The organism is Blastococcus sp. SYSU DS0973 (assembly GCF_054051055.1).
On sequence record NZ_JBJHAN010000001.1, the window covers coordinates 621957 to 678502 of the forward strand.

57 protein-coding genes and 1 pseudogene (1 of these 58 only partly in view) are annotated in these 56546 nt (G+C 72.9%); 20 read left to right on the forward strand and 38 right to left on the reverse strand.

What is annotated here, in order from left to right; genetic code table 11:
* The 8 genes from ACI791_RS03145 to prfB all read right to left on the reverse strand — a co-directional run.
* Positions 1 to 530, reverse strand: partial view of a magnesium and cobalt transport protein CorA gene (locus tag ACI791_RS03145; protein WP_456584693.1) — the 5' end (the start) only. The gene continues 619 nt to the left of window position 1, outside the view; only the first 530 of its 1149 coding nucleotides appear in the window; its start codon is at positions 528 to 530; its stop codon lies beyond the left edge, outside the window.
* Between the two features lie 358 nt (positions 531 to 888).
* Entirely contained in the window at positions 889 to 1767 is an 879-nt protein-coding gene (locus ACI791_RS03150; protein ID WP_456584694.1) for an SCO6745 family protein, read from the reverse strand.
* A 196-nt stretch (positions 1768 to 1963) separates the two neighbouring features.
* Positions 1964 to 2857, reverse strand: a complete 894-nt coding sequence (locus tag ACI791_RS03155) for an amidohydrolase family protein (RefSeq protein WP_456584695.1) — start codon at positions 2855 to 2857, stop codon at positions 1964 to 1966.
* The gene (locus ACI791_RS03160; protein ID WP_456584696.1) at positions 2854 to 3777 is read right to left on the reverse strand and encodes an NADP-dependent oxidoreductase; all 924 of its coding nucleotides are present in this window, start codon (positions 3775 to 3777) and stop codon (positions 2854 to 2856) included. The genes ACI791_RS03155 and ACI791_RS03160 overlap by 4 nt, the downstream gene beginning before the upstream one ends.
* On the reverse strand, positions 3774 to 4250 hold the full coding sequence (smpB, locus tag ACI791_RS03165) for an SsrA-binding protein SmpB (RefSeq protein WP_347059679.1): 477 nt from the start codon (positions 4248 to 4250) through the stop codon (positions 3774 to 3776). Before smpB ends, ACI791_RS03160 begins: the two co-directional genes overlap by 4 nt.
* Before the next feature lie 129 nt (positions 4251 to 4379).
* Complete coding sequence (gene ftsX / locus ACI791_RS03170) at positions 4380 to 5264, reverse strand: permease-like cell division protein FtsX (protein ID WP_347059678.1); 885 nt, start codon at positions 5262 to 5264, stop codon at positions 4380 to 4382.
* 53 nt (positions 5265 to 5317) lie between these two features.
* Positions 5318 to 5998, reverse strand: coding sequence for a cell division ATP-binding protein FtsE (ftsE, locus tag ACI791_RS03175; RefSeq protein ID WP_199580242.1), 681 nt, complete (start codon positions 5996 to 5998; stop codon positions 5318 to 5320).
* Positions 5999 to 6235: 237 nt separating this feature from the next.
* Positions 6236 to 7345, reverse strand: a complete 1110-nt coding sequence (gene prfB, locus ACI791_RS03180) for a peptide chain release factor 2 (RefSeq protein ID WP_347059677.1) — start codon at positions 7343 to 7345, stop codon at positions 6236 to 6238.
* Positions 7346 to 7391: 46 nt separating this feature from the next.
* Between prfB and ACI791_RS03185 the strand changes: the two genes are divergently transcribed.
* On the forward strand, positions 7392 to 7682 hold the full coding sequence (locus tag ACI791_RS03185) for a DUF6343 family protein (RefSeq protein ID WP_456584697.1): 291 nt from the start codon (positions 7392 to 7394) through the stop codon (positions 7680 to 7682).
* Between the two features lie 23 nt (positions 7683 to 7705).
* Here the strand turns inward: ACI791_RS03185 and ACI791_RS03190 are convergent, their stop codons facing one another.
* The 3 genes from ACI791_RS03190 to cutA all read right to left on the reverse strand — a co-directional run bounded on the left by ACI791_RS03190 (position 7706) and on the right by cutA (position 11063).
* The gene (locus ACI791_RS03190; RefSeq protein WP_456584698.1) at positions 7706 to 8737 is read right to left on the reverse strand and encodes a lipase family alpha/beta hydrolase; all 1032 of its coding nucleotides are present in this window, start codon (positions 8735 to 8737) and stop codon (positions 7706 to 7708) included.
* A gap of 127 nt (positions 8738 to 8864) precedes the next feature.
* A complete protein-coding gene (locus ACI791_RS03195) occupies positions 8865 to 10613 on the reverse strand; it encodes a putative bifunctional diguanylate cyclase/phosphodiesterase (protein ID WP_456584699.1) in 1749 nt (582 codons plus the stop codon).
* A 123-nt stretch (positions 10614 to 10736) separates the two neighbouring features.
* Positions 10737 to 11063 carry a divalent-cation tolerance protein CutA gene (gene cutA, locus ACI791_RS03200; RefSeq protein ID WP_456584700.1) on the reverse strand — a complete coding sequence of 109 codons (327 nt, stop codon included), beginning with the start codon at positions 11061 to 11063 and terminating at the stop codon, positions 10737 to 10739.
* A gap of 68 nt (positions 11064 to 11131) precedes the next feature.
* Between cutA and ACI791_RS03205 the strand changes: the two genes are divergently transcribed.
* The 6 genes and pseudogenes from ACI791_RS03205 (at position 11132) to ACI791_RS03230 (ending at position 15505) form a co-directional block, all read left to right on the forward strand.
* Entirely contained in the window at positions 11132 to 11368 is a 237-nt protein-coding gene (locus ACI791_RS03205; protein WP_456584701.1) for a hypothetical protein, read from the forward strand.
* Positions 11369 to 11664: 296 nt separating this feature from the next.
* Positions 11665 to 13179 carry a tannase/feruloyl esterase family alpha/beta hydrolase gene (locus ACI791_RS03210; RefSeq protein ID WP_456584702.1) on the forward strand — a complete coding sequence of 505 codons (1515 nt, stop codon included), beginning with the start codon at positions 11665 to 11667 and terminating at the stop codon, positions 13177 to 13179.
* A 357-nt stretch (positions 13180 to 13536) separates the two neighbouring features.
* A complete protein-coding gene (locus ACI791_RS03215; RefSeq protein WP_456584703.1) occupies positions 13537 to 14133 on the forward strand; it encodes a nitroreductase family protein in 597 nt (198 codons plus the stop codon).
* Positions 14134 to 14344: 211 nt separating this feature from the next.
* Positions 14345 to 14521, forward strand: a pseudogene (locus tag ACI791_RS03220) (helicase HerA-like domain-containing protein); the annotation flags it as partial.
* 99 nt (positions 14522 to 14620) lie between these two features.
* The gene (locus tag ACI791_RS03225; RefSeq protein WP_456584813.1) at positions 14621 to 15220 is read left to right on the forward strand and encodes a hypothetical protein; all 600 of its coding nucleotides are present in this window, start codon (positions 14621 to 14623) and stop codon (positions 15218 to 15220) included.
* Positions 15221 to 15259: 39 nt separating this feature from the next.
* Positions 15260 to 15505, forward strand: coding sequence for a helicase HerA-like domain-containing protein (locus ACI791_RS03230; RefSeq protein WP_456584704.1), 246 nt, complete (start codon positions 15260 to 15262; stop codon positions 15503 to 15505).
* Positions 15506 to 15526: 21 nt separating this feature from the next.
* Here ACI791_RS03230 and ACI791_RS03235 read toward each other — a convergent pair whose 3' ends face one another.
* Genes ACI791_RS03235 through ACI791_RS03245 form a run of 3 tightly spaced genes read right to left on the reverse strand, consistent with a single transcriptional unit; the run spans position 15527 to position 16594 of the window.
* On the reverse strand, positions 15527 to 15994 hold the full coding sequence (locus ACI791_RS03235) for a hypothetical protein (RefSeq protein WP_456584705.1): 468 nt from the start codon (positions 15992 to 15994) through the stop codon (positions 15527 to 15529).
* Positions 15991 to 16404, reverse strand: a complete 414-nt coding sequence (locus ACI791_RS03240) for a TadE/TadG family type IV pilus assembly protein (protein WP_456584706.1) — start codon at positions 16402 to 16404, stop codon at positions 15991 to 15993. Before ACI791_RS03240 ends, ACI791_RS03235 begins: the two co-directional genes overlap by 4 nt.
* Positions 16394 to 16594 carry a hypothetical protein gene (locus tag ACI791_RS03245; RefSeq protein ID WP_347059668.1) on the reverse strand — a complete coding sequence of 67 codons (201 nt, stop codon included), beginning with the start codon at positions 16592 to 16594 and terminating at the stop codon, positions 16394 to 16396. The genes ACI791_RS03240 and ACI791_RS03245 overlap by 11 nt, the downstream gene beginning before the upstream one ends.
* A gap of 108 nt (positions 16595 to 16702) precedes the next feature.
* On the opposite strand from ACI791_RS03245, the gene ACI791_RS03250 reads away from it, so the two are divergent.
* From ACI791_RS03250 to ACI791_RS03260, 3 genes are all read left to right on the forward strand, one after another.
* The gene (locus ACI791_RS03250; RefSeq protein WP_456584707.1) at positions 16703 to 18322 is read left to right on the forward strand and encodes a recombinase family protein; all 1620 of its coding nucleotides are present in this window, start codon (positions 16703 to 16705) and stop codon (positions 18320 to 18322) included.
* Between the two features lie 177 nt (positions 18323 to 18499).
* Positions 18500 to 18733, forward strand: a complete 234-nt coding sequence (locus tag ACI791_RS03255; RefSeq protein WP_456584708.1) for a helix-turn-helix domain-containing protein — start codon at positions 18500 to 18502, stop codon at positions 18731 to 18733.
* Between the two features lie 715 nt (positions 18734 to 19448).
* A complete protein-coding gene (locus tag ACI791_RS03260; protein ID WP_456584709.1) occupies positions 19449 to 21167 on the forward strand; it encodes a DUF262 domain-containing protein in 1719 nt (572 codons plus the stop codon).
* 386 nt (positions 21168 to 21553) lie between these two features.
* Here ACI791_RS03260 and ACI791_RS03265 read toward each other — a convergent pair whose 3' ends face one another.
* From ACI791_RS03265 to ACI791_RS03280, 4 genes are all read right to left on the reverse strand, one after another.
* Positions 21554 to 22213 carry a hypothetical protein gene (locus ACI791_RS03265; RefSeq protein ID WP_456584710.1) on the reverse strand — a complete coding sequence of 220 codons (660 nt, stop codon included), beginning with the start codon at positions 22211 to 22213 and terminating at the stop codon, positions 21554 to 21556.
* 594 nt (positions 22214 to 22807) lie between these two features.
* On the reverse strand, positions 22808 to 23710 hold the full coding sequence (locus ACI791_RS03270; RefSeq protein ID WP_456584711.1) for a type II secretion system F family protein: 903 nt from the start codon (positions 23708 to 23710) through the stop codon (positions 22808 to 22810).
* Positions 23707 to 24570: a type II secretion system F family protein gene (locus ACI791_RS03275; RefSeq protein WP_456584712.1), complete on the reverse strand. Its 864-nt coding sequence runs from the start codon at positions 24568 to 24570 to the stop codon at positions 23707 to 23709. The genes ACI791_RS03270 and ACI791_RS03275 overlap by 4 nt, the downstream gene beginning before the upstream one ends.
* Positions 24567 to 25787: a CpaF family protein gene (locus tag ACI791_RS03280; RefSeq protein ID WP_456584713.1), complete on the reverse strand. Its 1221-nt coding sequence runs from the start codon at positions 25785 to 25787 to the stop codon at positions 24567 to 24569. The genes ACI791_RS03275 and ACI791_RS03280 overlap by 4 nt, the downstream gene beginning before the upstream one ends.
* A gap of 121 nt (positions 25788 to 25908) precedes the next feature.
* Here ACI791_RS03280 and ACI791_RS03285 point away from each other — a divergent pair, with 121 nt between their 5' ends.
* A complete protein-coding gene (locus ACI791_RS03285; RefSeq protein WP_456584714.1) occupies positions 25909 to 26094 on the forward strand; it encodes a hypothetical protein in 186 nt (61 codons plus the stop codon).
* Between the two features lie 44 nt (positions 26095 to 26138).
* Here the strand turns inward: ACI791_RS03285 and ACI791_RS03290 are convergent, their stop codons facing one another.
* Positions 26139 to 27353: an MFS transporter gene (locus ACI791_RS03290; RefSeq protein ID WP_456584715.1), complete on the reverse strand. Its 1215-nt coding sequence runs from the start codon at positions 27351 to 27353 to the stop codon at positions 26139 to 26141.
* Between the two features lie 378 nt (positions 27354 to 27731).
* Here ACI791_RS03290 and ACI791_RS03295 point away from each other — a divergent pair, with 378 nt between their 5' ends.
* On the forward strand, positions 27732 to 28229 hold the full coding sequence (locus ACI791_RS03295; protein ID WP_456584716.1) for a nucleoside deaminase: 498 nt from the start codon (positions 27732 to 27734) through the stop codon (positions 28227 to 28229).
* Positions 28226 to 29533: a cytosine permease gene (gene codB / locus ACI791_RS03300; RefSeq protein ID WP_456584717.1), complete on the forward strand. Its 1308-nt coding sequence runs from the start codon at positions 28226 to 28228 to the stop codon at positions 29531 to 29533. The genes ACI791_RS03295 and codB overlap by 4 nt, the downstream gene beginning before the upstream one ends.
* A 41-nt stretch (positions 29534 to 29574) precedes the next feature.
* Here the strand turns inward: codB and ACI791_RS03305 are convergent, their stop codons facing one another.
* Positions 29575 to 31113 (reverse strand): acetolactate synthase large subunit, encoded by a 1539-nt coding sequence (locus ACI791_RS03305; RefSeq protein ID WP_456584718.1) that lies wholly within the window; start codon positions 31111 to 31113, stop codon positions 29575 to 29577.
* A 212-nt stretch (positions 31114 to 31325) separates the two neighbouring features.
* Here ACI791_RS03305 and ACI791_RS03310 point away from each other — a divergent pair, with 212 nt between their 5' ends.
* Positions 31326 to 31622: a WXG100 family type VII secretion target gene (locus ACI791_RS03310; RefSeq protein ID WP_456584719.1), complete on the forward strand. Its 297-nt coding sequence runs from the start codon at positions 31326 to 31328 to the stop codon at positions 31620 to 31622.
* A gap of 103 nt (positions 31623 to 31725) precedes the next feature.
* Here ACI791_RS03310 and ACI791_RS03315 read toward each other — a convergent pair whose 3' ends face one another.
* The 8 genes from ACI791_RS03315 to ACI791_RS03350 all read right to left on the reverse strand — a co-directional run bounded on the left by ACI791_RS03315 (position 31726) and on the right by ACI791_RS03350 (position 42006).
* The gene (locus ACI791_RS03315) at positions 31726 to 32343 is read right to left on the reverse strand and encodes a hypothetical protein (RefSeq protein ID WP_456584720.1); all 618 of its coding nucleotides are present in this window, start codon (positions 32341 to 32343) and stop codon (positions 31726 to 31728) included.
* Between the two features lie 190 nt (positions 32344 to 32533).
* Positions 32534 to 33199 (reverse strand): hypothetical protein, encoded by a 666-nt coding sequence (locus ACI791_RS03320; protein WP_456584721.1) that lies wholly within the window; start codon positions 33197 to 33199, stop codon positions 32534 to 32536.
* Complete coding sequence (locus ACI791_RS03325; RefSeq protein WP_456584722.1) at positions 33196 to 34440, reverse strand: hypothetical protein; 1245 nt, start codon at positions 34438 to 34440, stop codon at positions 33196 to 33198. The genes ACI791_RS03320 and ACI791_RS03325 overlap by 4 nt, the downstream gene beginning before the upstream one ends.
* A complete protein-coding gene (locus ACI791_RS03330; RefSeq protein WP_456584723.1) occupies positions 34437 to 34733 on the reverse strand; it encodes a hypothetical protein in 297 nt (98 codons plus the stop codon). Before ACI791_RS03330 ends, ACI791_RS03325 begins: the two co-directional genes overlap by 4 nt.
* Before the next feature lie 34 nt (positions 34734 to 34767).
* Positions 34768 to 39189, reverse strand: a complete 4422-nt coding sequence (locus ACI791_RS03335; protein ID WP_456584724.1) for an FtsK/SpoIIIE domain-containing protein — start codon at positions 39187 to 39189, stop codon at positions 34768 to 34770.
* A gap of 177 nt (positions 39190 to 39366) precedes the next feature.
* Positions 39367 to 39678, reverse strand: a complete 312-nt coding sequence (locus ACI791_RS03340; protein ID WP_456584725.1) for an EthD family reductase — start codon at positions 39676 to 39678, stop codon at positions 39367 to 39369.
* A gap of 79 nt (positions 39679 to 39757) precedes the next feature.
* Positions 39758 to 40693 carry a quinone oxidoreductase family protein gene (locus tag ACI791_RS03345; RefSeq protein WP_456584726.1) on the reverse strand — a complete coding sequence of 312 codons (936 nt, stop codon included), beginning with the start codon at positions 40691 to 40693 and terminating at the stop codon, positions 39758 to 39760.
* Positions 40694 to 40806: 113 nt separating this feature from the next.
* Complete coding sequence (locus ACI791_RS03350) at positions 40807 to 42006, reverse strand: acyl-CoA dehydrogenase family protein (RefSeq protein WP_456584727.1); 1200 nt, start codon at positions 42004 to 42006, stop codon at positions 40807 to 40809.
* Positions 42007 to 42202: 196 nt separating this feature from the next.
* Between ACI791_RS03350 and ACI791_RS03355 the strand changes: the two genes are divergently transcribed.
* On the forward strand, positions 42203 to 42610 hold the full coding sequence (locus tag ACI791_RS03355) for a DUF4190 domain-containing protein (RefSeq protein ID WP_456584728.1): 408 nt from the start codon (positions 42203 to 42205) through the stop codon (positions 42608 to 42610).
* A gap of 86 nt (positions 42611 to 42696) precedes the next feature.
* Here the strand turns inward: ACI791_RS03355 and ACI791_RS03360 are convergent, their stop codons facing one another.
* The 3 genes from ACI791_RS03360 to ACI791_RS03370 all read right to left on the reverse strand — a co-directional run bounded on the left by ACI791_RS03360 (position 42697) and on the right by ACI791_RS03370 (position 45652).
* Complete coding sequence (locus ACI791_RS03360) at positions 42697 to 43650, reverse strand: HpcH/HpaI aldolase/citrate lyase family protein (protein WP_456584729.1); 954 nt, start codon at positions 43648 to 43650, stop codon at positions 42697 to 42699.
* 122 nt (positions 43651 to 43772) lie between these two features.
* The gene (locus ACI791_RS03365; RefSeq protein ID WP_456584730.1) at positions 43773 to 44747 is read right to left on the reverse strand and encodes a DMT family transporter; all 975 of its coding nucleotides are present in this window, start codon (positions 44745 to 44747) and stop codon (positions 43773 to 43775) included.
* Positions 44744 to 45652 carry a PhzF family phenazine biosynthesis protein gene (locus ACI791_RS03370; protein ID WP_456584731.1) on the reverse strand — a complete coding sequence of 303 codons (909 nt, stop codon included), beginning with the start codon at positions 45650 to 45652 and terminating at the stop codon, positions 44744 to 44746. The genes ACI791_RS03365 and ACI791_RS03370 overlap by 4 nt, the downstream gene beginning before the upstream one ends.
* Positions 45653 to 45676: 24 nt before the next feature.
* Between ACI791_RS03370 and ACI791_RS03375 the strand changes: the two genes are divergently transcribed.
* Both ACI791_RS03375 and ACI791_RS03380 read left to right on the forward strand, forming a co-directional pair.
* Positions 45677 to 46915 carry a magnesium transporter MgtE N-terminal domain-containing protein gene (locus tag ACI791_RS03375; RefSeq protein WP_456584732.1) on the forward strand — a complete coding sequence of 413 codons (1239 nt, stop codon included), beginning with the start codon at positions 45677 to 45679 and terminating at the stop codon, positions 46913 to 46915.
* Positions 46908 to 47435 (forward strand): DUF1003 domain-containing protein, encoded by a 528-nt coding sequence (locus tag ACI791_RS03380; RefSeq protein WP_456584733.1) that lies wholly within the window; start codon positions 46908 to 46910, stop codon positions 47433 to 47435. Before ACI791_RS03375 ends, ACI791_RS03380 begins: the two co-directional genes overlap by 8 nt.
* A gap of 142 nt (positions 47436 to 47577) precedes the next feature.
* On the opposite strand, the gene ACI791_RS03385 is transcribed toward ACI791_RS03380, so the two are convergent.
* The gene (locus ACI791_RS03385; protein WP_456584734.1) at positions 47578 to 47889 is read right to left on the reverse strand and encodes an AzlD domain-containing protein; all 312 of its coding nucleotides are present in this window, start codon (positions 47887 to 47889) and stop codon (positions 47578 to 47580) included.
* A complete protein-coding gene (locus ACI791_RS03390; protein ID WP_456584735.1) occupies positions 47886 to 48575 on the reverse strand; it encodes an AzlC family ABC transporter permease in 690 nt (229 codons plus the stop codon). Before ACI791_RS03390 ends, ACI791_RS03385 begins: the two co-directional genes overlap by 4 nt.
* A 163-nt stretch (positions 48576 to 48738) precedes the next feature.
* On the opposite strand from ACI791_RS03390, the gene ACI791_RS03395 reads away from it, so the two are divergent.
* Positions 48739 to 49890, forward strand: coding sequence for an Mrp/NBP35 family ATP-binding protein (locus tag ACI791_RS03395; protein WP_456584736.1), 1152 nt, complete (start codon positions 48739 to 48741; stop codon positions 49888 to 49890).
* A gap of 91 nt (positions 49891 to 49981) precedes the next feature.
* On the opposite strand, the gene ACI791_RS03400 is transcribed toward ACI791_RS03395, so the two are convergent.
* From ACI791_RS03400 to sigE, 4 genes are all read right to left on the reverse strand, one after another.
* Complete coding sequence (locus ACI791_RS03400) at positions 49982 to 50347, reverse strand: twin-arginine translocase TatA/TatE family subunit (RefSeq protein ID WP_347059594.1); 366 nt, start codon at positions 50345 to 50347, stop codon at positions 49982 to 49984.
* A gap of 83 nt (positions 50348 to 50430) precedes the next feature.
* On the reverse strand, positions 50431 to 51714 hold the full coding sequence (locus tag ACI791_RS03405; protein ID WP_456584737.1) for a S1C family serine protease: 1284 nt from the start codon (positions 51712 to 51714) through the stop codon (positions 50431 to 50433).
* Positions 51715 to 51974: 260 nt separating this feature from the next.
* The gene (locus ACI791_RS03410) at positions 51975 to 52538 is read right to left on the reverse strand and encodes an anti-sigma factor family protein (RefSeq protein ID WP_456584738.1); all 564 of its coding nucleotides are present in this window, start codon (positions 52536 to 52538) and stop codon (positions 51975 to 51977) included.
* Positions 52535 to 53125, reverse strand: a complete 591-nt coding sequence (sigE, locus tag ACI791_RS03415; protein WP_456584739.1) for an RNA polymerase sigma factor SigE — start codon at positions 53123 to 53125, stop codon at positions 52535 to 52537. The genes ACI791_RS03410 and sigE overlap by 4 nt, the downstream gene beginning before the upstream one ends.
* A 199-nt stretch (positions 53126 to 53324) precedes the next feature.
* Here sigE and ACI791_RS03420 point away from each other — a divergent pair, with 199 nt between their 5' ends.
* Positions 53325 to 53984 (forward strand): O-methyltransferase, encoded by a 660-nt coding sequence (locus tag ACI791_RS03420; RefSeq protein ID WP_456584740.1) that lies wholly within the window; start codon positions 53325 to 53327, stop codon positions 53982 to 53984.
* A gap of 14 nt (positions 53985 to 53998) precedes the next feature.
* Here the strand turns inward: ACI791_RS03420 and glgC are convergent, their stop codons facing one another.
* Positions 53999 to 55219 (reverse strand): glucose-1-phosphate adenylyltransferase, encoded by a 1221-nt coding sequence (gene glgC, locus ACI791_RS03425; protein WP_456584741.1) that lies wholly within the window; start codon positions 55217 to 55219, stop codon positions 53999 to 54001.
* A 72-nt stretch (positions 55220 to 55291) separates the two neighbouring features.
* Between glgC and glgA the strand changes: the two genes are divergently transcribed.
* Positions 55292 to 56464: a glycogen synthase gene (gene glgA / locus ACI791_RS03430; RefSeq protein WP_456584742.1), complete on the forward strand. Its 1173-nt coding sequence runs from the start codon at positions 55292 to 55294 to the stop codon at positions 56462 to 56464.
* The last annotated feature ends 82 nt before the right edge of the window (positions 56465 to 56546 follow it).

Sequence of the window (56546 nt, forward strand, 5' to 3'; positions counted from 1 at the left end):
GCCGGCTCGCTCTCCAGCCGACGGCGCACGCGAGCCAGGTCGGGGGACTCGCTGTGCCGCACGGTGACGGCGAAGTCCGGCCCGAGGAACAGGTGCAGCTCCCCGAACTCCACCTCCTCCAGGGCGTCGACGTACCGCGCGGCCTTCAGCACGACGAACAGCGTGCTGCCGTAGCGCTCGAACTTCGGCCGCTGGTGGGCCTTGATGGCGTCCTCGACGGCGAGCTCGGGCAGGTCGAACAGCTCGGCCAGCGCGCCCAGCTCGTTCGGCTGCGGGCGGTAGAGCCCCATCCAGGCCAGCCGCTCCTCCCCCGCGGCCAGCTCCTCACGGCTCTCGGCCGCAGTCTCCGGCGTGGCGATGCGGCGGCCCTCGGAGTACACCGCGTTGTCCACGATCCGCGACGGCTCGGCCGGGGCGTCGGGCACCGTCGCGGACGCCGTGGCCCCGCTCGGCGTCCGCACGGGCTCCAGCCGCGGACGGCGGGTGAGGGTGGTCAGGGCGGTCAGCGGGGCGAGACGGCGCTCGGTCATGACGGGCTCCGGAGGGCAGGGGACGACGAGGCACACCGGGGGTCCTCTCGCCAGCCACCGTTCCCGGTCCCGTCGCAGCGTGCGAGGGGTGGGGAGAACGGGCTCCTTCAGCAGGCGGGAAGGACCTCGGGATCGGTACTGGGAGGTTCGCTGCGCACGACGTCCTCCTCCCGGGTCCAGCCGCCCGCCCTCGCGTTCCGGCCGTCGCCCATGCTCCCACGCCGGCGACGACGACCCGAGGGTGTCCTCGCCCACACGGGTGACCGGCTCCCGGCCGCGGATCGGCCGACGGCCCCGGGACCACGTCCACCACCGGCGGGAGCAGCACCTGCGCGCTCCTACCGTCCCAGCGGGTCGTCTAGCGGCCGAAGATGCCCTGGCCGAACGCGCCGTTCGCGGTCAGCACGCGCGACAGGCCCTTGCCGATCTCGACCACCCGCGCGGTCTTCTCCGCGCCCAGCGACAGCCATGGGTCGGCCGCGAGCGCGTCGGTCTGCATCTCGATGCGGGCGCGCAGCTCCGCGCCCTCCTCGGTCAGCCCGGCGTCGTCGAGCAGCCCGCGGTCGGCGAGCGCGGCGCATGCGGCGTCCCACTGCTCGTCCTTCCACCCGCGGGTGGCCTTGGCGGCCTGCACGGTGAAGCCGCGACCGGTGGCGCAGTGGGTGATCAGCGCCTCGAGGCCGGTGAGCCCGGCGTGCAGCAGGACGGCGACGTGCCCGTCGCCCCGGTGCTCCCGTAGCAGCGTGGCCCCGTGCCACAGGGCGAGCAGCGGCTCCCCCGGCCACGGCAGGTCGGCGTGCCCGGCGTAGAGCGGCCGGCCCTCGGCGCTCAGGTCGCTGCAGGCCTCGCGGAGCAGGCCGGCCAGCTCGGCCACCTCCGGGGAGCCGGCGACCTCCTCGCCGAGCAAGCGGGTGAGCGAGCCGCGGGCGGCGTCGAGCCGGGCGGTGAGCACCTGCTCGGGCGCGGCGAGCGTCCAGGCCCGCGGGATCATGTGCGCGACCAGCGACGGCGAGAAGTTGTAGAAGGTCGCCGTCACGAGGCCGGCCCCCACGGCCCCCATCGGAGCGGCGCGGCCGGCGAAGTAGACCATCCGGCCCGGCCGCAGGCCGACCGCACCGAGGTGCTCGTCCTGCTCCGGGGCGAAGTAGAGGTGCGAGTGCAGCGGGTCGATCGCGCGGTGCGCGCGGCCGACGAGTGCGGGATCGAACGCGGGCTCGGGCTGATCGACGCTGACCATGGCCGGACCCTAGCGACTCGCCACCGGGGGCTGCCGGACCGACCAGGCGACGTGGGTGCGCGCCGTCTCGAACGCGAGGCGCTCGTGGACCCGCAGCGCACCGGTCACGTCGCCGCTGTCGACGTCGGGAGCGGCGGTGCGGCAGCCGCCCGGGTCGGGCGGGCCGAGGGCGGGCGCGGCGAGCCGGAGGTCCGGCTCACGCCGCGATCTCGAACAGCCGCGCCCCGTTGTGCCAGAGCACGGCGCGCAGCCACTCCTCCCCCAGATCCAGCCGGTGCAGCGCCTGCAGCTGATGGGCGTAGGGGTACGGGATCGAGGGGAAGTCGCTGCCGAGGAGCACCTTGTCGCGCAGCGCCGCCAGCCGCGGGCGGTCGGCCGGGTCGAAGGGCATCAGCCGCTCGGTGAAGTCGGTGGCGAACATCGTGGTGTCCAGGTGCACGCGCTCGTATCGTTCGGCGAGGCCCAGGAAGTCCCGGTACTCGGGCATGCCGAGGTGGGCGATGACCAGCTGCAGCCGCGGGTACCGCTCGAGCAGCCCGCTCATCGGCTCCGGTCCGGTGTGCTCGCCGGCCAGTGGGCCGGAGCCGCAGTGGATGACGACCGGGGTGCCGGTCTCCTCCAGCCGGGCCCACACCGCGTCGAGCAGCGGGTCGCGCGGATCGAACGCCCCCACCTGGACGTGCACCTTGAACACCCGCGCGCCGGCGCCCAGCGCCTCGGACACGTAGTCGTCCACCCCCGGCTCCGGGAAGAACGTCGCCGACCGGAGGACCTGCGGGCGGCCGGCCGCGAACCCGGCGGACCACTCGTTCAGCCACGCGGCCATCCCGGCCTTGTGCGGGTATGGCAGCGTCGGGAAGGCCCGGACGCCGAGCCGGTGGAGGACGGCGAGCCGCTCCTCCTCCGGCAGCCGGTACGTGACCGGCCACTCGGAGCCGTAGTGGGTCCCCGCTGCCTCGAAGTACTGCCAGACCTTCGCCTGCACCCGCTCGGGCAGGAAGTGCACGTGCACGTCGACGAGCCCGGGCAGGCCGAGCTCCCGCCAGTACCGCGGGACGTCGGCGTCGTCGGCCGGCGGTCGGACGCTCACGGGACCGTGACGACGACCTTGCCGCGGACGTGCCCGCCGGCGACCAGCTGCTGTGCCTCCCCGGTTCGCTCCAGCGGGAACGCCTTCGCGACCGCGACCCGCAGCTGCCCCGCGTCGGCCATCCGGCCGAGCTCCTCGAGGTCGTGCCGGTCGGGGCGGACGAACACGTAGCGGCCCCCCATCCCGTTCACCGACGGGTCGACGACGCTGGCGATGCGGGAGACGTCGCGGACCTGCTCGGGCGCGTCGGCCAGGGCGTTCCCGCCGTTGAGGTCGAGCACCGCATCGACCTTCTCGGACAGCTGCCCGCTGACCGGGCCGGCCGAGTAGTCGAGCACCTCGGCGCAGCCGGCGTCGGTGAGGAAGCCGTGATTGCGCGGGCTGGCGGTGCCGATGACGGTCGCGCCCAGGGCGACGGCGATCTGCACGGCGAAGAAGCCGACGCCGCCGGCCGCCCGGTGCACCAGCACCCGGTCGCCCTCCCCGACCTCGAGCGCCTCGGTGAGCGCCTGGTAGGCGGTCAGCCCGGCCAGCGGCAGCGCGCCGGCCTCGGTGAACGACAGCGACTCCGGCTTGGGGGCGAGGCACCGCTGCGGGGCGGGCACGAGCTCGGCCGCCGTCCCCCACTGGACGTCGTCGCGCCGCAGGTAGCCGAACACCTCGTCGCCCGGGGCGAAGTCGACGATCGCGGGGCCGACCGCCTCGACGACGCCGGCGAGGTCCCAGCCCGGGATGATCGGGAAGTGGTGCGGGAAGAACCCGGCCAGGCCGCCCTCGCGGATGCCGATGTCGACCGGGTTGACCCCGGCGGCGCGGGTGCGGACCAGCACGGTGTCCGGGCCGACCGGCGGCTCGGGCAGGTCGTCCCGCAACTCGAGCACCTCGATGCCACCGAACCGCTCGTAGGCGATGCCCTTCACCGTCGTCCCTTCACGTACCGCCCGAAGGCCTTCTGGATCTCGCGGCGCGAGTCGCGCTCGGCGAGGTCGTGCCGCTTGTCGTAGGACTTCTTGCCCTTCGCCAGCGCGAGCGTGGCCTTGACCTTGCCGTCCTTGAAGTACAGGTCCAGCGGCACCAGGGTCAGCCCGCCCTCGCGGGTCTTGCCGACCAGCTTGTCGATCTCGACGCGGTGCATGAGCACCTTGCGCTTGCGCCGCGGGGCGTGGTTGGTCCATGTGCCCTGCACGTACTCGGGGATGTGCACGTGCTGCAGCCACACCTCGCCGTCGTCGATCGAGGCGAACCCGTCGACCAGCGAGGCGCGGCCGGCACGCAGGCTCTTCACCTCGGTGCCGGTGAGCACCAGACCCACCTCGAAGGTGTCGAGGATCGAGTAGTCGTGCCGCGCCTTCTTGTTCTGGGCGATGAGCTTGCGCCCGGTCTCTCGCGGCACCGTTCCTCCGTCGTCCTCCGGACGACACCGCGGCCAGGTGCCGTCCCCATCTGCGACGAGCGTGCCCCGGCCCTCGTCGTGGCGGCCTCCGGCCTCCACTCCCCGGCCGCCTCGCGGGGCGGCTCGCCCCTACAACCTTACGTACAACCGGAGCGTCACGTACGCGGCGATGCCGGCCAGCGCGACCCCGACGCCGGAGACGACGACGCTGTTGGTGATGATCGCGTCCCACTGGACCGGCGGGATGATGCCCGCCTTGATCGGCCCGGCCAGCGTCCGGTCGATGAACAGGACCTTGGTCAGGATCAGCCCGCCGGCGGCGAGCAGGCCGCCGACGAGGCCGGCGAACGCCGCCTCGAGGATGAACGGCAGCTGGGTGTACCAGCGCGAGGCGCCCACCAACCGCATGATGTTGGTCTCGTTCCGGCGGTTGAACGCGGCGAGCTGGATGGTGTTCGAGATCAGCAGCAGGGCGGCGAGCGCCTGCACGACCGCGACGGCGATGGTCGCGTTGCGCGCCCCGTTGAGCAGGCTGAACAGCCGGTCGAGGAAGTCACCCTCGTCGCGCACCTGGTCGACACCGTTCTCCCCGTTCGGGAACTCGGCCGCGATGACCTCGTAGCGCTCGGGGTTGACCAGCTCGACGCGGAAGCTCTCCGGCAGCGCGTCGGCCGGGGTGTTCTCCACGAGTTCCGGCTGCTGGCTGAACTGCTGCCGGAAGCGCTCGTAGGCCTCCTCGCGCGACTCGTAGATGAAGTTCGAGACCTCCGGCGAGGCGGCCAGCTCCGACTCGATCGCCGCCCGCTGCTCGTCGGTGACGTCGTCGGCCAGGAAGATGGAGACCTGCACCTTGTCGTAGTAGATCTCCTTCATGTCGGAGATCATCCCGGCGATCAGCAGGCCGGTGCCCATGAGTCCGAGCGAGATGGCCGTGGTCAGGATCATCGCGACCGTCATGGTGAGGTTGCGACGCAGCCCGGTGGCCACCTCGGAGAGCACGAAGTTGACGCGCATGGATTTCCTGTCGTGGATGCGTGCGGACGCGGTCGGCGGTGTGGCGGGCGCTGCTAGCGGCCCACGCCGTAGACACCGCGCGACTGGTCGCGGGTGAGGACTCCCCCGTTGAGCTCGATGACGCGGCGGCGCATGGAGTCGACGATGTGGTAGTCGTGCGTCGCCATGATCACCGTGGTGCCGGTCCGGTTGATCCGCTCGAGCAGCAGCATGATGCCCTCGCTGGTCTCCGGGTCGAGGTTTCCGGTCGGCTCGTCGGCCAGCAGCACCAGCGGCCGGTTGACGAACGCGCGGGCGATGGCCACCCGCTGCTGCTCACCACCGGAGAGCTCGCCGGGCAGCCGGTTGGCCTTGCCCTCCAGCCCGACCATCTCCAGCACCTCCGGGACGACCCGCTTGATCGTCCGGTGCGGCTTGTTGATGACCTCGAGGGCGAAGGCGACGTTCTGCGCCACCGTGCGGTTGCGCAGCAGCCGAAAGTCCTGGAAGACGCAGCCCATGGTGCGGCGGAGCTTGGGCACCTGCCACTTGCTCATGGTGTTGAGCGTCTTGCCGTTCACCGAGACCGTGCCCGACGTCGGGTCGTCCTCCTTCAGCAGCAGCCGCAGGAAGGTCGACTTGCCCGAACCGGAGGAGCCGATGAGGAAGACGAACTCTCCCTTGTCGATCTCCGTGGACACGTCGTCAAGGGCGGGCCGGCCGCTGGCCGGGTACAGCTTGGTGACGTGTTGCATTTCGATCACGAGGCGCCACGGTACTAGTCCCGGGGCCCCGCACAGCCCGTTCGCCACGGAACGCTCCGGAGTCGTTCTCGCCCTGTGTCACCGCGTCCCTGCAACGGCCCGGTCAGCCGGTCACGGACGGTTGCGTCCGGCTCCGACCCGGCCCGGAACGTGAGGAAGGACCCACCTGCCGGCTCCTCTGCAGGGCCGGCGCCGGGCCGGCGAGGCCCGGGGAAGAGGTGTCCTTCCTCAGGCGGCGGTGGCCTCCTGCTGCTTGCGCCAGCGGATACCGGCCTCGATGAACGAGTCGATGTCCCCGTCGAGGACCGCCGCGGTGTTGCCGGTCTCGTGCTCGGTGCGCAGGTCCTTCACCATCTGGTACGGGTGCAGGACGTAGGAGCGCATCTGGTTGCCCCAGCTGCTGCCCTCGCCCTTCAGGGCGTCCATCTCCGCCTTCTGCTCCTGCTGGCGCACGACGAGCAGCCGGGCCTGGAGCACGCGCAGCGCAGCGGCGCGGTTCTGGATCTGGCTCTTCTCGTTCTGGCAGGACACGACGATGCCGGTTGGGATGTGGGTCATCCGGACGGCGGAGTCGGTCGTGTTCACGCTCTGCCCACCGGGACCGGAGGAGCGGAAGACGTCGACCCGGATCTCGTTCTCGGGGATGTCGACGTGGTCGGTCTGCTCGACGACGGGCAGCACCTCGACGCCGGCGAACGACGTCTGCCGGCGGCCCTGGTTGTCGAACGGCGAGATGCGCACCAGCCGGTGGGTGCCCTGCTCGACCGAGAGAGTGCCGTAGGCGTAGGGCACCTTCACCGAGAAGGTGGCCGACTTGATGCCGGCCTCCTCGGCGTAGCTGATGTCCAGGACCTCGGTCGGGTACTTGTGGCGTTCGGCCCAGCGCAGGTACATGCGCATGAGCATCTCGGCGAAGTCGGCCGCGTCGACCCCACCGGCCTCCGAGCGGATCGTCACCAGCGCCTCGCGCGAGTCGTACTCGCCCGACAGCAGGGTGCGGACCTCGAGCTCGTCGAGCACCTTGCGCAGCGCCTCCAGCTCTCGCTCGGCCTCGGCCGTCGTGGCCTCGTCGCCCTCCTCGGCGGCCATCTCGTGCAGCAGACCGACGTCGTCCAGCCGGCTCCGCAGCTCCTCCACCCGGCGCAGGTCGCCCTGCATGTAGGAGAGCTTGGAGGTCAGCGCCTGCGCGGCCTCGACGTCGTCCCAGAGGTCGGGGGCGGCGGCCTGCTGCTCGAGCTCGGCCACCTCCCGGCGGAGTCGGTCGACGTCGAGAACGGCCTCGATCGACTTCAGGGTCGTGTCGAGTTCGTCCAGGACGACGGAGAAGTCAGCGGCCACGTCGACCCAGGGTAGTGCGCTCCCGGCGCGGGTACGCAGGGATGCCATGACCGACCCGAAGCGACAACGCTCCCGGGAGGACTACGCCCGCGGCCTCCCCGACCACCACGACCCCACGGCGGGTGTCGGTGGTGCGCCCCCGGCCCGGTCGGCGCTCACCCTCCGGCTCGTCCTGGCCGTCTTCGGCCTGGTCATCTGCATCGGGGGCGGGATCCTCATGCTCAGGGCCGACCCGGTGCCGGTGGCGTTCCCGGTGGTGCTGTTCGTGCTCGCCGCCGTCGCCGCGGTCGACATCGTGGTGATCGCCCGGCGGAAGGCCCGCGGCGAGCCGGGCTGAGCCCGCCCGGCCCGCCGCGCCGGTCAACGGCGGGCGTACACGTAGGCGGCGAGCGCCGGCTCGTCCTCGACCTCCGGGGCGTCGCCGTCACTGTCCACCGCGTAGCCGACGAAGGCGGCGTAGTCGGCCGTGAAGGTGGCCGGGTCGACCCCCGGCTGGAAGACCTCGGCGCAGGTGGTGAGCGGGATCCGCCCGCGCTCCGCCGGGCCGTCGTGCGTGAGTGCGTCCACGACGATCGCGTAGCCCACGGGGTCGTAGCTGCCGATGGCGAAGTGGTCGGCGGCGTTGGCCGGGCACACCTCCTGGGTCGCGATGTTGACGATCCGACCGGAGCCGGTGCGCAGCGCCGAGCTGGCCACCGGCGGGGTGTTCGGGACGACGATCTCGTCGGCCGCCGTGTAGGCGACGGTGTAGTCGACGCCGGCGAAGGTCTCCGCCCCGCTGTTCAGCGCCTCCAGGAACTCCGACCGGGAGGCCTGCTGGTGGTTGGCCGGCGTGCACGGGCCGGTGCCGCAGGAGGTGTCGGCGAGGACCGTGCCGTGGTCGGACGGCGAGAGGCCCACGAGGTCGTCGACCAGCGGGCGGGTGTCGGGCCAGAAGCGCAGCGCCCAGCGGGGCACCATGCCGCCCTGGCTCCAGCCGACCACGTCGACGTCGCGGTGGGCCTGCTGGCTCATGGTGCGGATGGCGTGCACCAGGTACTCGCCGGCCACCTGGATGTCGCCGGTCGCGTCGGAGGGCAGGGTCACCGCGCACCAGCGCCAGCCGCGCTGCTCGAAGGCCCGCATGTAGTTCCAGTCGAAGCCGACCTGCGGGTCCATGGTCGTGCCCGGCACCAGCAGGATCGGGTCCTGCTCCAGGCCGCGCAGCGGGCCGTTGCAGGTGAGGCTCTCCTGGAGGGCCGCCTTGGGCACCGACAGCGCGGGGCCGCGCTGGTCCAGCGGCGCGTACTCCCCCGTCTCCGTCGAGGTGGGCGCCGCCCCGGCGACGCCGCCGCCCAGCAGGACGGCGGCCAGCGCAGCGGTCAGAGCGGTCAGCAGCCTGGGCCTGGGCATCGGGTCGTCTTCTCCTGCGGGGCGCGCGCGGTCGCGCGCTTTCTGCAACACAACGACGGTGTCCACACGGTCGTGGTCCGACCACTCGGGCGACCGCACAGCGGGACGGACCCGTCGGGCCGGACGCTCAGCCGGCCCGGTACCGGCGGACCCAGCCCGGGAACTCGTCACCCGGCATCGGCCGGGCGATGTGGAAGCCCTGGGCGTACCGGCAGCCCAGCTCTGTGACCCGCTGCAGCTGCGTCGCCGTCTCCACGCCCTCGGCCAGGCTCCGCATGCCGCAGGCCCGGGCCAGCCCGACGACGGCGGCGACCGCCGCGGCCGACGAGCCGTCCGGATCGTCGGTCCCGGTGACCAGGCTCCGGTCGATCTTCAGGACGCCGGCGGGGATGGCGACCAGCTGGCTCAGCGACGAGAAGCCGCTGCCGAAGTCGTCGATGGAGGACTCGACGCCGAGGTCGCGCAACCGCCGGAACTGCTGGGCGGCGCGGGCAGGGTCCTCGGCGGCGCTGGTCTCGGTCAGCTCCACGATCAGCTGGCGGGCGTGCAGACCGGCGCCGCGCAGCGCGGTCACGACGTCGTCGACGAGGGTGCCGGTGACCAGGTGCGCCGCGCTGACGTTGACCCCGGCGACCACGGCGACGCCCTCGTCGCGCCAGGCGGCCACCTGCCGGCAGGCCTCGGCCAGCACCCAGCGGGTGAGCGGAATCATCAGGTCGTGCTGCTCGGCCACCGGCACGAAGTCGCACGGCGGCACCAGCCCGCGCTCGGGATGCCGCCAGCGCACCAGCGCCTCCACACCGGTGACCTCCCCCGTCGCCAGCTCCACCACCGGTTGGTAGTGCAGGACCAGCCCGCCGTCGGAGATCGCGTCCCGCAGCTCGGCCGCCAGCTGCACCTTGCGCTGCACCCGGGCTCGGAGATCCGGGCTGAAGATCCGCACCCGGTTCCGCCCGGCGGCCTTGGCCGCGTACATCGCCAGATCGGCGTCGCGGACCAGATCGGTGGACCGCACGCCGGCGCGGTCCCCGGCCGGGATGGCGGCGATCCCGATGCTGGCGCTGAGCCGGTGGGTGGTCCCGTCCAGCTCGAAGGGCTGCTCGAAGGTGGCCTGGCAGCGGTGCGCGAGCAGCTCGGCGCCGTCGGCGTCGCAGTCCCGGCAGAGGACGACGAACTCGTCGCCACCCAGCCGCCCGACGGCGTCCTGCGCGCGGGTGCTGTCGAGCAGCCGGCCGGCCAGCTGGCGCAGCAGCTCGTCACCGACCTCGTGGCCGAGGGAGTCGTTGACGTCCTTGAAGCCGTCGACGTCGAGGAAGAGGACGGCGACCGCGGGACGGCGGGGGTGCAGGAGCTCGGCGTCGATCAGCTCGTGCAGGTGTGCCCGGTTCGGCAGCTCGGTCAACGAGTCGTGGCGCGCCCGCCAGGCCGATGCCTTCTCGGCGCGGACGCGGGCGGTGATGTCGAGGTGGGTGACCACGACGTGCCCTGCCTGGTCGACGCGGGACGCCTGCACGTGGAACCAGCTCGTGGCGACGCCCGCGGGGTCGGGGACGGAGCGGTCGACCGAGACCTCGGTGCGCTCGCCCCGGGACAGCTCGCGCAGCTCGCGCACCAGCCGGCGGGCGTCGGCGTCGTCGCGCAGGTGCAAGGCGAGCGCGTGGTAGTCCTCGCCCGGCAGGATCGGCGCCTGGCGTTCCCGCCCCGCCTCCGTCCACGCCGAGTTGGCCAGGACCACGCGGCCGGCCGGGTCGAGCAGCACGGTCGGGGAGGCGAGGGCATCGAGCACCGCCTCCACGAGCGCGGCGTCCCGGCCGGACGAGCCCGCGTTGCGGCGCACGTCGAGGGGCAGCTCGCGCTCTCCAGGTGCTGCTGCCACGTCCCCTCCGGTAGATCGCGGTGCGCCGTCCCACATCCTGCTGCGTGCATCGGCGGGAGTGGTGGCCGCCACGCGCCGGCGGCGGCCCCGTACCCGCAACGGGTCAGCGATACAGCTACCCGGTCAGGGTTGCCGCGTCTCGTCGGTGATCCACCGCAGGTAGTCGGGGTCGCCACCGACGAGCGGGAGCGCGATGACGCAGGGCACCTCGTACGGGTGCAGTTCACGGGTGCGCGCCACCACCGCCGGCACGAGCGACCGGCGGGTGTGCAGCGCGACCCGGGCCTCGGTGCCGTCCTGCACCGCCCCCGCCCAGCGGTAGACCGACCGGATCGGCGCGAGGTGGTGGCCGCAGGCGGCCAGCCGCTCCTCGACCAGCGTGCGGGTGAAGCCGGCCAGCCAATCCGCGTCGTCCGCGGTGACGACGACCTCGCAGCACTCCTCGTCCATGCGGGCATCCTCTCCCGCCCGATGCGGTCCTTGCGTGGAACCGGTGGTCCCGGGGGTAGGGGGCGGTCATGACCGACGAGATGACGATCCAGCTGGACGGCGAGGAGTACGTGCTGCGCCCGGAGGGGGACGGCCTGCAGGTCGGCCGACGGATGGGCGGGGACGTGACCTGGTTGGACACCGTGGACGGCGGCCTGCTGCCCGGACCGGCCCGCGAGGCCCTCGACCGCGGTGACACCTCCGACGAAGCGCTGCTGCGCGCGGTGCGCGGCGTGGTGCAGGCCGAGGTGGAGCGCGGGGGCTGACCCCACCGGCGTGGCCGCGGCGGCGCCCGCCGCCGCGGCTGCTCAGTTCCCCCAGCGGCGGCCGCGACCCCAGCCGTTGCCGCAGTTTCCGTGCTCCTCCGCTCGGTGGGCCACCTCCTGCAGTCGTTCCTCTAAGCGGAACAATGGTCGGCGCGAATTGTTAAATCGTCGCAACCTCGGCCCGATTTGGTCCCGAGTCATTGCCATTGCGGCCTGAGGATCCTTGAATGCCCGCAACGCACGCCACCATTCGTTCCGATCAGCGGAACAATGCGTGTCGGCGCCGGGAGGCCCGCATGACGATCATTCCGCGCACCACCGGCCGAGGGCGGGCAGGCGTCGTCCTGCTCACCCTCGTCGCCCTCATGACCTTCGCCCTACCGGCGACCGCCGCTCCGCCGTCCGGCGGCCCGCCACCCGACGGGCCGGCCGCGGAGCGGTGTGCCGCGCTCGTCGGCAGCACCATCCGGGTCGATCGCGACACCGCGGTCATCGACACGGCGTCCGTCGTCCCCGCCGTCGCCGGCACGCCCGAGCACTGCGATCTCGGCGGTCGCATCGGGAACATCGGCTTCCGGATGCAGTTCCCCACGGAGAGCTGGAACCAGCGCTACTTCCAGACCGGTTGCGGCGGCTTCTGCGGCTACATCCCCATCGACTCGTGCGGGGACGCGTTGTCCCGCGGGTACGCGGTGGCCGCGGAGGACAGCGGCCACCAGGACCAGCGCGATGGTTCGTGGGCGCACGATAACCGGCAGGCCGAGATCGACTGGGGGTACCGCTCGCCGCACGTGGTGGCGGTGGCCGCCAAGCAGTACATCGAGCGGTTCTACGGCCAGGCGCCGACCTACTCCTACTTCCAGGGCTGCTCCACCGGTGGACGGCAGGCGCTGTCGGAGGCCCAGCGCTACCCCGACGACTTCGACGGGATCGTCGCGGGCGCCCCGGCGCTCTACCAGAACTACCTGGCCCCCCTCTCCCAGGGCTATCTCGAGACGGTCAACCGGCGTGCCGACGGCACGGTCATCCTGCCCACGACGAAGGTTCCGGTGGTCGCTGCCGCGGCGCTGGAGCGGTGCGACGGCCGGGACGGCGCCGTCGACGGGGTGATCGCCGATCCGGAGGGCTGCGACTTCGACCCGGGCACCCTGCAGTGCGACGGGGACGTCGACCAGCCGGACTGCCTGACGTCGGCCCAGATCGACGTCGTTCGGGCGTTCTACGCGCCGCCGGTCGACGACCGCGGCCGCCAGCTCTACCCGGGCGGTCTCGTGGTCGGCTCGGAGGCCGGCTGGCCCGGCTGGAGCATCGGCACCGACACCGCGCTGTCGGGCGGCGGGAACTACGCCCAGCAGGTGCTCCAGTACCTGGCCTTCCCGAAGGACCCGGGCCCCGGCTACTCGTTGTCCGACTTCGACCCCACCCGCGACGCCCCCAAGCTGCGGTCGATGGCGCAGATCTACAACGCCGACGAGGTGAAGCTCCGCCACTTCGAGCGCGCGGGCGGGAAGCTGCTGGTCTGGCACGGCTGGGCGGACCCGCTGATCACGCCCGAGGGCACCATCAACTACGTCCGCGACGCCGTCGCCGCCAACGGCGGGCGCGCGGCCACCGAGGACTGGATGCGGCTGTTCCTCCTTCCCGGCGTCTATCACTGCGCCGGCGGGCCCGGCGAGGACACCGTGGACTGGCTGAGCGCCATCGAGCGGTGGGTGGAGCACGGCGAGGCACCTGACCAGGTCACCGCGAGCAAGCTGGCCGACGGCGACGTGGTGAGCACCCGGGTGGTGTCGGAGTACGTCATCGACTGACCCGGGGCGCGACCGCCGCCCCGCCGGGCCACCGGCCGTGCGGCGGTCGCACCACCCGGGGTCAGCGATGTACGGCCTACCGCAGTAGAGGTGCCCCGTCGGCGAGGGCGGTGGGCGCTCGGGGCGCGGTGGGTGTGGACGCTCACGACGCTCCCTCGTGCAGGGAGATCGGGCACCGGTCGGCACCTGGACCGGCTTCTCGGTGGGCCCGGTTCCAAGCTGCTCCCGGCGGCGCCCCGGCACGAACGGTCGAGGCCCCCGCCCTGCAGAACCGAGTGGCCCGCCGACGCAACCAGGGTCTCGTCGGGTGAGCGACCGCACGGAATGCTCGAGCGCTCGATGCACGCTGCGGCTGTCATGACCGTCAGCAAGACCGCCGTCACCGCCGTTCCCCTGCACCCGCTGCTCGCCGGCCGGTGGAGCCCCCGCGGGCTGGACACCGCCCACGAGATCACCGACGTCCAGCTGACCGCGCTGCTGGAGGCCGCCCGGTGGGCGCCGAGCGCGAACAACAGCCAGCCGTGGCGGTTCGCCGTGGCCCGCCGCGGGACGCCGGAGTTCGCCGCCGTGCAGGAGGCGCTGGCTGCGGGCAATCAGCTGTGGGCGCACGCGGCGTCGGCGCTCGTCGTCGTCGCGGCCGAGACCGCCGGCGCGGGTGGCGCCCCGCGACCGTGGGCCGTGTACGACACCGGACAGGCGGTCGCGCACCTGTCCGTGCAGGCGGAGCACGAGGGGCTGGCGGTGCACCAGCTCGGCGGCTTCGACCGGGACCGGGTCGCCGCGCTGCTCGAGCTGCCGGCCGCGGTGGTGCCGCTCGTCGTCCTGGCCCTCGGCCGCCGCGACGAGGAAGCCCAGCTGCCCGAGGCGCTGGCCGCCCGCGAGCGGACGGCACGGGAACGGCTGCCGCTCGACACCCTGCTGGTGCCCGTGCCGGCGGGCCCTGCGCAGGCCTGAGCACGCCCGACCGGGCAGGGCCGGGCTGCCGCGCACACCGTTGCGCCGGACGAGAGCCATGTCGGGCGCCGGGCCAGAACGAGGACCGCGACCACGGCCAGGCAGGAAGTAGGTCTCCCAGGCATCGGTCTGCTCCTCGGCCGGCACCCCGGGGCGCGGGGGCGGCGCGCATCGGGGCTGCCTGGCTGCTCGGTCGACGACGCTCGGCGCCGTGCAGGCCTGCTTCCTCGACGAGGCACACCTGCTCTTCACAAGACGAGCACCGCGTCCTGGAGTCGGTGACCCGCCCCTGCGACTGATCGGCTCGAAGGCAGCGGGATCTTCCTCGTCGCACGAACCCACGGACGTGCCCAGCGCCGTCCTCGGTCGGCCCGGCAACCGGGCGCAGCACGCGCTGGAGATCCGAAGAAGCGACGGCGCTGACACCTTCCCAACTGACGGATCCTCGGTCCATCTCCACCGGCAAGGCCAGGTAGGAATGCCGACTGTGGCAGATCGGTGGCGGGTGGGGCCGGGGCTCGCGTTGGTCGGCGGGGCGATCTGGGCCGCCCACGCGGTCGTTCTCGGCAGGCGCCCGCCGGGCTGCGTGTCGGAGGAGTGCGGGGTCACGGGCGCCTCCCACCGCCCGAGCGAGGACCTCGCCTGGTTGTTGCTGCTGGCGGTCGCGGCGCTGGCTGTGGCGGTCGGCCGGCTGGCCGCGGAGGGGCGGGATGGGGGACGGCTGCTCCTCCGGGCCAGCAGTGTCCTGCTGTGGGCCGGCGCCGGGCTGCTGGCGGGAGGAATGGTGGTGAACGCGGTCCTGCCCGACGACTCGCCGCTGTGGTGGCTGCACGACAGCGACTCCCTTGGTCGGCTCGTTCCGGTCGCCGGGGCGTTCGTCGGCGGGTGCGGCATCGTGCGGAGCCGCCGACCCTCACCGTGGGTCGGGGCTCTCCTCGTGGTCGCCTCCGTGATCGCGGTGCCGTTCAATGCGCAGGACGACCGCGCGCTGCTGTCTGTACCGCTGGGGCTCGCCTGGGTGGTGACCGGCGCCTGGTGGGTGGCGCGCCCCGGCGCACGGCATGAGGCTCGCGCCGCCAGAGGGTGATCGCCGGTCGACCGAGCTCTGCAGCAATCCCGTCTCGCGTTGGGGAAGACGGTGTCCGCCTTCCGCCGGACGGAAGACCACGACCTCGAGATGCTGCTCACCGGCCTGGGCATCAGCGAGGCCGCGGTGACCGTGCTGTCCGATCGAGGCACGCCCACGTCGGTCGCGTGGACGATGATCCGGGTGCTGGAGTCACCGATCCACCGCTCGTTCCCCCGGCCAGGCGTCGGCGCTCGGCCGGAGCTCACCCGCGAGCTGCTCGGGACGCGACGGCGCCGTCGCTGACAACAGCCCGTCGATGCGGCGTCAACCGTCGACGTAGCGATCGCGCTCGACGACGAACTGGCCGGTGGCGGTGTTGGCCTCCACGAACTCCGGCAGCAGCGGGATCCGCACCGTCACGGTCACGCACACGGAGAACTCCTCCCCCGGAGCCAGCGCCGGCGAGTAGCCGCCCGCCGCATCGCAGCCCGCAGCGGCCGGGGCGTAGGCCAGCCGCACGTCGGTGGCCTCGACCGACTGGTCCTCCACCGCCAGCTCCGTGGCCCGCAGCGCCCGCTCGTGCCCGGTGACCGGGTCCGGGGCGGTGCCCATCGCCCGCCCGGCCTCCCGCGCTGCGGCCTGCGAGGCGAACACCCCGCGCTGCACCGCCGAGAACCCCGCGACGATGTAGACCAGCGGCACGAACACCACCAGCGCGACGAACACGAACTCCACCAGCGCCGACCCGCGCTCCCCCTCGATCTGCCCGAGGCGGGCGCGCAGCCACCTCACGCGGCCTCCTTCATCGCCCGGCCGGTGACCTCCAGCGGCAGCACGTCGCCCAGCGCCGCCAGTAGCGAGGGCACCGACCCCGAGCAGCGCACCACCACCAGCGTCGCGCCGCTGGTGTCCAGCTCCTCCTCCGACGTGCACGCCATCCCCTGCGCCGTCCGCACCGACGTCGCCGCAGCCACGATCGCCACGGTGCGCGCGGCACCCAGGGTCGAGTCGACGTCGGCGTTGGCGGCGTACCGCGCCCCTTCCTGCGCGCTGGCGGTGACCACGTTGCGCACGTGCACGTACACCGCCACCTGCAGCACCGCGAGCAGCAGCGCCACGATCAGCAGTGAGACCATGACGAAGTCGACGACGGCGCTCCCCCGCTCACCGTCGTCGCCGCGGCGGAGCCGCTCAGCCCGCACCCGTGACCGACGTCAGCGCGTTGGTGACCGCATCGACGATCGCCGCGCGGAACGGGATGAGGATCGCCAGCACCAGGGCGGCAGTCATCACGGTGATCATCACCCAGCCGGGCACGTCACCCCGCTCGGGATCCTCACCGCGCAGGCGGTCGGCCAGGGCAGCCAGGGCGGCAGAGATGAGAACGGGCATGGTCTTCCTTTCGGTTGTCCGCGGGCTCACTGCGCCAGCGAGACGATGCTGATGAGCCCCGGGAAGAGGGCGAACGCTTTGTTACCGTTGAGGGGCTAAACTCGGCGCATGCCAGACTCCAAGCGCGTGCTCATCTACACGCGGATCTCCAAAGACGACACGGGCGAGGGGAAGTCGAACGCCCGCCAGGAGGACGCCTGCCGACAGCTCGCCGCAATCCGGGGCTGGACCGTCGTGGACGTCGTGGAGGACATCTCCTACAGCGCCTACTCGGGGAAGAAGCGCCCGGGCTGGGACCGGGTGCTGGAGGTCATGCGGAGCGGCACAGTGGACGTGGTGATGGCGTGGGCCATCGACCGCATCACGCGCAGCACCTCTGAGTTCCTCCAGATCGCCAAGGTGTGCAGCGAGACCGGCGTTGCCATCACCACGGCATCTGGCGACGTGGACCTGTCAACCGAGATGGGCAAGGCCCTCGGCACGATCCAGTCGGTATTCGGTGAGCTGGAGGTGGAACGCAAGGCTGCCCGCCAGCGCCTTGCCAACCAGCAGCGGGCGGCACAGGGCAAGCCGTGGTCAAGCGGCTGGCGACCCTTTGGCTACGAGCTGGACGGCACGGTCATCCCACGTGAAGCGGACCTCATCCGCAAGGCGGCAGACGACGTCCTGACCGGCGCATCGCTGCGGTCGGTTGTGGGCGAGTGGAAAGCCCTTGGCGTGAGCACCCCTCGCAGCTCCAAGGGTGTGGACGGCTGGACGCACAACGGTCTGCGCAAGATTCTGCTCAACCCCCGCAACGCCGGTCTCGCCACCTACAAGGGTGAGGTGATCGGCCAGGGCGGATGGGAGCCGATCATCGCGCCCGAGACGCACGCCCTGCTCGTCGCGAAGCTGACGGACCCCTCACGGCTCACCCGCAGAGAGAGTCGGGGCAGGAAGGCTAGCAACCTGTTGACGGGGATTGCTCACTGCGCCGTCTGCGATGAGCCTGTCGCCGCAGGGTCCGGGTACCAAGGGCGACTGATCTACCAATGCGCGAGCTACCACATCAGCACGCCACGAGATGACGCTGACGCCGTAATCCGGGAAGCGATCGTTAGAACCATGCTGACCACTCGCCCGGGCTTGCTGATGCCCCTGCCAGAGCGGGGCATGCCGTCCAAGCTATGGGAGGAGCTACAGGCAATGCAAAGTCGGATGAACACAGTCGCGGCCTCCTTCGCGGAGGGGGTGCTCAACCAGGAGCAGATGACCACTGCCAGCCGGTCTCTCCAGGAGCAGAAGACCCGGATCGAACAGGAGATCGCTGACGCCGAGGTGCAGGCCAACGTGCCGACACGCATGGACCAGGTGCGCGAGTTCGAGAAGCTGACGCTGGATGAGCAACGCGGCCTGCTGGCCAGAGTTGCCCGCATCAAGCTCTACCCCCGTGGGCGGGGCAAGAAGAACGTCCCCATCACTCACCAGGTGACCTTGGACCTGCGCGTGATCTACGAGGCAAGGGAACGGCCACTGCTTCCCTTTCTCTATAAGGACGGCGACACCAGCTACGCCACCGAGCGCGAGCACTGGTTCACCGCCCTTGACGAACGGCCCAGGCGGCCCCAGCCGGCGAAGGAGGGCTTCGCGGTCCCCGTTCCCCCTCTCGATGAGGACGACGCTCCCGGTGACGCCGACGACTCCGAGCACCACCCCCTCGCACTGGACAACCAGCCAGCCCACTCGTGAGCGATTCAGGACCAGGACGGACTAAGCATGAACAACAGCACCACGCACACCGTCCAGCCGTCCGAGACCCGGAGGCCGCCTGCGGAGGGCGCTCAGCCCCATCAGGCCCCTGTCGGACAACCCGCCACCAAGTGGGAGTGGGAGAAGGCTCTGGTCACACGGTCACGCTCCGAGGGCATGACGGCCGGATGCCAGCACGTGGCCCTGCTGCTCTCGACGTACGCGAACGGTGACGGCACCAGCATCCGCCCCACCGTGGAGACCCTGGCCGCCGTTTCGGGCAAGGGGCAGTCCACGATCAAGGAGAGCTTGAAGTACCTCCGGGACCACGGGTGGGTCCACCAGGTGAGCCGGGGCCAGACGGGTCGAGCCAGCGCCTATCGGCTGACCATCCCGCCGAAGGTCCAGTGACGAGACCACTACCAGACCATTAACCTCCTAGGTCTAGGTCTAGTACTTCTAACTCTTAACCTATAGACGTTAGGTCTAGTACTTTTAACCCTTAACCTATAGACGTTAGGTCTAGTACTTTTAACCCTTAACCTATAGACGTTAGGTCTAGTACTTCTAACCCTTAACCTATAGACGTTAGGTCTAGTACTTCTAACCCTTAACCTATAGACGTTAGGTCTAGTACTTTTAACCCTTAACCTATAGACGTTAGGTCTAGTACTTCTAACCCTTCATCCGACCCTGCCGCCGATTCTGCCCATTGCCCACCTTCGCCGATGAAGGGCAGTCTTCCCAATGCCCTCGCCAACGCCCCCAGGGCGCCCAGGGAGCCCCCGACCGCGTTTCGCAGGTGGGGACCCCTAGGGGCAGCCGTACGGCCGTTACACAGGCGCTCAGAGCGGAGCGGTCAGTGCAATGAGTTTAAAGCGGTCAACAAGCGGTAATGTGGTCTGAAAGCTTTAGGGTCACCTCTTACACCGCTTCGCCGCCGATCTAGTGGCCAGCCCGAGCCGACCTACCGTGCAGCCACCGGCCTGGCCTCCGACTCCCTGCCCAGGCGAGTGGAGCAGACGGCCGGGAGGCACCACGCGCCCCTCCAGTCACGGGAGCTCCATCCGTCCATCACGGCGTATGGCGAGGAGCTCGTCGCCGAACCGGGTGTCATCATGCAAGAGTGACCGCAAACCAGGGCGTCTCGGACGGCCCCGATTCTCAGCTCTCTACCTTCGTTTACGGCATGGGACACTTGATCTCCGACCGCCTGCTTGCTATCCCGGACTACCAGCGCTCGTACTCCTGGAAGGAAGACGAAGTCGCGGAGCTCTGGGACGATCTGCAAAAGGCCATCCACTTGGGCGCGCGAGAATACTTTCTCGGCTCCGTCGTCACCACCACCACTGGATCTCGCCGCCAGCAGGTGATTGATGGACAGCAACGCCTCGCGACGGTCAGTCTCTTCTATGCCGCCATGCGAGACATCTTCAAGTCCCGAAGCGACGAGCGCGCCGGTGAAGTCGAGCGCGACTTCTTGGGAAAGAAAAACATGTCGACACGAGAGCTGGAGCCGCGACTCACTCTCAACGCGGAAGACAACGACGTCTTCCAGCGCCTGATTGGCGGGCAGCGAGCTCAGGCGGCGTCCGCAGTCAATCAGGAGTCGCACCGCCGCCTTGTTGCCGCATACGACAGTATGCGCAGCCGGTTAGAAGCCCTAATCGTTGGGCGCTCTGGTGAAGATTGGCAAGTCCCCCTCGTCCAGTGGCACGATTACGTGCTGTCCAACGCCAAGGTCATCGAGGTCCACGTCTCGAATGAGAACCGCGCTTTCGTCATCTTCGAGACGTTGAACGATCGCGGTCTCAACCTAAGCACCGCCGATCTCCTAAAGGGCCACATCTTCGGCACGTCAGCTTCTCGGATTGAAGAGGCGAAAGTTGCATGGAGTCAGACCATGGCACCCTTTACCGGGCAGAAAGACGTCACGGAAGCCGATACGTTCCTTCGCCACTACTGGGCTTCGACCCAAGGCGTCGCTCGCGTCAAGGCTCTGTTCTCCGAGATGCGCGCAACGGTCGCGGACGAGCAAGGGGCCGTTGACTTGGCGAAAGACCTGGCGAAGAGCGCGCCCCTCTGGTCGGGCATGTTCGACCGCGATGCCGAATACTGGAAGCCTTACAGCGAAAAGGCCAAGGCGGCGCTGGAAACGCTGCGCCGCTTGAACGTGGAACAATGTCGCCCACTCCTGCTTGCCGCAATGCGAGCGTTGCCGGATACGGAGGTCACCAAGCTTTTGAGCCTGCTGGTCTCATGGTCCGTGCGCTGGTTCGTTGTTGGCGGGGGCAGTGCAGGCGTTACCGAGCGTCTTTATGCAGAGTCCGCTCGCGAGGTCAGCACGGGTTCACTAGCGACCGCCCAGGCCATCGCGGAGAAGTTCTCGACTAAGGTTCCGACGGATCGCGACTTCAAGACGGTCTTCGCCACGCATACCGTGCGCCGTGGCTGGCTCGCTCGCTACTATCTGATCGCGCTAGAAAAAACGGCCAGCGGGGAAAGCCAGCCCGAGTTTGTGCCCAACGCAGACAGTTCCGAGGTCAATTTGGAGCACGTGTTGCCGCGCAACGCAGTGCCTACGGATTGGCCGGCCTTCACCCCGGACGAGTTGTCCGACATGAAGCTGTTGATGGGCAACCAGGTGCTGCTCCGAGTCAGCGACAACACCAGCCTTGGAAACGGGCCTTTTTCAGAGAAGCGTCGCGTACTGGCCGGATCTAGTCTGGCACTCACCCGGGAAGTGGGCGAGCTCGATGACTGGACACCCCAGGCCGTCTGGGATCGCCAGGAGCGCTTGGCGGAGCTGGCAGTAAAGACTTGGCGCCGAACGACGGAAGACTGATGGCGACGTCACCGGGTGGTCGGTGCGCGCCCCGGTGAGCACATCCAACACCTGCATGGCATACGTCGAAGTCGAAACAGTGGCATCCGCTCGGCTGCTAATACATGGCGATGCCAGTAGTCGAACACGGTGGGTTACACCCCCCTGTACATAGGGACCCAATCCCGCTGAGTGGACCCCAGAGGCACGAACTCCTCCCCTATGGAGTTTCCAACGCTTGGGACGTCCTCTCGTCGCCTCACAAGGGCGCTCAGGGGGACAGCAGACCGCGCGGCCATTGACCGCACATGCCCGCAATGAGCGGCGCGCGCAGTCAAGACCTATGGCGGCTCCCATCTAAGCCCGATCACTTGATGCGAGGCCACCCCCTGTCCGAGCGAGTGAGATTAGGAAGTGGGCACTGGTGCAGGGGTGGTGGGAACAGGCGGGGCGGGGGCGGTCGAAGCTGGAGCAGGAGTGGACGGGATGGACTCGACGTTCCGGTTGATCAGCGAGAATCCGAGGCCACTGATCAGGAACAGCGAGACCATCGTAGCGAAAACTGCCAACCCGAATGGCAAGCTTGGGCCACCGTAAATTCCTCCGAGAAACCACTGTCGAATCCGTCCTAGGGTGTACTCCGGATCGACTCGCCGACGAACCACGAGCCCTGTCGCCAAGAAAACTTTAAGGCTATGCAGGGAGATGAAGGCAACTATGAGGACGCTAAACAGAAGCCCGAGGATCTGGTATCCAATGAAGAAGACCGCTTCGATGCCGTGATTCTCAAAAAGTTCTCTGGGTGACATGTGGTCACCGTCAGCGAGAAGTTGTGCGAAGTCGCCGCCGTCCCAGAATGGCGGGTTAGTTGTCCAGCGAACTGCCAGGATGGCGATGACTGCCATAGCGACATTTAGGAAGATTTGAGCGGTGATCCATGGGCCGAAAACGACGGAACGAAGTCGAGCCGTGAGCAGAGCGGAGAAGGCGGTAGTGGCCGCGAATAGCTGCAATGCGATCACTATGCCATTGATCTGAGTTTGATACCGGAGATAGCCCACGACCATGGCTACGAGGACAACAAAGGCCAAGAGCAAGTATCCCCAGGGTTCGCCACCGTCCCCGCTACTCTGTGCCCCAGACGAGGAAGATGGCCGAGGCGGCGCCGATGCCGGGCCAGAGGGAGGGCTGGGCTCCGATCGAATCGTCACGCGCGTTACTTGACGATTATCGATCTTGACCTTCCCATTGATCACCTGCGCGCCAGGACTCCCGGACACCTGGATGCTCGTGCCCGCACTAGGCAATCGACTCGCCACAAGTGGGCCAATCAATGCCCCGAGCAGTGTCGCGCCTGCTGCTAGCCAGTCGCCGCCGTCCACGTGCCCCCCCAAGTCGCATTGGTCAGCGAGATACTACGACGAGGTGGGGACCATGAGTCTAGTAAGTGGATAAATCGCAGCACTAAGACTGGTATTCCAGACAGGCCGATTCTAGGGGCTCTCCACATAGTGTCCATGAACGCCCTGAGAGCCTCCAGGATCGTCGCAAAGTCCTCCCGGGTATAAGAACCCTAGGTTCGGCAGCAGCGAGCCTCACAGGGGCTCTCAGCCGGTCGGGGCGGCCAGCGCCACTGGGCCGTTATAAACCCTAATTGGATACTAGGCGAAGAGGACGGTGACCGGCAGCACCAGGAAGACGACCGGGACCATCATGGCGATTTCTTTGCGTCCGCCGGCCTCGAGCAGCCGGCGCTTGCCTGCCTCCCGGACGTCGGCCGCCTGGGCGCGCAGCACCTCGGCCAGCGGGGTGCCCCGCTCGATGGCCACGAGCAGGCCGTCGATGAACCGGGCGAGCGGGTCGAGCGAGGTGTGGTCGGCCACTTGCTGCAGCGCGTCGACCAGCGGGACGCCGGCCCGCGCGCGGCCGAGCGCCGCGCCCAGCTCCCGGGCGAGCTCGCCGCCGGAGAGGCGGGTGACGCGGGCGATGGCCGCCGTCGGGCTCTCCCCCGCCGTCACCGCCAGCGCCAGCAGCTCGGCGACCACCGGGAACTCGGCGAGCAGCAGCTCCTCCCGCTTCTGCACCTGCTGGGTGAGCCACCAGTCACGGCCGAGCACGCCGCCGACCAGCCCGGCCACGCAGAGCAGGGCGACCGACAGCACGTTGAGGTCACCGGCGACGAGCGAGCCGACCGCGGCGACCCCCACGGCGGCCAGCAGCCCGAGCCCGCCCCACACGACCTGCTCGATGCGGAAGTCCTCGACGGTCGTCTCGCCGCCGAGCGCGTCGAGCCGGCGGCGCACCGCGGCCCGCCCGCCGAGGAAGCGGTCGACCAGCCGGGCGCCGGTGCCGATCGAGGGCCCAGCGATGCGCCGGATCGCAGTCAGCATGCCCGGCTCGGTGGCCGTGCCGAGCAGCCGCGACGGCGGCGGGGTGTCGTGCACGTAGGGCGCCAGCCGGTCGACCAGCCGCACCGACCGGAACGGCGGCGCGTAGGTCAGCACCAGGACGAGGCCGCTGGCGGCCAGCAGACCGAGCAGCATCCCCACCACGCCGGCGCTCACTGGAGCACCCGCACGTCCTCGGGCAGCCGCCCGATCCGCAGCATCAGCCGGTAGGCGACCAGGCAGACCGCGCCACCGCCGAGCAGGATGGCCGTGCCCAGCGCCGAGTCGTAGGCCGCCAGCGTCGTCGACTGGGTGGCCAGCAGCAGCAGCACCGCCCACGGCGCCGCGACCGCCAGCCGCGCGGCCTGCACCACCCAGCCCTGCCGGGTCTCCAGCTCGGCGCGGGCGCGGGCGTCCTCGCGCAGGAAGGTGGACAGGGTGCGCAGCACCCGGCCCAGGTCGCTGCCGCCCACCTCGCGGGCCACCCGGAGCGTCTCCACGATGCGGTCACCCACTGGATCGGCGAGGTCGTCCTTGAGCCGGTCCAGCGAGCTGCCGAACCGGCCGGTGGATCGGTAGTCGGCGGCGAACCGGGCGAAGGGCGGCCGCAGGACCTCCGGCCCGCGGGTCGACAGGGCCCCCAGCGCCTCGGGCAGCGACAGTCCGGCGCGGACGGCAGACGCCAGGTTGTCGACGACCTCGGGCCACACCTCGCGCAGGTCGGCCCGGCGCTTGCCGGCCAGTCGGCGGACCTGCACCTGCGGAAGCAGGAAGCCGAACAGCCCGAACACCAGGCTCACGCTGACCGTGCCGGTGGTAAGCAGGACGACGACGGTGACCAGCAGGCCCAGCCCGCCCTGCAGTGCGAGGAACTGGGCGCCGTTGATGCCGGTGAGCCCGGCCGCGGCCAGCTGCTGCTGACGCCGCCCCGGCCGGCGCCGGTCGCTGCGCGGCCGCGGGGCCCGCGACCCGCTGCGCCAGATGAGCAGCAGGCCGACGCCGAGCACCAGCCCGAGCAGGGCGCCGGACTCCGTCATGCCAGCAGACCGGCGAGGTCGAACCCGGCGGCGGCGAACCGCTCGGCGTGCGGCGGGTAGCCATCGGCCCGCACAAGGCGGCCCTCGCGGCTGGTGAAGACGTCGGCGGTCTCGATGACGCCGTCCTCGGACCGGCCGGGCAGCGCGACGATCTCGCGCACCCGCCGACGGCCGTCGGCATCGGTGCCCACGTGCACCACCAGGTCGACGCTCGAGGCGACGGTCGGGACGACGAACGACGTCCCGATGTTCTCCCCCGCCAGCAGCGGCAGCGTGCACATCTTCACCACGGCCTCGCGGGCGCTGTTGGCATGCAGCGTGCACATGCCGGGGAGGCCGGAGTTGAGCGCGATCAGCAGGTCCAGGCACTCCTCCTGCCGCACCTCGCCGACGACGATCCGGGAGGGCCGCATCCGCAGCGCCTCCTTCACCAGCCGGCGCAGCGGAATCTCGCCGGCGCCCTCCAGGTTGGGTTGGCGGGTCTGCATCGAGACGACGTCGGGCAGCGGCACCCGCAGTTCGAAGACCTCCTCGCAGGTGATCACCCGCTCCCGGGCGGGAACGGCCGCGCACAGACAGTTGAGCAGCGTCGTCTTCCCGGCCTGGGTGCCACCCGAGACCAGGATGTTCAGCCCGGAGGCGACGGCGGCCTCCAAAAACCGGGCTGCGGCTGCGGTGACTGTGCCGAGCGCCACCAGCTCGTCCAGCGAGTGCGCCTGCAGCACGAACTTGCGGATGTTGACCGCCATGTGGCGGCGGGTGATGTCGGGAATGACCACGTGCAGCCGGGAGCCGTCGGGCATCATCGCGTCGACGAACGGCGTCGACATGTCGATCCGCCGACCTGAGGTGCGCAGCATGCGCTCGACCAGGTCGGCCAGCTCCCCCGGCGCCAGGATCGTCGTGGTCAGCTCGCTGCGACCCCGCCGGGCGATGAACACCCGGCCCGGCTCGTTGACCCAGATCTCCTCGATCTCCGGGTCGTCGAGGTAGCGCTGCAGCGGCCCGAACCCGGCCACCCGGTCCAACACGTCGCGCACCACCGACTCGACGTCGCCGATCGGCGGCAGCGCCGAGGTCAGCGACCGCTCGGAGTAGTCGGCCACCACGTCGCGCACCAGCAGCCGCACCGGGCCGGGATCGGTGAACGGATCCAGGCCACGCCGACGGATGAGCTCCCGGACCTCGCCGTCCACGACGTCCAGAGCAGTCGGCACGCCCCATCCCCCGTCGAGCCAGCGAGCAATCGAATCGACGGGACTGTAGGAAAATGGTCAGTCCGATGGGAGGCGAAGAGGCAATCTGTGGACGGACGTGTGACCGCGTCTACCCGGTCGGGTGAACCGGGAGGCCCACCTGGGCAACGGCGCCACGGCCCAGGTACTGCTCACCACCGGCTGGGAGAGCGCGCGCATCGCGGCCGTGCCGTCCCTGGTCATGGTGCTCGCGGTGGTGGTCGCCCTGACCCCCGTGGGCCCCTCGGGGCTGCTCGGCTTCGTCTCGGGGGTCTGTGGCTCGTCGTGACGTCGCTCGTCCTCGCCCGGGAGGTGCCCACCCGCTGACCGGGCTCAGCTCGGGGGCACCGGGCGCCGGAGCACCGCGGGCCGGCACACCGCGGCCGCACCCAGCACGATCACCGCCGTCGTCACCAGGGCGGCGCCGACCGACAGCAGGTCGGTCAACGCGCCGTTCAGGGTCGCGGCCAGCGGCCGGGAGCCGACGAAGCCGACCAGCCAGAGGGCCATGATCCGGCCGATGTACTTCCGCGGAACGCGGGCGTAGAGCAGGGTGGTGATGCCGTTCATCGCCAGCGTCAGGCCGACGCCACCCACCACGAAGGCGACGACGGCGGCGGGCACGTTCCAGCTCGCCGCCACCCCCACCGCCGAGGCCGCGAGCAGCACCAGCCCGCCGGTGGCCAGCCAGGCGTGGTCGAGGTACCGCACCAGGCCCGCCTGGACGAAGAAGCCGATAAAGGCGCCCGCCCCGAAGCCCGAGGCCAGCACGCCGACGAGTTCCGGACCGCCCCCGAGGACGTCGGCCAGTGACGGCCCCAGCGTCACGGCCGGGTCCGCGCCGATGCCGACCGCGGTGACGCCGAGGAGCAGGACACCCACCACCGGATCGGTGCGCAGGTACCGGACCCCGGCGGAGACCGACAGCCGCGGGCCCGGCGCGGTCGCCGCGCCCGGCGTCCGGAGCCGGAACACCGCTACGAGGAAGACGAGATGGCCGACGGCGGCCAGACCGAAGGCGACGCCGTAACCGGCGGTGGCGGCGACCACGCCGCCCACCGCCGGTCCGACGGCCCGGCCCACCGAGAAGGTGAGGTTGTCCAGCGCGACGGCCGGGGCCACCTCGCCCTTCCGCACCAGTGACGGGAGCAGCGCCTGCATCGCCGGGCCGCCGACGGAGAACCCGATCCCCACGACCAGCGCGCAGACCATGACGACCCACGGCGGCACGTCGGTCACCTCCGGCGTCAGCAGCACCCAGCCGGCCAGGACGGCCGCGCCGAGCGTGCACAACGTGCGCCCGAGCAGGATCTGCTTGCGCGGGCTCCCCCGGTCGGCCATCGCACCGCTCACCGGGGTCAGCACCAGCTGCGGCACGAACTGGGCGAAGCTCACCAGCCCGACGAGGAACGCCGACGAGGTCAGCTGCCAGACCAGGGCCGCGCTCGCGATGTTCTGGATCCAGATGCCGACGTTGGCCAGCAGCTTGCCGCCCCAATAAGGACCGAAAACGGGATCGGTGATCAGCCGCCGCGACGGACGGGGCACGGCGGGGCCGGGATCCTGTCCATCTCCACCGTCCACTTCCAGGCAATCTAGGCAGCCCCGCCGGACGCCGGACACCCGGGGCTCCCGCCGGCCGGTCGTCGTCGTCCGCCAGGACCGGCGGGACGGCCGAGGGCCCTCCCCCGGCGGCACGGGAAGATCCCTCCGGTCATCCCGAGGCGCCGCGCCACCCGCTGGTCGAGCGTGGTCCCGTCCTGCACACGTGTAGCCGATCGTTCCTGTGGGCCTTGACGGCGCCCACAGGGAGACCGACCCTGCGACCACTGAACGCAACAAGGCCGTTACAAGACATCCGCGGACCGGGGCCACGATGGCCGCGACGCCCGGTCACTCCGGCCGGCGGGGAGAGGACGACGCTCGATGACAAATTCCCTGGACGAGGCGACAGCCCGTTCCTGGCTGCGGATCGCCCTGGAGGAGGCACGAACCGGGTTGTCCGAGGGCGGCATCCCGATCGGCGCCGCGCTGATCGGGCCGGACGGGACGGTGCTGGGCCGCGGGCACAACCGACGGGTGCAGGACGACGACCCGTCGGTGCACGGCGAGACCTCGGCCTTCCGCGACGCCGGCCGCCAGCCCTCGTACCGGGGGACGACGATGGTCACCACGTTGTCCCCGTGCTGGTACTGCAGCGGGCTGGTCCGCCAGTTCGGCATCTCCCGGCTGGTCGTCGGCGAGGCGCAGAACTTCTCCGGTGGCCACGACTGGCTGGCCGAGCACGGCGTCGAGGTGCTGGTCCTCGACGACCCGGAGTGCACCCGGATGATGAGCGACTTCATCGCCGAGCACCCGGCCCTGTGGAACGAGGACATCGGCGAGGACGACACCGCCGTGGCGCAGCCGGAGGGCGACCGATGAGCAGCCGCGTCACCGGTCGCGACGACGTCTCCCCCGCGCCGGCCGAGATCGATCCCGACTACCCCATCGACCCGGTACCGGCGCACGCCCGGCGGTCGCTGTTCTCGCTGGCGATCGTCCTGCTGGGCTTCACCTTCTTCACGCCCACGATGCTCGCCGGCGCGCAGATCGGCGCCGCGTTCGACGTCACCTCGCTGATCTGGGTGCTGCTCCTCGGCAGCGCCGTCCTCGGCGTCTACGTCGCGGCGATCGGCGGCATCGGCGCCCGCACCGGCCTGACCACCGTGATGATGTGCCGGTACTCCCTCGGTACCCGGGGCGCCAAGCTTGCCTCGCTGCTGCTGGGCGGAACCCAGGTGGGCTGGTACGGGGTCACCGTCGCCACGCTCGCCGGTCTCACCGCCAGCGCCCTGGAGTGGCAGGGGCGGGCCACCGAGATCGCCCTGATGGTGGCCGGCGGCGCCCTCATGGGCGTCACCGCCTACTACGGCTACCGGGGGATGTACGCGCTGTCGGTGGTGTCGGTCCCGCTGATGCTCGTGCTCGCCGGCTGGGTCACCTGGCGGTCGCTGGAGGAGGTCGGCGGCTGGAGCGGGCTGACGGCGATCGAGCCCGGAGGGACGATGCCGATCGCCGCCGCGGTCACCATCGTCGTCGGCACGTTCGCCTCCGGCGGCACGCAGGCGCCCAACTGGACCCGGTTCGCGCGCACGCCCACGGTCGGCTTCTGGGCGTGCGTGGTGGCGTTCCTGATCGGCGAGCTGCTGATGCTCGGCTTCGGCGCGGTCGGCGCCCTGGCGTTCGGCGAGGGCGACTTCGTGCTCGTCCTGTACCAGCTCGGGCTGGTCGGCTGGGGGCTGGTCTTCCTGGTGGCCAACCTCTGGACCACCAACGACAACACCGCCTACAACTTCGGCGTCGCGGGCGCGGAGATCGCCGACTCGCGGTCGAAGAAGCCCTTCGTCATCGGCGGCGTGGTCGTGGGGACCCTGCTGGCCATCACCGGCATCTACGACAACCTCATCGACTACCTGGTGTGGCTCGGCATCCTGATCCCACCCCTGGGCGGCGTGGTCATCGGCGACTTCCTCGCGCGCTGGCGGGGCGGCATGCCGGCGACGTCGGCGCTGCCGGCGGTCGAGTGGCGCAACCTCGTGGTCTACGTGGTGGCCGCGTTCGCCGCCTGGGTCAGCAACGAGGCCGGGTGGTTCATCCCGCCGGTGGTCGGCGTCGTCGTCGCCGTCGCCGGCGTGCTGGCCGTGCAGCGGGGCCGTCGGCCGGCGCCCGCGACCACCGGGGCCTGACCGGGAGCGGTGCGGGGGCGGTCGCCGGCCCCCGCACCGGCTCACTGCAGGACGGCGTCGATCAGGTGCGGTCCGGGCTCGGCGAGCGCCCCCTGCAACTGCTCGGCCAGCTCGTCGGCCGTGGTGGCGCGGGTGGCCGGCACGCCCATGCCCTGCGCGATCGAGACGAAGTCCAGCCGGGGACCGCCGAGGTCGAGCAGCCTGGCGGCCCGCTCGCCGTCGTTCGCCGCGCCGACCCGCGACAGCTCGTGCTGGAGGATGGCGTAGGAGCCGTTGTCGCAGATGATCGTGGTGATGTCGGCCTGTTCGCGGGCGTAGCTCCACAGCGACGAGATCGTGTACATGGCGCTGCCGTCGGCCTGGATGCCGATCACCGGGCGGTCGGGGCAGGCCACCGCCGCACCCAGGGCCATCGGCAGCCCGTCGCCGATGGCGCCCCCGGTGAGCGCCAGCCAGTCGTGCCGGGGCGCGCCCGAGGTCAGCTCCATCAGCCCCACCCCGGAGGTGAGCGCCTCGTCGACGACGATCGCGCGCTCGGGCAGCAGGGCACCGATCACCGCCGCCATCGTGCGCGGGGTCAGCTCCCCGGTGGGCAGCTCCGGACGGGAGGCCTCCAGCAGCACCGGCTCGGCGTCGGGAGCCGCGAGCGCCGCGAGCACCCGCAGGGCCGCGACGCCGTCCTCGCCCGGCTCGCTCAGCACGTGCACCGTGCAGTCCTCGGGCACCGGGTGGCCGGGGACGCCGGGGTAGCCGAAGAAGTGCACCGGAGCGGTGGCCCCGGCGAGCACGAGGTGCCTGGTCCCGTCGAGCGCGGCCATCGCCAGCTCCGGCGGGTAGGGCAGCCGGGTGACGTCGGGCAGGCCCGCACCCCGGGCCGCGCGAGCGGGGAACGACTCGGTCATCAGCCGGGCCCCGGTGCCGGCGGTGACCTGCCCGGCGGCGAGCAGGCCGTCCTCGGTCACGGCGTCACCACCGAGGTACAGCACCACCGACTCGCCGCTGGCCAGCACGGCGGCCACCTCCTCGATCACCGACGGCGCCACCTGCGCAGCCGGCCGCACCGGCCGCGGCGCGGCCACCTCGGCGCCCTCCTCCCAGGAGACGTCGGCCGGGAGGACGAGCGTCGCGATGCCACCGGAGCGGGCGGCGGCCACCGCGTCGACGGCGTCGGCGGCGACGTCGGCCGGTGACAGCGAACGGCGCACCCAGCGCGACACCGTGCCGGCGACGGCGTCGATGTCGGACTCCAGCGGTGCGTCGAGCCGCTTGTGCGAGCGGGCGTGGTCACCGACCACGTTGACCATGGGCGCCCGCCCGCGCCGGGCGTTGTGCAGGTTGGCCAGGCCGTTGCCCATGCCGGGGCCCAGGTGCAGCAGCGTCGCGGCCGGTCGGCCGGTCATCCGCGCCCAACCGTCGGCCGCGCCCGTGGCGACCCCCTCGAAGAGGGTCAGCACACCGCGCATCTCCGGCACGTCGTCCAGTGCCGCGACGAAGTGCATCTCCGAGGTGCCGGGGTTGGCGAAGCAGACGTCGACCTCCGCGTCGACGAGGGTCCTGATCAGTGCCTGGGCGCCGTTCACGAATCGGACCATGTCACGGACCGCTGGAGGAGGCGACCCCAGTCGACGCCTCGCCGGAGCATCTCGCCGCCGCGGTTCCAGGCCCCGCTCGAGGGCCTGCGCGGCGCCTGTGGACAACCCTCCGGCGACGGGAGCGCGGTCGATACCGTCCCGCCAGACCCGCTGATCCGCCGGTTTCGGTTCGCGGCCGGCCCTCCCGATTGGACACCACCATGGCCAACCTCAACGTCACCTACCAGCAGATGGAGGACGCCGCCAGCCGGCTCACCAACGGCCGCGCCGAGATCGACGGCATGCTCGGTCAGCTCAAGGGCCTCGTCGACCAGCTCGTCGCCGAGGGGTACGTGACCGACAGCTCCAGCCGCACCTTCCAGGCGTCCTACGACGAGTTCACCGCCGGCGCGCGGAACATGATCGCCGGGCTGGACGGCATGGCGCAGTACCTCAACCAGGCCGCGGCCACCTTCCGGGACGCCGACAGCCAGCTGGCCGGCGCGCTCGGCCGCTGACCCGCCCGGCTCCTCGGGGAGGCCGCCTCGCCGGATGCGAGGCGGCCTTCCGTCATGCATGCGTGCACCCCGGGACGACGACCGCAGGTCGCCCGACGGCGGATCAGCCGGAGGAGGCGATCCGGTGGATCAGCAGGAGCGCGAACGGCACCGTGAGCACGGCCGGGATGAGCACGCGCACGGCGAAAGGCGGCTCCGGGATCTCGGAGGCACGGGGCAGGCGGGCGACGTCCTCCGCCAGCCGGGCCCGGACCCGGTCGAGGCCGTACAGGTACCGCGCCTGCGCCCCCACGGCCACGAGCCCGGCGATCCCCAGTACACCGGCGAAGACGCCGAAGACCACGCGGGAGACGTCCAACGGCTCGGTCGCGATCCCCGGCACACCGACCGCACCCGCCAGCACGGCGACCACCGCGGGAACGGAGTGAGCCACCAGCCGCACGCTCCTCGTGCGGACCGTCGCCGCCACCCGGGCATCTTCGGCGACGTCGACGAAGTCGGCGTCGCCGTGCGCGTCGAAGGGAGTGCGGTGCTCCGGTCGCAGCAGCCCGCGCGGGAGCGCCCGGCCGGCGCGCTCAGCGGCGGCCCAGCCGAGCAGCTGCCTTCTCCACCGGCGGTTCTCGCGTTCGGTGCGGATCACCGAGACGCCCGCCGCCACGCCGGCCAGTCCGGCGGCCGCGACGACGACCAGCACCACCGGCTCGAGGTGGTGCTGGTCCACGGCCGTGCCGACGAACCCCCCAGGAACAGGAACACCAGCGTCAGCGCGGTCTGGCGAGCTACCCGGCGCACGCTCAGGAGCCGCCGCTCCAGGGCGGGCACCGCCTCCGCGCTGGCGGCCAGCAGCTCGGCCCGGGTCGCCCACGGGTGGTCGACGGGCCGGTCGACGGGCGACGGGCTCTGCGCGGCGGTCATCCTGACCGGTCCTCTCCTTGGTCACCGGAGGGCGCCGGGTGCAGTCGCGAACGCCCGGTGACGACGGCGACGAGCCCGGCCACCTCCCACACCTGCTCGGGGGCCAGGCTCACGCCCACCACCAGCAGGCCCTGCTCCGCGCCCGGGGCGCAGGCGAGCGCCGCGGCGACCCCGACGGCAACCGGTCCGGCGACGACCTCGATCCCGCGGGCGACCAGGGCCCCGAGCTGCGGCGGAGGCACGACGGTGTGCTCGGCGACGAGGCCGACCCCGAGCCCCAGATCGGTCTCGAAGGCCTCCACGTGGAGCAGCTCCTCGGCCCCCTGCGCGCGCAGCAGCTCGGCGAGGAGCGCGCCGAGATCGACCTCGCCCACCGCCGGCAGCGTCACGACGGCGCTCAGCACGTGCCAGGTGGCGGTGCCGCCGCCGGGGTGCGGAGCGCTGACCACCCCGTGGCTCACCGCCCCCCGGGCCAGCACCGCCGCCCGCCAGGACAGCAGCGCGCGGGCGGCGGCGGCCCGGACCTCGACCGGCCCGGACGGCCAGGTCGCACGGGCCAGCTCGTCGAAGCAGGCGTGGGCCGCGTCGTCGTCGGGGAGCAGGAGCTCGGCCCAGTCGGCGGGGACGCACAGCTCGGCGACCACCGACGAGGAGGCGGTCACGCGACCGCCCTCGGCTGCCGGGTGAGCGGGCCGAACTCCCACCTGGCGAGGCTTCCGGCGGTGTCCAGGGTGCCCCGGGCGCCCATCGCGGTGGTCGCGACGACACCGGCGCTGACGTGCGACCGGGCGATCCGCCACACCAGCTCACCCTCGGACATCTGGTAGCTGGTGCTGCGTGCCAGCTGGAAGTAGGTCGGCACCGCATCCAGCCGCAGGGCGACCGGCTCCGGGAGCGTGCCGGTGGCTCGGCCACCGGCGGCGGACGCGGCGCGGCTCACCCTGGCCGCCGCGAGCAGCCGCGTGCCGATCGCCAGGCCGCCGACCCCCAGGGCCACGCCCACGGCGTCCATCAGGACGGCCGGGTCGGTGAGCGCCTCGGTGAAGCTGCCCGTCTCGCCCACCGCGGCGAGGTGGTGGGCACCCGCCGCCAGCACACCGAACGCGACGGCCGGGCCGGCGAGCACCTGCAGCCCCGGGACGAACGCCAGCAACCCGCACGCAGTGCTCAGCAGTCCGGCGAGGTCACCGACGACGTCCAGCAGCGGGGCCAACCGGTCCAGCACCTCCACCAGCACGTCGCGGAGGTCGTCGGCGACCTCCTCCACGACGGCGAGCGCCGTGCCGACGTCCTCGGCGAGCCCGGCCCAGAAGCCGGGCTCGTCCGGAGCGACGTCCATCGCCCGCTGCAGCCGGCCGGCCACCTCCCGGCCGGACTGCTCGTAGCCGGCGAGGAGGGCGTGGGCCTCCCGCGTGATCCGGTCCACCTCTGCGTCCGCCGTCCCCGCCGACCGCCCGGCGGCCGCGCGGGCCCGGAGCCGGTCGGCCTCGGCGGAGGCCTGCTCCGCGGTCGGCGTCCCGCCCGGGGCTGCGGCGGCCGGGATGGCGGCGTAGGAGGCGTGGGCGGCGTGCGCCCGCCGGACCGCCTCGGCGTGCTCGGCCTCCAGGGCCCGCGCGCGGCGCTGACCGGCGTGCATGGTGTCCAGCCAGTCGTGCAGCGCGCGGCTCGCCTCGTCGAAGGAGCGGGCCGCGGCCTCGACCCTGGGTCGGAACTCCCCGGACAGCAGCTCGCGGAAGGCGACGGCCGTCGAACCCCGCCACTCGCCGCCGGCGGCTCCGGTGAGCACCGCGGAGATCTCCTCCAGCGCCCGGGCCGCGCCGGTGACACCGGCGGCCACCTGCGCGGCGGCGCCGACGTCCCCGGGAGCCGGGTCGAACCCCAGGGAAGCGAAGCTGCCGTTCATCGCCCGCCCGCTTCCCGCAGCGCGTCGGCGAGCGACGCGTCGGCCTGCCGGAAGGTCGCGGAGATCCGGTCGAGTGCGTCGGCGGCGTCGGCGGCGAACCGACCCAGCCTGCCGATGCCGTAGGCCCACTCGTTTCCGAACTCGTCCATCCGCCGGGCCAGCGCCGGCGAACCCATCGCGGATCCGGTCACCTCGCGCATCTCGCGGGCGGGCTGCTCCAGGAGGTCCCGGATGCCGAGGAGGTCGGCGTGGACCCGGGCGAGCACCGCTCCGTCGATGTACAGATCGCTCACTGGGGTCTCCACGTCGGAAGGGGCACCGGCCCGCTCACCGTAGTGAGACCCGACGGCCCGGTTCGCCGTTCTCCACAGGCGCTCGGCCGGTCCCGTCCGGGGGCATCGGGACGGCGACGGCGCGCACCGCCCCGTCGCCCAGGTGCAGCAGGCCCCGCCCCGGCCGCACCGGCCCGCCGACGGCGCTGCGCGGCAGCCGGACGCCGACCAGGTCCCCGTCGGTGCTGCCCTGCGGGGACAGGAGCAGCCCCTGCCGGGCCTTCCGCGCGTCCACCTGCCACCCGGAGAGCCCGGTGCAGATCCCGTCGGCGGTGCCCGCGAGCACGAGGCCGCGTCCAGGCAGGGAGCCGGTGACCACCTCGCGGAACACCTCCGCCGCGGGGCAGTCGCGCAGAAGATCGCCGTCGTCGAGGAGCAGGACCAGCGGATGCCCGGGATCGGCGGTGAGCAACTCCCGCCAGCGCCCGGCCGCAGCCGCGGCGTCCTCCACCACCGCCACGACGCCGGAGCGCCCCACCAGGTCGCGCAGCGGCGACGCCTTCGGCGCGCAGACGACGACCGACGTGCCGTGCCGGAGCAGTGACTCCGCCATGACGGCCAGCACGGAGCTCTTGCCCGAGCGGGCGGGCCCGGCGACCACGAACGCCCGGCCGCCGCCCGCCAGGTCCGGTCCGGCGCCGGCCAGCTCGTCTCCGCCCACCCCGACCAGCGCGAAGCCCGGACCGGGCTCCGCCGGCCGCAGGTCCCACGCCGCCTCGAAGGTGATCCGGGAGGGCAGCGCGTCGACGCGGAAGGGGCGGGCCGACCGCGGCAGCAGCGCGTCCCGCACCTGCGCGGCCTCCGCGATCCCGGCGATCGCCGCCGCCTGCGCCTGCCCGGATCCGTCCCCGGCCAGCAGCGCGACCTGGGTCTCGACGGCGCCGTCGACGGTGACCCCCCGCCCCGGCGGCAACCCGTCGGGCACCTGCCGGCCGGGCACGCCGATCAGCGGGTAGTCGCCCCGGTCGGCCAGCCGCAGCACGAGCTTGCTGTCGGTCAGCGAGGCCAGCCGGCTGGTGCCCAGCGAGCGGTCGCCGGTCAGCACGACCGAGATCCCGGCCGACGCGCCCTCGCGCACGAGAGTCAGCAAGATGTCGGTGAGCCGCCCGCCGTCGACCTCGCCGAGGGTGGGGCTGAAGCCCTCCCACCGGTCGACCAGCAGCAGCACGTGCGGCAGCCGGTGGTCGACCGGGGCCGAGCGGCGCTGCTCGGCAAGGTCGGCGAAGCCGCCCTCGGCCAGCACCTGCTGACGGCGTTCGAGCTCGTGGCCGAGCCGGTCGAGCAGCCGGGCAGCGCGCTCGGTCTGCACGCGGGGCACCACCGCGCCACAGTGCGGCAGGTCCTCCAGGGCGAGCAGTGCGCCGTTGCCGCAGTCGAGGGCGTAGAGGTGCACGTCGCGGGTCGAGCACCGCGAGCCGACCGCCCCGGCCAGCGTCCGCAGCAGCTGCGACCGGCCGCTCCGGGGTGAGCCGATGACCAGCAGGTGCCCGTCGGTCGCCGGGTCGAAGGCGGCGACCCGGCGCTCCTGCCGGGCCGGCAGGTCCTGCAGCCCGTAGGGCAGCCGGACCGCCGATGCCCCGGCGGCGGGCGGTTCGAGGTCGGTGGCCAGCACCCGCGACGGCAGCGCCGCCAGCCACGGGCTGCGCTGCACCGGCACCCGCTCGGCGTCCGCGGCGCCCCGCACCGCCTCGACGAGCACCGAGAGGTCGGAAATCTCGACGCCCGCCCGCCGGTCCGCCGTCGCCGGACGCTGCGGGGCCGCGTACCCGACCTGGTGCCAGCCCAGCGGGACGGCGAACGGCGCGGCGGCGGCCCCCGCACCCTGGCCCGGACGGCGGCCACCGATCCGGCCGGCCTGGAACGGCACCAGCGCGCCGTGGCCGAGCCGGGCGAACCCGCGCCCGGGCGCCGACTGGGGGATGCGGGCGGCGTCCGGCGCGTCCAGCACGTCGCTGCTGTCGGCGCCGTCGGTGACCCGCAGCGAGATGCGCAGATTGGTGTTCGCCCGGATCTCCGGGGACACCACCCCGCTCGGCCGCTGGGTGGCCAGGAGGAGGTGGATGCCCAGCGACCGGCCGCGCTGCGCGATGCCCACCAGCCCGGCCACGAAGTCGGGCAGCTCCCGCGCCAGCGAGGCGAACTCGTCGATGACGATGAGCAGTCGCGGCAGCGGCGGATGACCGGGCTCACGCGCCTGCAGGTCGACGTAGTCCTCGACGTCCTTGACACCGGCGGCGGCGAGCCGGTGCTCGCGGTACCGGAGCTCCGCGCCCAGCGAGGTCAACGCCCGCTCGACCAGGTGGGCGTCGAGGTCGGTGACCATGCCGACGGTGTGCGGCAGGTGCACGCAGTCCTTGAACGCGCTGCCGCCCTTGTAGTCGACCAGCACGAGGTTCAACGCGTCCGGGCGGTTGGCCGCCGCGAGGGACGCGATCATCGTCTGCAGCAGCTCGGACTTCCCCGCGCCGGTGGTTCCGGCGACCAGCCCGTGCGGGCCGTCGGTGCGCAGGTCGAGGGTGAACGGTCCGTGCAGGCCCGCGCCGAGCACCATGCGTGTGGTCCGGCCCTCCAGCTGCCACTGCGCGCGGACGCCGTCCACGGTGGGCGGCTCCAGCCCGAGGGCGTCGAGCAGCCGCACGCTGTCGGGCAGCACGGCGTCGTCGTCGGCGAGGCTGACGTCGCGCAGCGGCGCGAGCGCGCGGGCCGCGCCCTCGGCGAGCGCGGCCGCCACCGGCTCCGCGAGCACACCGGCAACCGGGTCGTGGCCGCTGCGGCTGATCGACAGCGTCGCCTCGCCGTCCGGGTCGAACACCGCCGTCACGGTGGCCGCCTCGGGCAGGAATCGCTCCTCCTCGTCGGCGCAGACCGCGTAGACGCCGACGGCCGGCCCGTCCTGCAGCACCTGCGCCAGGCCGGGCGTGACCCGCAGCGGCCGGAAGCCGTGGACGACCAGCACGTGCGCGGGGAAGGACTCCGGCAGCACCCGGCCGGCCCCGGTCGTCACCGCGTCGCGACGGGCCCGGATCAGGGCGGTCAGCTCGGCGACCCGCGCGGGAACCGTCTCGGGGTCGTTCCCGACGAACGCCACCGGGCCCGCGCCGTCGGCCGGGCGGGCGTGCGGCAGCCAGCGCACCCAGTTCCAGTCGGTGCGGCCGCGCGGCGCCAGGACGGTCAGAGCCAGGTCGCGCGGGGGGTGGTGGACGGCCAGCTGCAGCACCACCCAGCGCAGCAGCCCGGCCAGCGGCTCGGCCGGGCCGGCGAGCCCCACGACGCCGGCCTCGCGCAGCGGCACGACCGCCGGCACGGCTCGCACGGTGCGCTGCTCCAGCGGCTCGTCCGGTCCGGAGCGGTCGGTGACCACCAGCTGCGCGGGGAGGTCTGCCGACCCGAGCCGGAGGTCGAGCGCGTCGGGGTCGGTGCGGCGCCGCTCCCACAGCCGCCGGCCGGGCAGGACGGCCGTGAGCAGGGCCGCGGCCGGGTCCGGATGGGCGGCGCGGCGGCGGGCGGTCTCCTCGGCCAGCGCCGTGCCGATGCGCTCGAGGGCGCGGCCCAGGTCCCGCTCGTACTCCTCCCGGGCCCGGCGCGCCTCGCGGGCGCCCTGCCGGCGGTCGGCGACGGCGTTGGCGACCATCATCACCGGGCCCGCGACGGCGAAGACCAGGTACAGCGGCGAGCGCAGGACGACGGCCAGCACGAGGCCGGCCACCAGCGGCGACAGGGTCACGATCAGCGGGAACCGGCGCGGCTCCCGCGTCCTGGGCTCCTGCGGCAGCTGGACGCGGACCTCCCGCTGCGAGGGCAGGAGGCGCGGCGCCCGGACGAACGCCCGCGCGCCCGGGCCGGCCGGCTCGACGGCGGCGTCGGCCGGCGGCGCCGGCCCGACCACCAGCCGGGTGTCGCCGAGCTGCACCAGCCGGCCGGGACCGACCGGGACGCCGGGCTCCTCCTCGGGCACCGGCTCACCCTCGAGGAAGGTGCCGTTGGCCGAGCCGAGGTCCCGCAGGACCGCGCCGTCGGCGCCCACCCGCAGCAGCGCGTGGCGGCGCGACATCGAGCGGTCGGCGAACCCGAACGTTCCACTGCGGCCGAGCTCGTGCTCGCCCATGGGCAGCTCGGCGACCAGCCCGCTGCCCGGGCCGCTGAGCACCCGCAGCTGCCACCCCCGGGTCGACGGGCGGACGGGCGCGACGGCGTCGGCCGCCGACAGGTGCACCAGCGCGCCGTCGACCAGGGGGCTCTCCCCCACCGGCCGGTCGTCGTCGACCTGCTCCCCGGCAACCCAGACGCCCTCGGCGGGCCGGCCGGTGACCCGGCCGAGCTCCGCGGCCACCCGGCCCATCGGCAGGTCGTCGTCCACGTCGAGGGCGACGTCGAGCAGGGAACCGTCGGCCTGCCCCATGCTCACCTGGACGCGCACGGACCACCCCTCGCCGGTTCCCGCCCGCCCCGGGCCGGCCCCCGCCGGGAGGAGCGGACCACCCCTCGCCGGTCGGGGGCCGCCGGGGCCGGATGCCGCGGGAACGCTAGACGGACGCGCTGGTTCCGGTCCATCGGCGCCTGTGGAGAACCCGGTCGAGGGATCCCCGGGCCGGGGTCAGGTGGCGGTGTGCACCTCGAAGTGGACGACGATGGCCCCACCGGTGGCGAAGTTGGCGAGGTCGGCGCCGGCCGCCCGGCCCTCGGGTGAGGCCATGGCCCGCGCCATGGCCTCGGCGGAGTCGAAGTCCAGCTCGGCCACCAGGTAGGGCGTCGGCTGGGCCGGGTCCATGCCGGTGGGGTGGCCGAAGGTCAGCCGCACCAGGCCGGGCTGCGCCAACGCGAGCGGAACGTGCGTCTCGCGGTAATAGGCGTCGAACGCAGCCGGGTCGTCGGGCGTCCCGTAGTTGACCACCAGCCTGTGCACCATCTCGCCGGACCTCCCCATCGGCCGGGCTCCGCCGCCCGGACCCGTGCAGCCAATCAGCTGCAGGGCGCCCGGCGCGACCTCAGAAGGTCAGCACCAGCCGGCCACGCACACCGCCGGCCTCGAGGAGCCGGTGCGCCTCCGCGGCCTGCTCCGCGGGGAACGTGCGCGCGACCCGCAGGGTCAGGGCACCCTCCTCGACCTGCCGGCGCAGCCGGTCCAGCGCCGGGCGGTCGGTGGCCACCGACCGGACGAGGGTCGGGAAGAACCGCAGCCCGCGCTCGCCGTCCCCCCGGTAGCCGCGCACCGTGGCCACCGCTCCCCCGTCCCGGACGGCGGGCAGCGCCTGCGCGTCCTGCACGGCGCCGTCGGCCAGCCCGTCCACGCCCTGGGGGAACTGCTCGCGGATCCGCGCCGCGACGTCCTCGCCGCGACGGACGACGACGTCGGCGCCCAGGCCGCGGACGAGCTCCTCGTCCGCCTCGGAGGCATCCGCGACGACGGTGAGCCCGTCGGCCTTGGCCAGCTGGACCACGTAACCGCCGTAGGCACCCGCCGCACCGGTCACCGCGAGCACCTGCCCGGGCCGCAGGCCCATGAGGTCCAGCGAGAGCCGGGCGGTGAGCCCGTTCATCGGCAGCGTCGACGCCTCGACGGCGGTCGCGCCCGCCGGCGCCCGCACCACCGAGTCGCCGGGCAGCACCTTGTCCTCGCGGTAGGCCCCGTGCGGGCCGGACGGGACGACGATGCCCATGGCCGGGTCGCCGACGGCGAGGTGATCCACCCCCTCGCCGACCTCGGTGACGGTGCCGGCGACGTCCATGCCGGGGACCCACGGCGGGGTCTTGACCGGGTCGCGCTCGGCGTAGGCGCCGGAGCGGGCGTGGGTGTCGGTCGGGCTGACCGCGGCCGCCTCGACCCGCAGCCGCACCTGGCCCGGCTCCAGGGGCTCGGGCGCCACGTCGACGATGTGCAGGGCCTCCGGCCCGCCGAACTCGGTCACTCCCACGGCTCGCATGGATCCTGCCTAGCACGTCGGGTCGGGGATGGTCCGGGGCCGGGGCGTCCGCACGGTCGAGACGACCCGGCCCCGTCCCGGCGACACGGGACGGGGGCCGAGGACGGGACCGGTCAGCCCTTGAGCTGGTAGGTCTTCAGCAGACCGCGGCTGATGATCGTCTTCTGGATCTCGCTGGTGCCCTCGCCGATGAGCAGGAACGGCGCCTCGCGCATGAGGCGCTCGATCTCGTACTCCTTGGAGTAGCCGTAGCCGCCGTGGATGCGGAAGGACTGCGTGGTCACCTCGGCGCAGTACTCGCTGGCGATCAGCTTGGCCATGCCGGCCTCGACGTCGTTGCGCTTGCCGGCGTCCTTGAGGCGGGCGGCGTTGACCATCATCAGGTGGGCGGCCTCGACCTTGGTGGCCATCTCGGCCAGCTGGAAGGCGATCGCCTGGTGCTGGGCGATCGGCTTGCCGAAGGTCTCCCGCTGCTGGGCGTAGGCGACGGCGAGCTCGAAGGCGCGGATGGAGATGCCGCAGGCGCGGGCCGCGACGTTGACCCGGCCCACCTCGACGCCGTCCATCATCTGGCTGAAGCCGCGGCCCGGCTCCCCGCCGAGGATGTCGGAGGCCTGCGCGAGGTAGCCGTCGAACACCAGCTCGGTGGTGTCGACGCCCTTGTAGCCCATCTTCTCGATCTTCCCGGGGATGGTGATCCCGGGCTTGACCTCGCCGAAGCCGGAAGGCTTCTCGACGAGGAACGTCGTGAGGTTCTGGTGGGCCTTCTCGGCACCCTCGTCGGTGCGGACCAGCGCCGCGACCAGGGTGGAGCTGCCGCCGTTGGTCAGCCACATCTTCTGGCCGTCGATGACGTAGTTCCCGTCGGCCTGCCGAACGGCCTTGGTGCGGATGCCGGCGACGTCGGACCCCAGACCCGGCTCGGACATCGAGAAGGCGCCGCGCACCTCGCCGGTGGCCATGCGGGGCAGGTAGTGCTCCTTCTGCTCCTGCGTGCCGTGCTGCTTGATCATGTACGCCACGATGAAGTGGGTGTTGATGACGCCCGAGACGCTCATCCAGCCGCGGGCGATCTCCTCCACCACCAGCGCGTAGGTGAGCAGCGACTCGCCGAGGCCGCCGTACTCCTCGGGGATCATCAGCCCGAAGATGCCGAGCTCCTTGAGCCCGTCGACGATCTCCTGGGGGTAGGTGTCGCCGTGCTCCAGCTCCTGCGCGTTCGGGATGATCTCGCGGTCGACGAAGCTCCTGACCGTCGACAGGATCTCGCGCTGGATGTCGGTCAGATCAGCGGTCTGCGCCAAGCGGGTCAACGGGCTGCTCTCCTTCGGGACTGCGGTGTCCGAGTTACCGAGGAGTATGCGACACGGCCGCCGCCGCCCCGGCGTGTGCCTGGTGACCCGGTCCCGGCCGCTCCGTGCGCCGCACCGACCGCGTGGCGTCCCCCGGGGTCCCACCACGGTCGTGGTGGAGTAGCCGCTGCGCGGACCGCACGGCACAGGAGGACCCATGACCCACGACGACGGGCTGCACCTCGGCGACCCGCCGCAGGCGGCACCCGGCAGCGGGTACCCCCCGCCCGGAGCGGCGTACCCGCCGCCCGGCCACGGGCAGCCGTGGGGCCACGGCCCACCGCCCGGCTACGGTCCACCGCCCGGCTACGGCCCGCCGCAGTGGAGCCGGCCGACCAACACCCTGGCCATCCTCGCCCTGGTCATGGCGTTCGTCTTCGCGCCGGCCGGGCTGGTCCTCGGCATCGCGGCCCGTCGGCAGATCCAGCGGACCGGCGAGGACGGCGCCGGGCTGGCCCTCGCGGGGATCGTCGTCGGGGGCCTGGTGACGGCGTTCTTCGTGCTGGTGATCGTGCTGTGGATCGTCGCCTTCGCGATGCTGACCAGCACCGGCTTCGGCCCCTGAAAGAGGACCCCGTCCCTCTCACCCGCTCGCACGCTCGCGGCGAGCCTCCGGACGGGGCCGCTGCGGCCGGCGTCCGGAGGTACGCGTCACCCTTCCGGCGGGGTGAAGGACGACGTCCGGGACAGGCCCGCGGCGCGGCCCTTGCCCGCGATGACCAGCGCCATCTTGCGGCTGGCCTCGTCGATCATCTCGTCCCCGAGCATCGCCGACCCCTTCTTGCCACCGGCCTCCGACGTCGCCCAGTCGTAGGCGTCGAGGATCAGCTCGGCGTGGTCGTAGTCCTCCTGCGACGGCGCGTAGATCTCGTTGGCGGCGTCGATCTGGCCGGGGTGCAGCACCCACTTGCCGTCGAAGCCGAGCATCGCCGAGCGCTTGGCGACCTCCTCGAAGGCCGGCACGTCGCGCACCTGGAGGAACGGGCCGTCGATCGCCTGGACGCCACGCGCGCGGGCGGCCATCAGGATCTGCATGAGGATGTAGTGGAACGGGTCGCCCGGGTAGTCGGGGTGCAGGGCACCCACCACGAGCGACTTCATGTTGATGCTGGCCATGAAGTCGGCCGGGCCGAAGATGATCGTCTCGATCCGGTCGCTGGCGAACGCGATGTCGTTGACGTTGATCAGGCCCTGCGCCGTCTCGATCTGCGCCTCGATGCCGATCCGGCCGACCTCGAGGCCGTTGGCCTTCTCGATCTGGGTGAGCAGCAGGTCCAGCGCCTTGACCTGGGCGGCGTCGGCGACCTTCGGCAGCATGATGCAGTCGAGGTTCGCGCCGGCTCCGCCGACGACCTCGACCACGTCCTGGAAGGTCCACTCCGTCGTCCAGTCGTTGACGCGGACGGTGCGGATCTTCTCGCCCCAGCCGCCCTCGTTCAAGGCCGCGACGATGTTCTTCCGGGCGCCGGGCTTGGCCAGCGGTGCGCAGGCGTCCTCCAGGTCGAGGAAGACCTGGTCGGCCGGCAGACCCTTGGCCTTCTCCAGGAAGCGCGGGTTGCTGCCGGGAACGGCCAGGTTGGAACGACGGGATCGGAGCTCGGCCACGGTGCCTCTCTTCATGCAGACGACGGCGTCTTCAGCTACCGGAGGGTAGCGACGGCGTATCGGCCCCGTCGCAGGGTCCCGCCGCGAGCCGGCGAGTGGTGAGGGGGCGACGGGGTCCTTTTTCAGGTGCCCGGCTCGACCAGCATCGTCGGCCGGCTGGCCCGCACGACCAGCGCCACCCCGGCCACCACCAGCACGACGCCGGGCAGCGCCAGCAGCGGCGGGACCTGGCCGAGCAGGACCAGTGCGAACAGCAGCGCACCCGGTACCTCGAGCAGGACGGCGAGGCTCACGACGGTCGGGCCCACCGACGAGAGCACCAGGTTCAGCAGCGTGTGCCCGAAGAGCTGCGCGGAGACGGTGATGCCCGCGATCAGCCACCAGTCGCGGGCCTCGAAGCCGGCCAGCGGCGCGTCGACGAGCAGCGCCGCGCCCGCGATCACAGCGGCGCACACGGAGTAGCAGAGGACGGCGTAGGCCGAGGTCGCCAGCCGCTGGCGGGCGCGCGCCCCGGCCAGCACGTACCCGCCGGCGCAGACGGCCCCCAGCAGCGCCAGGGCATCTCCCGCCAGGGCCTCGGCGCTCACCGTGACGTCCACCCCGACGATCAGCACGACGCCGGCGAACGCGAGGAGCAGGCCCCACCAGACCGCGGCCGACAGCCGCACCCCCGAGATCCGCGCCGCCAGCGCCGTCCAGATCGGCGTGGTGGTGACCAGCGCGACGGACGCGGCCACCGTCGTCATCGACAGGCTGGGCAGCCACGCGGCGAAGTGCGCCGCGAGGAAGAGCCCCGCGACGACCGAGCTGCGCAGGTCCCGCGCCTTCAGCCCGGCGAGCGTGGCGCGCTCGCGGGTGAGGAGCACCGGGACGAGCGCGGCCGCGCCGGCGGCGTTGCGCCAGAACGCCAGCGCCAGCATCGGCGCGGTCACCAGCGCGGTCAGGGGCGCCGACAGCGAGATGCCGACGACGGCGAGGGAGAGCAGGCCGACCTCGCGGCTCCCCGGGCGGTGGAGCGCCCAGGCCGAGGACGCGTGCCCCTCCTGCAGGGCTCCGCCGCGAGCGGGCGAGCGGCGGGGGGCAGGAGGGTCCTTCACCAGAGCGGCACCCGGATCCGGCCGCGCGCGATCGGGACGACGGCGCCGCGGACGGTGGCCGCGACCGCCCGGCGGCCGGCGGCGGTCACGGTGCACTCGAGGACCGAGGGCCGGCCCAGGCGCTCGCCCTGCCGGACGGTGTAGGACGACGTGCCCCCGCCGGCGAGCAGGCCGCGCCTCACCAACCACACCCCGGTGCCGAGGGCGGCGGAGCCGGTGGCGGGGTCCTCGCCCCAGCCGAGATCGGCGGCGAAGACCCGGGCGCGGGCGGTGGCCGACGCGGCGTCCCAGGACAGCACCGAGATCCCCTCCCCGACGTCGAGCCCAGCCAGCAGCGACCGGTCCGGAACCGCCCGGTCGACCGCCTCCGGGCTCACCGAGAGGTAGGCGAACGGCAGTCCGCAGCCGGCGACGTCGGCGGGCATGCCCGTGGCGTCGGACGCCGCCAGCCCCAGGGCGGCGGCGAGCTCCGCGGGCGCCGGGCCGTCCTGGAGGGCGGGCCGGCCCCCGGAGAGCGTCGCGCCGTTGGCGTCGACCACCAGGTCGAGCACCCCGGCGCCGCACTCCTGGCGCAGCGTCCCGGCCGGCAGCCGTCCGGTGCGCACCAGCGTGTGCGCCGCGCCGACGCTCGGGTGTCCGGCGAAGGGCAGTTCCGCGAACGGCGTGAAGATGCGGACCCGGTAGTCGGCCTGCGGACCCGCGGCCGACCCAGGACGGTCGGCGTCCGGCTCGGTGGGAGCGGACAGGAAGGACGTCTCGGACAGGTGGAACTCGTTCGCCAGGGCCTGGCACTGCGCGGTGGTCAGTCCGTCGGCGTCGAAGACGACGGCCAGCGGGTTACCGGCGAACGCCTGCCCGGCGAACACGTCGACGACCTCGTAGTCCAGCTCGACCGGGGCAGCCACGGCCCCGACGGTAGCCTTCGCCCCGTGACGACGGTGAGCAGGGCGTACGTCTCCCGGCTCGCCGGGCTGACCGTGTTCGACCCCAACGGCGACCGCGTCGGGAAGGTCCGCGACGTCGTCGTCGCCCTGCGCGTGGGCACCGCGTGCCCGCGGGTGCTCGGCGTGGTCGTGGAGGTCGTCGCCCGGCGCCGGATCTTCGTGCCGATGGGCCGGGTCACCGCCATCGACCCGGGCGCGGTGCTGCTCGCCTCGGGCACGCTGAACCTCAAGCGGTTCGAGCAGCGGGCCGGCGAGACGCTGGTGCTCGGTGAGCTGCTGGACCGGCAGGTGCGGATCAACGAGTCCGGTCGCACCGCCTACGTCGTCGACGCCGGCATGGAGCAGACCCGCACCGGCGACTGGCTGCTCTCCCGGCTCGCCGTCCAGGAGCCCGGCCGCCTCGGCCGGCGCGGCCAGCTGCACCAGCTCGAGTGGGACGAGGTCACCGGGCTGGCGCTGCCCCAGACCGGGCAGGGCGCGGAGACGCTGATCGCCACGTACCGGGAGCTCAACGCCGCGGACATGGCGCACGCGCTGCAGGAGCTGCCGATCAAGCGCCGGCACGAGGTGGCCGAGGCGATGGACGACGAGCGGCTGGCCAACGTCCTCGGCGAGCTGCCCGAGGCCGAGCAGATCACCATCCTCGGCACCCTCGACGAGGGCCGGGCGGCCGACGTGCTCGAGGAGATGGACCCCGACGACGCCGCCGATCTGCTGTCGGAGCTGCACGACGTCGACCGGGACCGGCTGCTGGAGCTGATGGAGCCCGACGAGGCCGAGTCGGTGCGGCAGCTGCTCAAGTACTCGGAGGACACTGCCGGCGGGATCATGACCAGCGAGCCGGTGATCCTCGCCCCGGACGCCACGGTCGCCGAGGCGCTGGCGCGGGTGCGCCAGGAGGAGATCACGCCGTCGCTGGCCAGCCAGGTCTACGTGTGCCGCCCGCCGTCGGCCACGCCGACCGGCCGGTACCTGGGCCTCGCGCACATCCAGCGGCTGCTGCGCGAACCGCCGTCGACGCTGGTCAGCGGGGTGCTCGACGACCTCGAGCCGCTGAAGCCGGAGGCGCCCCTGGCCGAGGTCACCCACTACTTCGCCACCTACAACCTCGTCGCCGCGCCGGTGGTCGATGCGCAGGGCCGGCTGGTCGGTGCGGTCAGCGTCGACGACGTCCTCGACCACCTGCTGCCCGACGACTGGCGGGAGCGAGCCCGCCGTGGCTGACGGCCCCCGGCTCGACGTCCCCCGCGGGAGCGCCCGCCGGTTCGGCAGCTTCCTGCGGCTGAACCCCGACGCCGTCGGCCAGTTCGCCGAGGGCATCGCGCGGTTCCTCGGCACCGGCCGGTTCCTGGCTGTGCAGACGATCATGGTCGTCGTCTGGATCACGCTGAACGTCTTCGCCGTGCGGCTGCGCTGGGACCCCTACCCGTTCATCCTGCTGAACCTCGCCTTCTCGACGCAGGCCGCCTACGCCGCTCCACTGATCCTGCTCGCGCAGAACCGCCAGGCCGACCGCGACCGGGTGCAGGCCGAGGAGGACCGCGCCCGGGCCGCATCGACCCGCGCCGACACCGAGTACCTCGCCCGGGAGCTCGCGGCGGTGCGGGTGGCCGTCGGCGAGCTGGCCACCCGCGACTTCATCCGCGGCGAGCTCAACCGCCTGCTGCCCGAGGACACCGACGACGACGGCGACCGCAAGAAGAAGAGCAGGAAGCGCCGGGAGCAGGCCGACCCGGTGCCCTGACCTCAGCCGGTCAGCCCAGGTGAGGCAGCCGGCGCAGCAGGCCGGCCAGCCAGGGCCATCACCCCACCGGGCCACGGGGCCGGGTCGGCACCGAGCACCGCGAAGCCGGCGAGCCGGAGCAGGCCGCGGCCTGGAACACCGGTCAGGCGGCCAGGACGTGCACGAACGCGCCCGCCGCCCCCGCGAGGACCAGCACCAGGATGAACGGCGCCCGCAGCGCCAGCGCCAGCGCAGCGACTACGAGCCCGGCCAGCCGACCGTCGACCACGATCCGGTCGCCGCTGGTCAGTCCCTGCACGACGACGAGGGCGGCCAGTAGCGCCGCGGGCACGAAGTCGACGATCCGCGCCACCCACGGCTGCTCGACCCAGGAAGCGGGCACCGACAGCCCGGCCAGCTTGAGCAGGTAGCAGCCCACGGAGGCGACGAGGACCGCCGTCCAGGTGTCGCTCACGAGGCCACCGCGCGCCGCGGCCGGCCGGCCAGGGCGACCGCCACCACCGCGGCGACCACCTGCACCCCGGGCGGGACGAGCGGCGTCAGCGCGAGCGCGACCGCCGCGCCGCCGAGCGCCACCCGGCGCTGCACGGTGGGCTCGGGGAAGGACCGGCCCAGCCGGGGCCACAGCAGGGCGAGGAACGCGGCCGGGACCACGGCGTCCAGCGCCGCCCGCGCCGCGCCCCCGAGCGCGGCGGCGCCGAGCGCACCGACGACGGTCGTCGCGTTCCAGGTCAGGTAGAGCGTCGTGCCGCCCACCAGGAACGCCAGCCCGGCGAGCGCCCGGTCAGGAGCCGCCAGCGCCAGCGCCGTCGTCTCGTCGATCACCCAGTGCGCCGTCCCCGCCCGGCGGACGCGGCCCCGCGGCCGCAGCAGCGGCACCAGCCGCACGCCGTAGACGGTGTTGCGGGTGCCCAGCAGCAACGCGCTGCTGACGGCGGCGAGGGCGCTACCCCCGGCCCCGAGCACGCCGATCAGGGCGAACTGGGAGGCGCCGGTGAACATGACGGCGGAGAGCACCAGCGCCTGCCAGACGTCCAGCCCCGCCGCGTCCGCGGCGGCGCCGAACGCCACCCCGTAGAGGCCGACGGCGAAACCGAGACCGACGGCGTCTCGCAGGGTCTGCGACCGGTCGGGCGACACGAGCCGACCCTAGTGACGCCCCAGGTGCGTCCCGGATCACCCTCCGGGGAGCGGGACGGAGCGCCGCCCGCCGTACAGTGGCAGGCGACCGATCGCGCAGGTCGCCGCGGCTGCCGCCGACCGCCGGACGCCGGTCCCCCGTCGAAGGAGACAGACGAACACGATGCCCGACCAGCTGACCGGCACGCCCGCGCTCGACGCCGTCAACGCCGCTCTGGCCACCGTCCAGGACCCGGAGATCAACCGCCCGCTCCCCGAGCTGGGCATGATCAAGGATGTGCGGATCGGGCCGGACGGCTCGGTCGCCGTCGAGGTCTACCTCACCGTCGCCGGCTGCCCCATGCGCGAGACGATCACCACCCGGGTCACCCAGGCCGTGTCGACCGTCCCCGGCGTGACGTCGGTGCAGGTGGCCCTCGACGTCATGAGCGACGAGCAGCGCGCCGAGCTGCGCAAGACGGTCCGCGGCACCGACGCCGCCGACCCGGTGATCCCCTTCGCCCAGCCGGGCTCGCTGACCCGCGTCTACGCGGTCGCCTCCGGCAAGGGCGGCGTCGGCAAGTCCAGCGTCACGGTGAACCTCGCCGCGTCCCTGGCCAAGCGCGGCCTGGCCGTCGGTGTCGTGGACGCCGACATCTACGGGCACTCCGTGCCGCGCATGCTGGGCGTGGACGACAAGCCCACCCAGGTCGACAACATGATCATGCCGCCGCAGTCGATGGGCGTGAAGGTCATCTCGATCGGCATGTTCACCCCGGGCAACACCCCGGTGGTGTGGCGCGGGCCGATGCTGCACCGCGCGCTGCAGCAGTTCCTCGCCGACGTGTGGTGGGGGGACCTGGACGTCCTGCTGCTGGACCTCCCGCCGGGCACCGGCGACGTCGCCATCTCCATCGCGCAGCTGCTGCCGAACGCCGAGATCCTCGTCGTCACCACCCCGCAGCTGGCCGCCGCCGAGGTGGCCGAGCGAGCCGGCGCGATCGCGACCCAGACCCACCAGCAGGTGGTCGGCGTCATCGAGAACATGAGCTGGATGGATCTGCCGGACGGCTCGCGGGTCGAGGTGTTCGGCTCCGGCGGTGGCCAGACGGTCTCCGACGCCCTCACCCGCACGCTCGGTGCCCGGGTGCCGCTGCTCGGCCAGATCCCGCTGGACACCCGCCTCCGCGAGGCCGGCGACGCCGGTGCGCCGATCGTGCTCGCCGACCCCGACTCCCCCGCCGCGCAGGCCCTGGAGAAGATCGCCGAGGGACTCGCCGTCCGCCAGCGCGGCCTGTCCGGCATGTCCCTCGGTCTCACCCCGGTCAAGCACTGAGCTGACCGGCCCTCTCTGGGGGTGTTCCTCGCGCTTCCGGGTCCTGCAGGGGGCCGGGAGCGGGAGGAACACCCCCAGAGTGCGTCCGGGGCTAGGTCGCGTCGATGTCGAACGGCGGCGGAACGGCGCGGTCCCGCACCTGTGCGGCCACGACCGTGGCCGCCGTCGCGCCGGTGGCGCCGGTCGGCCGCGCCGGACCGTCCTCCTCGTCACCCAGCAGCTGGGTGCGGATGAACGTCCTCGGGTGGTACTTGCGCAGGTCGAGGTCGCGCAGGTCGGAGAACTCGTCGCCCAGCGACTCGTTGACCTGCTCGCGCACCCCGGTGACGGCCGAGCGGATCCGCTTCAACCCGGAGGCGGCCTCCTTGGCCAGGTCGGGCAGGCGCTCGGGGCCGAAGATGAACAGCGCCGCGAGCGCCAGCACGGCGATCTCGCCCCAGCCGATCGAGTCGAACACCGTCGCTCCCGTCTGGCCCCGACCGCCCGCGCGGTCACCGGCTCCAGCGTAGGCGCCGGACCCCTGCCCGGTCGCCCCCCTGTTCAGGCGGCGCCGAGGGTCACCTCGACCGTGCGGGACCTTCCCCCGCGCACCAGCTCGACGGTGACCTGGTCGCCGGGCCGGCGGGCGTCCACCGCCACGGCCAGCTCCTCGGAGCTGCCGACCGGGGTGTCGTCGACCGCGATGATGACGTCCTCCTCGCGGATGCCCGCCTGGGCCGCGGGGCTGCCCGGCTCCACGTTCAGCACGAGGGCGCCGTCCCGGGTGCCGTCGGTGACCGACCGGGCGTTCACCCCGAGCGTGGCGTGCACGGCCGACCCGGTCGAGATGAGCTGCTCGGCGATCCGCGTCACCGTGTCGATGGGGATGGCGAAGCCCAGGCCGATCGAGCCGCCGGCCCCGGTGGAGGCGATGGCAGTGTTGATGCCGACCAGCGCGCCGCTCGCGTCGACCAGCGCCCCGCCGGAGTTGCCCGGGTTGATCGGGGCGTCGGTCTGCACCGCGCTGATGACGGCATTGGTGTCGGTGCCCTCGCCGGACAGCCGGACCGGTCGGTCGAGCGCGCTGACGATGCCGCTGGTGACCGTGCCCGCCAGCCCGAGCGGCGAGCCGATGGCCACCACCGGATCGCCGACGACGACCTCGGCGGAGCGGCCGAGGGAGGCCGTCACCAGGCCCGGCTTCTCGACCTTGATGACCGCGATGTCGCTGGCCGGGTCACGGCCGACGATGCGCGCGGCGGACCCGCTGCCGTCCGAGAACACCGCCCGGATCTCCGCCCCCTCGACCTCGTCGGCGCCGGAGATGACGTGGTTGTTGGTGACGATGTAGCCGTTCTCCCCGTCGATCACGACGCCGGAGCCCGTGGCGCCGGCCTGGCCGACGCGCACCTCGATCGAGACGACCGCGGGGATGACGGCGTCGGCGATGTCGGAGACCGACCCCGGCTCCCGGGTGATGCCCGGGTCGACCTGGGAGAGCGTCGTGCCGGGGGTGAACAGCGGCGTCTCGTCGGCGGTGCGGGTGAGGTACCAGCCGACCCCGCCGCCGACGAGCCCGACCACCAGCAGGGCGAGCACGGCGAGCGTGGTCAGCCGCACCGACAGGTCCCGCAGCCGGACCTTGCGGCGGCCCTGCGCGTCGACGACGACCGGGCCCGGCTGGTCGTCCTCCTCGTACACGGCGGGGGCACCGAGGCCGGCCGGGGACGCCGGGTCGCGCCAGGGATCGCTGCGCGCGTCGGCCTTCCACCAGGGGCCGGTGGCGGTCCGGCGGGCGCCCGGGCGGCCGTCGGGCGGGTCCTGCAGGCCGCCGCGGCCGGGCACGGGCGGGCCGAACGCGCGCAGCAGCGCCTCCGGCGGGGGCGGCGGGACGGGCCGCTGCGGGGCCGCCGGGCGACCGCCGGCGAAGCTGCCCGAGACGTGCTCGGGCCGGCCGAACGCGCCGGCCTGCGCGGGGGTGGGCTGCGGCGCGGGGACGGAGCGGGGACTCAGCCGCTGCGCCGCGGTCTCGTCGAAGGCGCCCGACTGGCCCTCGGGCCGGGCGAAGACGCCCGCGTCGCCGGGCGCGTGATCCCGGGGTTCGGTCAGGGGGTACCGCCCGGGATACCGGCGGAGGTGTCCACGGTGACGGTGCGCACCACCGGCGGGGCGACCTCGGTGTGCTGCTGCGGGCGGGCGGTGTCGGCTCCGGTCGCGGGCCCCGTGTCGGCGGGGAGGCTGAGCGCCAGGGCGGTCACCCCGGCGCCCAGACCCACCAGCGTCCCGGCCACCCCGCGGCGGAACCAGCGCCCGCCGAACGGACCGCGCCGGTGGGCACCCTCGGTGAGGTCGAGCGACCAGGCGCCCGTGCTCCCCGAGACGGTCAGCTCGCCGGGCGCGGCGCTCATCGTCCCGCTCCCGTCGCCGGAGCCCGGGACGTCGGCGGTGAAGGGGATCGCGCACAGCCGCGACATGAGGTCACCGGGGACCGCGACGTCCGCCGAGTCGTGCAGGGCCTCCTTGGCCTCCCGCTGCGCGGCCACGGCCATGCGGCAGGTGGCGCAGCCGGCAAGGTGCCGTGCGGCCCGGTTCGCGGGTCCGGCGGTCAACTCGCCGTCGACGAGCGCGGCGATCGCCTCCTGCGCCAGGTGGCTCTCCGGGATGCTCATGCCCCGAGCTCCCCGGAAACGCCCGCGCGGCGCGGGGCCAGGTGCGCCAGCGCCTCGCGCAGCTGGACCCGGCCGCGGTGGATGCGGCTGCGCACCGTGCCCAACTTGATGCCGAGGGTCGCGGCGATCTCCTCGTAGGTGAGGCCCTCGATGTCGCAGAGGACCACGGCCACCCGGAACTCGGGCGAGAGCGCGTCGAGCGCGGCCTGCACCTGGGGGTCGAGGTGGGTGTCGGCGTAGACCTGCTCCGGGCTCGGCGCCCGACCCGGAAGCCGCTCGGTGTCCTCGGGCAGTGCGTCGAACCGGATCCGCTGCCGGCGGCGGACCATGTCGAGGAACAGGTTCGTGGTGATCCGGTGCAGCCAGCCCTCGAAGGTGCCGGGCGAGTAGTCGGCCAGGGACCGGAACACCCGGACGAAGGTCTCCTGCGTCAGGTCCTCGGCGTCCTGCGGGTTGCCGGAGAGCCGGTAGGCCAGCCGGTACACCCGGGCGGAGTGGTCGCGCACGACCTGCTCCCAGGACGGGGCAACCCACGCGTCGGGATCCGCGACGGGACCCACGGGCTGCGGTGCGGTGGGCTCGGACACGTCACCAGGATCGCAGACCGGGGTGGTCAGGACCTTCCCGGCGTCGGCGGGTCGGGCGGGCACGGGTCGCTTCAAGCGCACGTCCTGATCAACGGACGACCGGCACATCCGTGTTCCCGCGCACCGCGGCTCCCAGGAGACGCACAGGTACGGCCGCGCGCACGGGAGCCGCGGCGCGGGCCACTACCCTCGGCTGTTGATGAGCGCCGAGGAACCGCCGCGCGGGCGCGGCACCGACCAGGGCGCCGCCTACGCCGACCGCTTCGCCGCGGAGTCGCCCGAGATGGCGGCCGCTCGGCAGCGCGCGCACCTCCTGTCCGGCGCCGCCCCGGTGGAGCCGCCCGTGGGCGCCACCCTCGCCGTCCTGGCCGCCACGTCCGGGGCCCGATCGGTGGTCTCGATCGGCAGCGGTGGCGGGCTGGCCGCCCTGTGGCTGCTGCGCGGGATGCGGCCCGACGGCGTCCTCACGGCGCTGGACGCCGACCCCGAGCAGCTCCGCGCGGCGCGCTCGGCGTTCGCCGAGGCCAAGGTGCCCGCCAGCCGGGTGCGGTTGATCTTCGGCACCCCCGGTGAGGTGCTCCCCCGGCTCTCCCCCGGCGGCTACGACCTGGTCTGCTGCGCCGGGCCGCCCCGCGAGTACTCCGAGCACCTGGCCACGCTGCTCGCCTTGGTGCGGGTCGGCGGCACGCTCACCTGTCACGGGCTGCTCGAGGGCGGCCGGGTCGCCGACCGCACCGCCCGCGACCCGCAGTCGGTGGCCTGGCGCGAGATCGCCCGCACGATCCGCGACGACGAGACCCTCCTGTCCGCCGTCCTGCCGATGGGCAGCGGCCTGCTGGTCGCCACCAGGCGCAGCTAGCGGCGACGGGCCCGCTACAGGAACGCGCGGGCGCCCTTGCCGATCACGGTGACGCCACCGGCGCTGACGTGGTAGCGCTCCCGGTCCAGGTCGTGGTCGAAGCCGATCCGCGCACCCGCCGGGACGACGACGTTCTTGTCCAGGATCGCCCGCCGGACCTGTGCGCCCTCACCGATGTACGCGCCGTCCATCACGACGCTCTGCTCGATCCTGGCCCCGCGCTCCACCCGCACTCCGGGGGAGACGACCGAACCGTGCACCGCACCACCGCCGATGATGGCCCCGGCGCTGACCATGGACTCCTCCGCGCGGCCGCCCAGCACGAACTTCGCCGGCGGCTGCTGCGGCGGCAGGGTGAGGATCGGCCAGCGGTCGTTGTAGAGGTTGAACACCGGCGTCACCGACACCAGGTCCATGTGCGCGTCGTAGTACGCGTCGATCGTCCCGACGTCCCGCCAGTAGCCGTGGTCGCGCTCGGTCGCCCCGGGGACGACGTTGGTGGAGAAGTCGTAGACCCACGCCTCCCCCGCGTCGGCGAGCATGGGCATGATCGAGCCGCCCATGTCGTGGACCGAGTCCTCGTCCTCGGCGTCGGTGCGCAACGCCTCGAGCAGGGCGTCGGTGGTGAACACGTAGTTGCCCATGGAGGCGAAGCTCTCCTCGGGCGAGTCCGGCAGGCCGGGTGGGTCCGCCGGCTTCTCCAGGAAGCCGAGCACCTTCCCCGCGGCGTCGGAGTCGATGACGCCGAACTCGGTCGCCTCCCGGCGGGGCACCCGCAGCCCGGCGATGGTCACCCCCGCCCCCGTCTGCAGGTGCTGGTCGATCATCTGCGCCGGATCCATCCGGTAGACGTGGTCGGCGCCGAAGACGACGACGATCTCCGGCCGCTCGTCGTAGATGAGGTTGAGGCTCTGGAAGATCGCGTCGGCGCTGCCGGTGTACCAGCGCGGGCCGAGCCGCTGCTGGGCCGGTACCGGGGTGACGTAGTTGCCGAGCAGCTGGGACATCCGCCAGGTCTGGGTGATGTGCCGGTCGAGGCTGTGGCTCTTGTACTGGGTCAGCACGGCGATCTGCCGGACGTCGCCGTTGACCAGGTTCGAGAGGACGAAGTCGATGAGCCGGTAGTTGCCCCCGAAGGGGACCGCCGGCTTGGCGCGGTCCTGGGTCAGCGGCGACAGCCGCTTCCCCTCACCGCCTGCCAGGACGATGCCGAGCACCCGTGGACCGCCGCGCATGGGAGCACCGTATCCGCTGCTCGGGGCCGCGGCGTCCTGCGTCCGCCACATACGCCCCCCTAGGGTGATGGCGTGCAGATCGGGATCGTCACGCGTGAGTGGCCGCCGGACGTCTACGGCGGCGCCGGGGTGCACGTCGAACACCTCGTCGCGGCGCTGCGCGCGCTGCCCGACGGGCCCGACCTCGACGTCCACTGCTTCGGGGGCGAGCGGGCCGACGCGACCGCCCATCCGGTCCCGTCCGGCCTCTCCGGCGCCAACGGGGCGCTGCAGGCGCTGGGCGTCGACGTCGAGATCGCCGCCGCCCTGGCCGGTGCCGACCTGGTGCACAGCCACACCTGGTACGCCAACACCGCCGGCCTGCTGGCCGCGCTGGTGCACGGGGCACCGCACGTGATCACCGCGCACTCCCTGGAGCCGCGCCGGCCGTGGAAGGCCGAGCAGCTCGGCGGCGGCTACCGGTTGTCCTCGTGGGCCGAACGCACCGCCTACCTCGCCGCCGACGCCGTCATCGCGGTCAGCGCCGGCATGCGCGACGACGTGCTCGCCGTCTACCCCGAGCTCGACCCCGCCCGGGTGCACGTCGTGCACAACGGCGTGGACGCCGAGGCCTACCGCCCGGTGCCCGAGCCGGAGACCGTCCGCGCGCTGGGCGTCGATCCCGACCGCCCCTACGCGCTGTTCGTCGGCCGGATCACCCGCCAGAAGGGGCTCGCCCACCTGCTCGCGGCCGCCGACCTGCTGCCCGCCGACGCCGGGCTGGTGCTCTGCGCCGGCGCCGCCGACACCCCGGCCGAGCGGCAGCAGGTCGCCGACGCCGTCGCCGCCCTCCAGACCCGCCGCGACGGCGTCGTCTGGATCGAGGCGATGCTGCCGCGCGAGCAGCTGGTGCCGCTGATCACCGGCGCCACCGTGTTCGTCTGCCCGTCGGTCTACGAACCGCTGGGCATCGTCAACCTCGAGGCGGCGGCCTGCGGCACCGCAGTCGTCGCCAGCGCCGTCGGTGGGATCCCGGAGGTGGTCGACGACGGCCGCACCGGTCTGCTCGTGCCCTACGACGAGACGGACCCCGCCGGTTTCGCCGCGGGCCTGGCTGCCCGGACCGCCGAGCTGCTGGCCGATCCGCAGCGCGCCGCCGCCATGGGCGCCGCCGGCCGCCAACGGGTCGTCGCCGAGTTCGGCTGGGCCGCGATCGCCCGGCAGACCGTGGAGGTCTACGCGGAGGTCCTGGCCGCCCGTGGGTGAGCCGGCGGCGGGCGGACCGCGACCCCTCACATTGGGGGCACGCACGTCCCCACCCCTCGGCTGCCCGCCCTGGTGAGACGCT

Coding starts and splice junctions, on each gene's coding strand:
- ACI791_RS03150 (WP_456584694.1), bottom strand. CDS start 1,767: ATGGTCAGCGTCGATCAGCCCGAGCCCGCGTTCGATCCCGCACTCGTC.
- ftsX (WP_347059678.1), bottom strand. CDS start 5,264: ATGCGCGTCAACTTCGTGCTCTCCGAGGTGGCCACCGGGCTGCGTCGC.
- ftsE (WP_199580242.1), bottom strand. CDS start 5,998: ATGCAACACGTCACCAAGCTGTACCCGGCCAGCGGCCGGCCCGCCCTT.
- ACI791_RS03185 (WP_456584697.1), top strand. CDS start 7,392: ATGACCGACCCGAAGCGACAACGCTCCCGGGAGGACTACGCCCGCGGC.
- ACI791_RS03190 (WP_456584698.1), bottom strand. CDS start 8,737: ATGCCCAGGCCCAGGCTGCTGACCGCTCTGACCGCTGCGCTGGCCGCC.
- cutA (WP_456584700.1), bottom strand. CDS start 11,063: ATGGACGAGGAGTGCTGCGAGGTCGTCGTCACCGCGGACGACGCGGAT.
- ACI791_RS03205 (WP_456584701.1), top strand. CDS start 11,132: ATGACCGACGAGATGACGATCCAGCTGGACGGCGAGGAGTACGTGCTG.
- ACI791_RS03210 (WP_456584702.1), top strand. CDS start 11,665: ATGACGATCATTCCGCGCACCACCGGCCGAGGGCGGGCAGGCGTCGTC.
- ACI791_RS03215 (WP_456584703.1), top strand. CDS start 13,537: ATGACCGTCAGCAAGACCGCCGTCACCGCCGTTCCCCTGCACCCGCTG.
- ACI791_RS03245 (WP_347059668.1), bottom strand. CDS start 16,594: ATGCCCGTTCTCATCTCTGCCGCCCTGGCTGCCCTGGCCGACCGCCTG.
- ACI791_RS03250 (WP_456584707.1), top strand. CDS start 16,703: ATGCCAGACTCCAAGCGCGTGCTCATCTACACGCGGATCTCCAAAGAC.
- ACI791_RS03255 (WP_456584708.1), top strand. CDS start 18,500: ATGACGGCCGGATGCCAGCACGTGGCCCTGCTGCTCTCGACGTACGCG.
- ACI791_RS03265 (WP_456584710.1), bottom strand. CDS start 22,213: ATGGTCGTGGGCTATCTCCGGTATCAAACTCAGATCAATGGCATAGTG.
- ACI791_RS03275 (WP_456584712.1), bottom strand. CDS start 24,570: ATGACGGAGTCCGGCGCCCTGCTCGGGCTGGTGCTCGGCGTCGGCCTG.
- ACI791_RS03295 (WP_456584716.1), top strand. CDS start 27,732: ATGACAAATTCCCTGGACGAGGCGACAGCCCGTTCCTGGCTGCGGATC.
- codB (WP_456584717.1), top strand. CDS start 28,226: ATGAGCAGCCGCGTCACCGGTCGCGACGACGTCTCCCCCGCGCCGGCC.
- ACI791_RS03310 (WP_456584719.1), top strand. CDS start 31,326: ATGGCCAACCTCAACGTCACCTACCAGCAGATGGAGGACGCCGCCAGC.
- ACI791_RS03325 (WP_456584722.1), bottom strand. CDS start 34,440: ATGAACGGCAGCTTCGCTTCCCTGGGGTTCGACCCGGCTCCCGGGGAC.
- ACI791_RS03340 (WP_456584725.1), bottom strand. CDS start 39,678: ATGGTGCACAGGCTGGTGGTCAACTACGGGACGCCCGACGACCCGGCT.
- ACI791_RS03345 (WP_456584726.1), bottom strand. CDS start 40,693: ATGCGAGCCGTGGGAGTGACCGAGTTCGGCGGGCCGGAGGCCCTGCAC.
- ACI791_RS03355 (WP_456584728.1), top strand. CDS start 42,203: ATGACCCACGACGACGGGCTGCACCTCGGCGACCCGCCGCAGGCGGCA.
- ACI791_RS03395 (WP_456584736.1), top strand. CDS start 48,739: ATGCCCGACCAGCTGACCGGCACGCCCGCGCTCGACGCCGTCAACGCC.
- ACI791_RS03410 (WP_456584738.1), bottom strand. CDS start 52,538: ATGAGCATCCCGGAGAGCCACCTGGCGCAGGAGGCGATCGCCGCGCTC.
- ACI791_RS03420 (WP_456584740.1), top strand. CDS start 53,325: ATGAGCGCCGAGGAACCGCCGCGCGGGCGCGGCACCGACCAGGGCGCC.
- glgC (WP_456584741.1), bottom strand. CDS start 55,219: ATGCGCGGCGGTCCACGGGTGCTCGGCATCGTCCTGGCAGGCGGTGAG.